Consider the following 57,671-nt stretch of genomic DNA (forward strand, 5'->3'; position numbering starts at 1 on the left):
CTGCGGCGTTTCACCGGCGTGGTCAACGAATTCGCCCGCGGCGATGCCGGTCACCGCCGCACCCGTTACGAAGTCATCATTCAGCCCCCGTTGTGGCGCCTGGGCCTGATGCACAACAGCCGCATCTTCCAGACTCAAACTACCGACGTCATCGTGCGCACCCTGCTGGAAGAGCGGGGCATTGTCGATACCGTGTTCGATCTCAAGCGTAGTCCCGAAGAACGGGAATACTGCGTCCAGCACCGGGAAAGCGACCTGGTTTTTTTAGAACGGCTGGCGGCTGAGGAAGGCTGGCATTATCGCTACCACCACTGCTCCGTCGATGGCGAGGAACAGCCGGCCCTGATCATCGCCGACCACCACGGCGACGCCCCCAGACTCGACCCCGCCGAATACAATGGCAAGGCCGGTGGCAGTACCCGCCAGAGTGCCATCTTCCAGTTCAGTTACCGGGAGCGGATCAGGGCCGCCTCCGTAGCCATGAAGGACTACACCTTCAAAAATCCAGCCTATGCCCTGATGCACGAACAGCAGGCCGACAAACTGGATGCCCAGCGGGAAGACTACCAGCACTATGACTACCCGGGCCGCTTCAAAGCCGACGCCAGTGGCCAGCCCTTCACTGAAAGCCGTCTCGACGCCCTGAGAAACGATGCCGCCATTGCCAACGGCCAGAGCAACCGCCCCGACTTCACCGTGGGGGTCAAGGTGGAACTCAGCGACCACGACAGCCCGGCCCTGAACCGGGAATGGCTATTCACCAGCATCACCCACACCGGCGAACAGCCCCAGGCCCTGGAGGAAGAGGGGGGCAGTGGGGCCACCATCTACCACAACGCCTTCAACGCCATCCCTGCGGACCGTACCTGGCGGCCACAGATCAACCACCGCCCCTTAATGGACGGCCCCCAGATCGCCATCGTCACCGGCCCGGAAGGGGAAGAGATTCACTGCGATGAACACGGAAGAGTCAAAGTCCGATTCCCGTGGGACCGTTACAGTAAAAACGATCAACACTCCAGTGCGTGGCTGCGAGTCAGCCAGGGCTGGGCAGGTGGCCAGTATGGCTTCATTGCCTTACCGAGAATCGGCAACGAAGTCATCGTTTCTTTCCTGGATGGCGACCCGGACCAGCCCATCATTACCGGCCGGACCTATCACGCCACCAACACACCGCCGTACGCGCTGCCGGAACACAGAACCAGAACCACCCTCAAAACCCAGACCCACAAGGGCGAGGGCAGCAACGAGCTGAGGTTCGAGGACGAAGCCGACCAGGAACAGGTCTACATCCACGCCCAGAAAGACCTGGACCTGCTGACCGAGAACAGCCGCACCGAGGTGATCCGCAACGACAGCCACCTGACCGTCGACAACCACCGCAAGGCCCACATCAAGGGCAATGACCACGTCACGGTGGATGGCGAAAAGCGGGAGTCCGTCGGCGGTGACTGCAGCCAGAACATCGGCTGCACTTTCCACCAGAAATCCGGTAGAGGCATCCTCAGCGAAGCTGGCACAGAAATTCACCACAAGGCAGGCGCCAAAGTGGTGTTGGACGCGGGTGCCGAACTCACCATATCCGCCGGAGGCAGCCTGCTGAAACTGGACCCGAGTGGTGTGACGCTGGTTGGGCCGGGTATCAAGATTAATTCTGGTGGTTCGCCGGGTAAGGGGAGTGGCCAACAATCTCAGCATCCGGAAAAGCCTGAGACTCTCGGCACTCACCGTGACAAAAGCGCGAACGCTTCTGAGCTGGCGGAAACCTCGATTAGACAAAATGTCGGTCCGGAATCTCGAAGTTTGCCAAAGATCTGTAAAGAATGCTGGTTGAGAGCGCTGGATCATGGATCACTTATGGTAAGTGGAGATTAGAGGCGTGATTGAGTATGTACCCAGAGAGTGGCTTGATAGTACGGATGGGAAGCTGAACTTTTTCGTTATTGCAGAACTTGCTTTCATTGAGCCCACAGAGCGTGCGGTGACCTTGGATCAGATATCAGGAAGGATGTGGCCCCTCGTGTATGACGACAGTCAGCTACATTTGGTCAGGGAGGGGCCTTGGTTGATTCAGCTTGATTTAGATAGGCTTAAACAGGCCAGTATCAGCAGCCTGGCTGGTGCCTGCCAGGCATGGATAGCGGCGTACTCGGAGGGAGAGCACCTTAGCCGTCAATTAGCTCCGGCATTATGCTGTATTTCTCCGGAGCAAGAAATGTGTTTGCTTAGATTCTACTGCCCGGAAATTATCAAGATACTGAAAGATCAGGTGGAGTGTGCATGGTTCGATGAGCTTTTCGCCAACTTGGTTTCATGGAACTACAAGTTGGAAAATGGAGAATTTCGAACGATCTTTGAATTCCCGTTAACAACGAAATCTGACAACTCTGACGGATGGACATTGGAAGTGGATGGAGATCTGTGGCGTGAATTGGTGGGCAACCCAGAGATCGATGTGCTCATCAGCAGCCTTACCAAGGAAACGCCAGAGGTGTTTTGTGGTTTGAGTGGCGGAGTGAAGCGGCAAAGGGTGCTGGATTGTCTGAATCGAGCTGACGAACTGGGTATCGTGACCGTCGGTGATCGAAGGGTTTATGTGTATTTGGAGATGGCAGCAGGTAATGAAGAAACAGCATCCGCCGAAGTTAAGGAGCTTGCGGAACGCGCAGTTAGTATGCAGAAACCATTAGTTGAGTTACTCGACGGGCTGGTAGAACAGGGGAGTATATGATTGGTCGCTGGTTAATGAACAAGGTTCTGGATCCGTTGCCTGTATGGCTGCAATTGATACTTGTTTTAGCAGTTTTTAGTCCGATTGCGTGGAACTATACGTTTGCAGCTAAGGACGCTGCGTTTGTGTTCCACAACCATGTGGATCGCCCTATCCACGATGTAAATTTGAACGGTAAATGGATAGGTGGGGCTGCAGCTCACGATGGAAATGGGCCGGGAACCAGCGGTGGTGCAATTTGTTGTGGAAAGCTTGACTCTGGGGAAGTCGAGTTAACTTGGACCGTAAGTGTGACCCAATCACAATATGATGTCGGCCTTAGAAAGCAAAGCAAGAGATTGTTGGTTGAAATTCCTGAAAGACCAAATGATGAGCTTTATCTTCATGTGCATATTTTCGCTGATGATTCTGTGAAATTTTTCTGGAGCGAATCAACTAGATCCAATTATCAAATAGAACAAAGCAAGGATGCGTTTGTTAATGTTTTCGAGAAAAGTAATTGACTCCTGTGCGAAGTTAAGTAGGGAAAATGCTGAAAATCCGGGTTGCTTCAATGACCTTCAGCTAGGTTTTTTCTTTGACGGAATGGGCTTGGGGATTGATGGCAAAGAGGGCGTAGGGAAGCGCTCTAATATTTCCAAACTATGGTTTCTCTACCATTATGGCGTTTCCGAAGATAAATCTCAGTACTTTGATAAGTTCTATTTTTCCGGGCTCGGTGTTGCATTGGATGCAGATGCCGCCAATGGTTTTGGTGGCGCTGCCCGTCGAACGCCAGATGAGGTCGTGTCAGGGATAGATGGTCAAAAAAATGGAGCTGGAGTAGAAGCTGGCAAGCATACGATAAGTAATAGTGGTGGCCGCCCCTGGTACGAAACCTTCTCAAAAACCTTTAAGGATTCTTTTACGGATTGGAAGGGCTGGGTTAAAGAGATTCGGAACGGTGCGACTCGTGCTGGTACTGAAATATTCGAGCCAATACGTGATACCCCCGTTGCTGCCAGCTTGTTGATGTCAGGCGCGCCAACCCGGTTAGACATGGCAGAAAGATCGTTTCGCCGCAAGGTAGAGGAGGTAATGTCAGTTGAGGGACCACCATTACGTACGATTCGGATTTCCGTATTCGGGTTCGATTTTGGCGCTGCTATAGGTAAGCGGTTTATCCGGAACCTGTTGGAAAATGTATGTACCCAGTCTGCTGAAAAGTTTTTATATAACGATATCGAAGTTATTGTCGAATTTGCGGGTTTCTTTGATTGCGTTGATCGTACTCACCCGGAAATGGGACCGCTCGATTGGATGCATCCATTGACTCCGGTTCTGGACGATGGGGGAGACTTGCATCCAGCTGTTGCAACAGCTTTACATTTGGTCGCCGCCCATGAACGTCGTTTCTATCGTCGCTCACGGACCTTGGGAACATTGAATAATGACTGGAGGGAGGAACTATTCCCTGGAATCAGTCCGGATGTGGGAGGTGGTCTTGAGGATGGCAACCAGAAGCCGAGCTCAGAACTTTCCACGGTAGCCTTACATCGTATGTATAACTCAGCCTATCGGGCTGGGGTTCCGATCCCCCATATGGATGATCTTGCACAAGCCGATCGCGAAATTGCACAACAATTTGAGTTTAATCACGTCGTGGGCTCCCACACGATGTTCGGATTAGTACGTCACTATGAGCGCTTCATGAGGCAGTACCGGCATGAGTTAACGGAGGAGGCTTTCAGAGCCCATATCATGCTGTATCTGTACTGGCAGTCCCAACGATTTGCTGAGTATCGTCACGCAAAAAATATTCTTGAGGGTTCTCAGGACGAGTTACCGGGTTGGCTGCATTCGAGAGTTAGTGAGTTAGTCGCTGCGTTGGCTGATTCTGACGAGAATCGTTGGCAGACGGTCGCGCAAGAGCGCGATAGATTGGATACGGCACTGGAGGAGTTGGATGAGTCGTGGGGCTGGCTTAACCAGGTCGATGAGGAAGCAAGGGATTTGATCCGTAGATTTGAATCGGCGGACCCATCGGTTTCAAAGCATGCACGATTGGTCTTGCGCAATGAATGTTCAATGGCATATCGCTGGAGAGATTGGGTAGAGGGACAGAATCTCCCGAATGACGTGCCAGAGGCTGTGATGCTTTTGTTTAGTCATGGTATGCACGATACGGTTCCGGAAAAAATGGATTTTCGCTCCAATCAACAGGCAAACCTCTTTCATGGTTATCGGTATTTTACTGTGAGAGGCGTTGAAGTCCCCACCTAGGATTGAGCCCCACACCGCGAATCCCCATCTTCCACCACCAAATACCGAAACGGCAGATCCGGCAGCAAGGTAGTAATCAACTCCTCCAGCTGCCCGGATTGCCTCAGTTCATCCAGTCCTTCATTAAACTCCTTCAAATACCGCTCACTCTCATGCACCCGCCGGGACAGGGTCAAGTAAAGGTAATCCGACTGCAGCGGGGTAGTGTGGAAGGTGATTTTGTCGCTCAGGTTCAACTTTTTTAGCATGCCCATGCCCACGGCTGGTTCCATAGGAAACAGGTCGATACGGCCAGCAGCCAGTTTGCGGAAGTTGGCCTGGTCCGAGGTAGTGACATCAGCACTGATGGTGCCAGCGGCCACGGCTTCTTCGAATTCTTTACCGTAGTTGTAGTCTTGTGTCAGGCCGACCCGATAGCGTTCCAGGTCTTTTACTTTGTCCCAGTCAAAGTCCATGTTGGTGCGGTGGAACAGTACATAGTTGTGAGCCATGATGGCGTCGCTGAAGTGAAAATGCTTGAGCATTTCCGGGCGGCAGGTCCAGGCTACCGAGCCGTCCCACATGCCTTTCTCTGCCAACATGCGGGCTCTGGACCAGGGGAAAAAACCATAGGTCACCGGTGTGTCGTGTTTGGCAAAAGCCAGGGTCACGATGTGTGAAACGACCCCGTAGTGGGGAGGGGTGTTTTCCATGTTCGGGGGCCAGTGCCCGTTGGTGAGTCTGACACTCTGAGGTGGCTCCTCGGCTTGTAGGCCCGGGGCCAGGGCACAGGTCAGTGCCATACCCAAAAGCAGGTTGCAGGGGCGATTCACGAATCGGTTGAGCTGTCCTTGCAGTGGCATCTTTCCATCCAGGCATGGTGGTGCGGACCGGACAATGCGGTCCGGCGTGCGAGGTCACCACCGATAAGAGAGAACGTAAACATCTTATACCCAGAGAGTAACATGGAGCCGACTCTATACAGCCGTGTTGCATGGGCCAGCGTTTAATGGCCGGTTCCCCTCAGATTTTTTACGGTTTCTTCCAGTCGTTCAGCGCTTGCCTGTTCTGCCGGTATGGGCTCGCCGGCAAGCAATTCAATCCGCGACCAGAACCGGGTGGGGAAGTGCTTCAGGGCCGGCCCGCCGCAGTGGCTGAAGAAGCTGCCCCAAAGCCCCCGTAGCGCCATGGGAATCACAGGCACAGGCCTGCGCTCGAGGATAATATCGACTCCGCTACGGAAGGGGGCCACTTCACCATCGGAGGTCAGTCGTCCCTCGGGGAAGATGCAAACCACGTGGCCTGCGTCCAGCTCTTCATCAATGCGCTCGAAAGCAGCGTCATAGATCTCCGGCACCCGGTTGCGGGAACCGATGGGAATGGTTTTGGCGAGCCTGAAAATGAATCCGAGTATAGGCGTTTTGAAAATCTGGTAGTCCATCACAAACCGGACCGGTCGCCGTACCGCACCAGCGATGACCAGTGCGTCCATGTAGGTGACGTGGTTGCAGACTAACAGCACCGGACCTTCCTCGGGGATATGGTGAAGGCCTTCGTGACGAACCCGGTAGATGGTGTGGGAGAGCACCCAGACGATAAACCGGAGGGCGAATTCCGGTACCTGCTGGTAGACGAAGCCCGCCACCACCAGGTTCATGATGGACAGTACCAGGAAGAATTCGGGAATACTGAGGCCGATAACGCCCAGCATCAGGATGCCCATAACGGCACTGACCACCATGAACAGGGCGTTGAATACGTTGAGCGCCGCGATAACACGGGCCCGCCGGGCCTCCGGGGTTTCCCGTTGTACGAAGGCGTAAAGCGGCACGATGAACAGGCCACCAAAGAAGCCAATGCCCAACAGGTCAATGGCCACCTGCCGGTGCTGGCTGTCGCTGAGTATCATCCACCAATCGGTTGGAACCGGGTTGGCGGGCATGTTGAAGTAGAGATCGAGCCCGAACAGGCTGATACCCAGGGAGCCAATGGGCACAATGCCCAGTTCGATCCGATGGCCGGACAGCCGTTCACAGGCGACGGAGCCCAGAGCAATGCCTATCGTGAATATCGCCAGCAGCAGGGTGACGACGGTTTCGTCGCCCATCAGGTCGGTCTGGGCGAAGCTGGGGAACTGGGTGAGGTAAGCGGCGCCGAGGAACCAGAACCAGGAGATGGCCATGATGCACAACAGCACCGAATGGTTCTCTGCGGCCAGCCGCATCAGGTTCCAGGTTTCCCGCAGGGGCCGAAGGTGTATGGTCATTTCGGGATTGGTTGCACCGGTAACCGGTACCTGTCGCGCCGCCAGGTAGCCAATGACCGCCAGAATTACAACCCCGATGGCGGCGAGTTTCTCCGGCTGGCTGCTGCCCATTAACAGGCCAGCAGCCAGTGTGCCGACCAGAATGGCCACGAAGGTCCCCATTTCCACCAGGGCGTTTCCGCCCACCAGTTCGTCGTCCCGGAGCACCTGGGGCAGGATGGCATACTTCACCGGGCCGAAGAACGTGGATTGTACGCCCATCAAGAACAACAGCAGCAGGAGTGATTCGTACCAGCCGTGCCAGAGCCCGACGGCAGCCAGCGCCATGATGGCGATTTCCACCAGTTTTACCCAGCGGATCACCCGTGATTTTTCGTACTTGTCCGCCAGTTGGCCAGCGATGCCGGAAAACAGGAAAAAGGGCAGTATAAACAGGAAGGCTGCGATATTTACCACGACATCAATGGGCAGGCCCAGCAGGCCACCGGCGGTGTAGGTGATCAGCAACAGCAGGATGTTGCGGAACAGATTGTCGTTAAAGGCCCCTGAGAACTGCGCCAGGAAAAACGGCAGAAATCGTCGTTCGGAAAGTAGCCGGAACTGGCTGTGATCGTCCATGATATGTATCCATCATCGTTTAGTTGGCGCGGATTATTCTGCCACAAACCGGTTACTGAAACAGGGGGTCGGATGCCGGCCAGGTGTCAGGCACCACAAACAGGCGAGATGTCTCCTGCCAGTAGCCGTCAACCGGGGATTGCTCCAGTACCGCAAATAGGCGGGGAATGCCGGCTGAACGAACAACCTCGAGTGCTTCCTCGGTTTCCTGACGGTCGGGGGCCTGTTTCTGGCGCCAGGGGCCCAGCCAGTGGGGTTTGAGCAGCGGAATCCATGTTCTGGTATCTGTTTTTCCTGCATACCCCACAACGCCTGCGTTAGCCGTCTTGTCCAGATCGTCGATGTAGAGCCAGTCACCCCGTAAATGGTCTGACGGAATGTGATCGGGAGGGGGAAGTTTTTCACCCAACGGGTAAAATAGGTAGCCGGGCATGAATATACGCGGTCGGGTGGGCGTCTCTATTCCCAGTGACTCGAGAAGGATTCGGGCTTCGGGCCGCTCAGTCATCTGGCTTTGGTGGCCGATCAGTCGTTGAGATTTGATATCCAGCCGATCCTTTGCGTTGGGCCCGTACCACAGAGCCGTTTCCCGATTCGCCTCAAGGTGACCAAGGTAGAATTTCACGGCAATTTCGTGGTGTTCAACGACATTGTCGGTGGGATTGCGGACAACGAAATCCAGTTCGCCCAGGGTAATACCGTTGTTTCTGACCGGCTGGTTCTTCAACAGAATCTCCCAGCCCAGCAGGTCCTGTATCAGGCACTCGTACAGGCGCTCGAAATAGTGTCCCAGGCGTCGGGCAGGCTGCTCTGTCAGCACCGCAGGGCCAAGCCGGGGGGCTCTGTCCCAGGCCATCAATCGTTCTTCGGTATCCTCCGGAAGATATTTTTCCGGAGCAAATGCCAGGGGAGAGCTGATAAGCTGGGGGGTATGACACATCCACGCCAGATGGCGCACGGCTGGAATGCGGTAGTGAAGATGGGCTGTGGTTTCAGGACGTTGGTTCATGGTGGCAGGATAACGCAACAGGAGAAGCAATATGCAGTATCTTCACACGATGATTCGGGTCAGCAACCTGGAGCAGACCCTGCAATTTTTTTGCGACGTGCTCGGCATGGTCGAAATCAACCGAAAGAGCAGTGAGAAGGGCCGCTTCACGCTGGTGTTTCTTGCTGCCCCGGACGACGAGGCACGGGCAAGGGAAGATAAGGCTCCGATGATCGAGCTTACCTATAACTGGGACCCGGAAGAATACTCGGGTGGTCGCAACTTTGGTCACCTCGCTTACCGGGTGGATGATATCTATGCTCTGTGTGAGCACCTGCAGGCCAACGGAGTCACTATTAACCGGCCTCCCAGGGATGGTCACATGGCGTTTGTGCGTTCACCGGACGGCATTTCCATTGAGCTACTTCAGAAAGGCGAAGCGCTGGCACCCCGGGAACCCTGGTCCAGCATGGAAAATACAGGGACCTGGTAAGGCCGCCGAACCAGTGGGTACGACAAGGCCACAATGGGAAACCAGGCGGCTTTACGCTAGAATTCGCGAAACGTTCAACCAAGGATGACACATGCTTGCAGTGATTCTTTCCGGTGGCTCAGGAACCCGGTTGTGGCCGCTTTCCCGAGAAGCCTACCCGAAGCAGTTTTTGCCGGTTGTCTCCGATGACTCCCTGTTGGCAGAAACCATTGAGCGGGGGCTCATGTTGGATACCAGTGCCCGGGTAATGGCCATCACCAACGAGGACCACCGCTTTGTTGTCGCCGCCCAGCTCCATGTCCAGGCGTCCGAGCGCACAGCGGGTATCATCCTTGAGCCGGTAGGTCGTAACACGGCACCTGCGATTGCCTTGGCAGCCCTGGCCGCCGCCGAGGACAACCCGGAAGAATTACTGTTGGTAATGCCCTCGGATCATGTTCTGAAAAATCTCACAGCGTTCCGTGAAGCGGTGCAAAAGGGCGCCGATGCTGCCCGTTCCGGCAAACTGGTGACTTTTGGCATCGTCCCATCCTCGCCTCACACTGGCTATGGCTATATCAAGGCCGGTGCCAAGAAAAATGGTTACCAGGATGTTGCAGCTTTCGTCGAGAAGCCAGATGAGGCAACAGCGGAGCGTTACCTGGGTGAGGGCGATTACTTCTGGAACAGCGGCATGTTCCTGTTCAGGGCAGACCGGTACCTGCAGGAGCTGGAAACCCATCAGCCTGGGATACTGGCGGCCTGTCGCGAAGCCTGGGAACAGAGACAGGCGGATATGGATTTCACTCGCGTCGGAAAGGCTGCATTTGAAAGCTGCCCGGATGACTCCATCGATTACGCCGTGATGGAAAAGACCCATGATGCTGTAGTCGTGCCGCTGGACGCAGGATGGTCCGACGTGGGGTCGTGGTCCGCACTCTGGGAAATCCAGCCACAGGACGGACAGGGCAATGTGTGTCGTGGCGATGTCATCACCGAGGATGTCTCAGGCTCCTATATCCACTCTGAAGGGCGGTTGATCGCCGTACTCGGTGTCAGTGATCACGTTATCGTGGAAACGGATGACGTGGTACTGGTGGCGGATCGTAACCGTGTACAGGACGTCAAAAAGCTGGTGGCCAAAGTGAAGGCCCAGGGGCGCCTGGAGCACCGTTTCCATAAGAAGGTCCACCGTCCTTGGGGCACCTATGAGGGGATTGCGATGGGGGAGCGCTTCCAGGTCAAGCGGATTACCGTGAACCCCGGTGCGTCCCTGTCCCTGCAGAAGCACCATCACCGGGCGGAGCACTGGGTAGTGGTTAAAGGTACCGCTACGGTGAACAGAGGGGAAGAAACCCTGTTGTTGACGGAAGATCAGTCCACCTACATTCCGTTGGGGGTGACGCACCGGCTGACGAATCCTGGTGTCATTCCGCTTGAGCTGATTGAAGTCCAGACCGGTAGCTATCTGGGCGAAGACGACATTGTCCGCTTCGAGGACACCTATAACCGCGTTTGATCAAGTCGATTAATAAGTCCGGCTGCTCAGGATGGGCAGCCTCGAGCAAAGGAGATGCTGAATGGATGACTGGCAGGGATGCCTGAGCCCCTTGTGTCAAACCGCCCTGCAACGGGCGCGGGACCACGTGACCCATCGCGGTGGTTTTGCGATCACCGTGGAAGATTTTCTTCTAGCCCTGATTGAAGGCGAGTCGGTGGTAGCCGACTTCCTGAAGGCGCGAGGTGTCGATCTGGACGAACTGGTAAGAACCGTCCAGTGTGAACAACCCATCGTCACGGAGGTGGGTGGTGAAGGCCGCCTCTCTTCGCAACTTCTGTATTGGTTCTCTTCCGCTCGCGAAATCTCCGATGCCCCCTGGCTGGACTGGCCAGTACTGCTCTCCACGCTCGCCGTGAATGCCGAGCGACTTCAGGAGAAAGCTTATGTGTCCGTACTGGAACTGGTCGGGGAATGGCCATTGTCTGGCTGGAACGCCGGGGCAGAAACAGGGGAGGGCCCTGACAAACTCCCCGTTGTCATCAGTGACCTGAAGTGGCTGTCCCTGGCGGAGGAAGTCGCGGTTACGATGGCTGCTGCATCCGATGCACTGATCTGGATTCGTGGGGATCGGGGGACAGGGAAATCCTCCTGGCTGACATCTTTGTTACCGTGTCTGGAGAATGGATACGTGGAGTTGGACCTGCGGCGGGAATCGGAACTGGTGGCCAGTGATCTCCCTGCTGTTCCCGGTGGTCATGTGGCCCCTCGGAATTGGCCAGCGCTTATCCTCGACAATGTATCCCCGGCGGATGCCGTTATCCTGGCTGGTCGGTGGGAAAGCTTTGCTGCGCAATTGGTATTGTCGTGGCAGGGGCCACTGCTGTTGCTGGGGCCTTCTGGTCAGGAATCCACCGGAGCTGTCACGCAACTTGAGCGCTGGCTCGGACGATCCATGGATATCTTCGACATGCCTGATTGCGGATATGCCCAGAAGAAATCCGTTTTGATAGCCCACCAGCCAGCCATTGAGAAACAGTGGAATATACGTCTGTCCGATACGGTCATGAGCTACGCAGCCGGGTGCAGGAGCCGGGCAGTTGGGTCTCCGGGAGGCATGCTCCGGTGGGTTGAGAGAGCTGCCGCCAGGCTGAACCTGTATGCAAGCCGTGGCCCGGTGGATGCCATGGCGCTGGCCGGCCAGATGGACACATTACGCCGGCAATGCCTGGTGTCGCTTGCCCGCGAGGAGCCGTTGGGAGAGCTGGAAGGCAGCCTGGCGCAGCTGGAAATTGAGCGGGCGGCTGTCGAGGTGGCCTGGCATGAGCGAGAGGCTGTCGGTAATTTGCGCACCCTGACGGTGGAGGATTTGCAGCAGGAACTTGAACGTTGGGTTGCAGCCCGTCCCGGGCCGGTTCACTATGTTGTCCATTGTGATCATGATGGGGGAGAAACAACGGGTGCAGGACCTCGAAATATACATTCGTGACCTGAAGCCTCTGGCGGCTTCGCAGTGGTTATCCAGTCACCTGGATCAGCTTGAACTGGATGACCAGCAGGTCGACGCAAAGGCCATCAAGGGCCGGGCACTATACGAAGGCGTGACCGTCAATATCAGTCTGTATCCGGGGGCTTCTGGTAAGCGCTATACCTGCCTGGTGCTTGAAGGCGCGTCGCTGCCCTGGAACACAGATCTGGAGATCGCTCGCAGTGCCTGGCGCTCGATGGATACGGAAGTTCGCTGTAGCCCGGGAGAGTGGAAAGAGGGCGAGCCGGTTGAGGATGAAAAGTGGTGGCGTCTGGATGACCGTGGCGAACAACTGGTGGTCTGGAACTGAAGGGTTCCAACAAAAAGAGGCAGCCATCTGGCTGCCCCTTTTTAACATCCGGAGTGATCAGTCGCTCAGGATGGAGACGTTGTCGGCTTGCAGACCTTTATCAGCTTCAACAACGTTGAAACGAACAAGCTGACCCTGGCGCAAAACGCGACGGCCACGGCCACGAATGGCACGGAAGTGTACGAACACCTCGTCACCACTGTCGCGAACGATGAAGCCAAAACCTTTCTTCACATTAAACCACTTAACAGTACCTTCCTCATCACCTTCCGGGCTGGTGTCGTCGAAGTCGTCGTCCTCGTCATAGTTCTGGTTGGCCGGGCGGGACTGGGCAGAGCTGGAGCGCTTCGCTCCTTGCCTGGCGGCAAACGCCACGGTCAGGAAGCCGACAACGCCAAAAAGCACAACGGCGATGATGTAGGCAGTAATGCCTTGGGCGCTGCCAAGGATGAACGGCGTGTTGGTTGCCAGTTCGCTGGACTCGGATTTCGATAGAATCTGGAATACTTCCGGAGTAAAGCTGACCAACAGAAAACCGAGGATAAACGGTGACGGAATGGCGATCAGGAGAGCAACAAGGATCGCTTTGGCTGGATTACGCATTGACTGAGATTTCTCCATTACTTATTTAACGCTAACGATAAAGAGCCGGATATCGGGTAAAATCGCTTATCCGGCCGGTGATAACCGCCAAAGTGACCGAAAAAAACGGGCCTTGGCGGGCAAAAGCGGCATGATACCAGATAACGGTGAGCGCTGACCAAGCAAGTGGTCAGAGAGATACATGGATCACAAGGTTTGCGGAGAGCAATCACGACTAATGACAAATGATCTGGAAGCACGACTGGATGAGCTTGAAACCCGGCTGGCGTTTCAGGATGACCTTATCAATACCCTGAGCGAGCAGGTGGCCAGGCAGGAAATGGATATCCGGGAACTGTGGGAGGCCAAACGGCTTCTGAACAAGCAGTTGAAGGAAGTGTCACCGTCGAACATCAAGCCGGAGGACGAGGAAACCCCGCCCCCGCATTACTGATTTCATGCCAGCAGTTCGATCAGGACCTGCTCGTAGATGTCCGACAGGGTATCCAGGTCAGCCGCTTTCACGCACTCGTCCACTTTGTGGATGGTGGCGTTGATCGGGCCCAACTCAACCACTTGGGCGCCGGTAGGCGCGATGAAGCGACCATCGGAGGTGCCACCGGAAGTGGAGAGTTCGGTTTCCCGACCAGTGACCGTGCGAATGGCATTCTGGCTGGCGGAGACCAGCGCGCCACGGTCCGTCAGGAACGGACGACCGCTCAGGTGCCACTGCAGGTCGTAGTTGAAACCGAACCGGTCGAGAACCGCAACCACTCGCCCTTCCAGGCTTTCCGCCGTGTTTTCCGTGCAGTAACGGAAATTGAAGTGCACCAGGCATTCACCGGGGATGATGTTGCTGCCGGTACCGGCTTCCACCTTGGTGATCTGGAAGGTCGTAGGCGGAAAAAAGTCATTGCCGTTGTCCCAGAACTCACGAGCCAATGCATCCAGAGCAGGCGCAACTGAGTGCACAGGGTTTTCTGCCAGGTGCGGATAGGCAACATGGCCCTGAACGCCATGAACCGTCAGGTAGCCGTGCAACGAACCGCGGCGCCCGTTCTTGATGACATCCCCCACTTCATGGGTACTGGACGGTTCACCGATCAGGCACCAGTCGATCTTCTCGTTCCTGTCTTCCAGAGTTTTCACCACCTTTACCGTGCCGTCCTGGGCGGGGCCTTCCTCATCGCTGGTAATCAGCAGGGCGATGGAGCCGCGGTGATCCGGGTGGGTTGCCACGAAGCGTTCGCAGGCTGTTATGAACGCCGCCAGACTGCCCTTCATGTCTGCGGCCCCGCGGCCGTAGAGGTAGCCGTCCTGTATGACCGGCTCAAAGGGTGGGTGGGCCCAGTTCTTCTCGGGACCGGTGGGGACGACATCGGTATGGCCGGCGAAGGCCAGTACCGGCCCCTCTGAGCCCTTCCGGGCCCAGAGGTTGTCGGTGTCGCCAAACCGGAGTGATTCGCCCTCAAAGCCGAGTGCGGACAGCCGGGACATCATCAGGTCCTGGCAGCCGGCATCATCCGGTGTGACGGATTGCCGGCGAATCAGGTCGATGGCCAGATCGAGCGTTGGGGAATTAGTTGTTTGCATGCAGTTCTTCGTTCAGCTCGATCGCGGTTTTGTTGGACTTGCACTCCACGGCGCCGGTCTGGCTGTTGCGACGGAACAGCAGATCAGGCTGATTGGCCAGATCGCGGGCCTTGATCACTTCTACAAGCTCGTTGTTGTCATCCAGTAGTGCCACCTTGGTACCGGCGGTGATGTACAGGCCGGCTTCCACCTTGCAGCGGTCACCCAGCGGAATGCCGATGCCGGAATTGGCACCAATCAGGCAGTTCTCGCCCACGGAAATGATGATGTTGCCACCACCGGACAGGGTGCCCATGGTGGAGCAGCCGCCACCCAGATCCGAGCCCTGGCCAACCATGACGCCGGCAGAGATGCGGCCTTCGATCATGCTGGTGCCTTCGGTGCCGGCGTTGAAGTTGATGAAACCTTCGTGCATGACGGTGGTGCCTTCGCCCACATAGGCGCCCAGGCGAACCCGTGCGGTGTCAGCGATACGCACGCCTTTGGGAACCACGTAATCGGTCATCTGCGGGAATTTGTCCACGGACTTCACTTCGAGGATGCGATCCTCCAGGCGGGCTTTCAGCTGGCGCTCAGGTAATTCGTTCAGGTCGATCGCGCCTTCGTTGGTCCATGCCAGGTTTGGCAGCAGACCAAAGATGCCGTCCAGTTTCACACCATGGGGTTTGGCCATGCGGTGAGAGATCAGGTGCAGCTTCAGGTATACCTCTGGCGTGCTGGAAGCCGTGTCATCGGTTTCAAGGATGGTGACCACTACCGGACGAGTACTTTTGGAAGCTTTCTCAGCCAGGCTCGCCTGATCGGTGTTCCCCACCTGACGCAGTGCCTCGGAAAGCGCATTCAGATCATCGCCGGTGACCTGAAGCGCCTGATTTCCGCCCGTGTAACCGAGCGAGTTGCCCGCCACTTCTATCAGGCTGTTATCGGGTGTCATCACCGGCTGCTGATAAAATACTTCCAGCCATTCGCCCTGGTTGTTTTGGGTGCCGATACCGATACCGAATGCAAAACTCATCAGGTGGTTGCTCCTATTGTCTCAGATTCATTCTGTGGAAAAACGGGTGGCCCATTCGTCGGCACTGAAGCCTACGCTGACATTCCCTTCATGCTCGACCACGGGTCGTTTGATGATGGACGGGTTCTCTAACATGATGTCATGGGCGGACTGGGCATCAATGGTATCACGAACGTCTTCGGGAAGTTTGCGCCAGGTCGTTCCCCGTCGGTTCAGCAGGGTTTCCCAGCCGACAGACTGTTCCAGGCGTGAGAGCAGGGCGCCATCCAGCCCGTCTTTCCTGAAGTCGTGAAATTCGTAGGGGACGCCTTGTTCATCCAGCCATTTGCGGGCTTTCTTGACCGTATCGCAGTTCTTGATGCCGTAAATCTTCATGCCTTGTTTGCCTTTACAAATTCTGCGATGCGTTTCGCAGCTTCAATACACTCTTCCAGCGGCGCGACCAGCGCCATGCGGACCCGGTTTTCGCCGGGGTTGTGGCCATCCACAGTTCGGGACAGGTAGCGCCCCGGCAGCACATGGACGTTCTGCTGGGCGGAAAGCTCCCGCGCGAAGGTCTCGTCATCCATTGGGGTTTCGGGCCAGAGGTAGAACCCGGCGTCAGGATAGTCAACGGACATGACTTCCCGCAGGATGGGCACCACGGCTTCGAACTTGGCGCGGTAGGCGGCACGGTTCTCCCGCACGTGATCCTCGTCCTGCCAGGCGGTAATGCTGGCCAGCTGATTGTGGATGGGCATGGCGCAGCCGTGATAGGTGCGGTATTTCAGGTACCCTTTCAGGATATCGGCGTCACCTGCCACAAAGCCTGAGCGCAGTCCGGGCAGGTTGCTTCGTTTTGACAGGCTGTGGAAGACCACGCAGCGGGAAAAATCGTCTCGACCGATGGCCGCGCAGGTCTGCAGCAGGCCTTCCGGCGGCTGAGATTCGTCTGGGTAGAGCTCGGAGTAGCACTCGTCGGAGGCAACGATGAAGTTATAGCGGTCCGCGAGTTCGATCACTTTAATGAGTGTTTCTCGGGGAATGACGGCGCCACTGGGGTTGCCCGGTGAGCAGAGGAACAGTATCTGGCAGTTTTGCCAGACGTCATCGGGAACCTGATCGAAATCCGGGATAAAGCCGTTGCTGCCGTCGCAGGGCAAGTAAACGGGCGTCGCGCCTGAAAGAAAGGCGGCGCCCTCGTAGACCTGGTAAAACGGATTGGGGCTGACCACGGTGCCGTGTTTGCTGGCGTCTACCACGGCCTGAACCAGAGAAAAAATACCCTCACGGGTACCATTGACCGGGACAACGTGGTCGCTGGCGGACAGGCTGCCGGGCTTCAGGTCAAAGCGGCGTGTCGCCCATTGGCTGATGGCTTGTCGCAGTTCGTCGGTTCCCCGGGTGGTGGGGTAATTGGCCAGCTTATCCAGATTGTCTGCGATGACCTGTTTGACGAAGGCCGGTGACGGATGTTTGGGTTCGCCAATGCCCAGTGAAATAGGCGCCAGATGCTCGGGTACGGAAATGCCCGCCTTCAGTTTGGCCAGCTTCTCAAACGGGTAAGGGTGTAATCGGTCCAGATTGGGATTCATTGAGTGTCGTCCAGCATTTTACGAAGGTCTTCCTGCAGGGCCTGACAGACGGCAGGATCGCTGATTTGCTCACCCTGCTCGTCGGTAACGAAGAAGGCATCTTCCACGCGCTCCCCCAGGGTGGCGATTTTAGCGTTGGTCAGCCTGACGCGATGCTCAAGCAGAACCTGGCCAACCCTTGCCAACAGCCCGGGTCTGTCCGGAGTGATGACCTCAATCACTGTGCGCTGATTGATGGTGTCGTTGGACAGGGTGACTTCGGTAGGAAAGGCGAAGTGCTTGAGTTGCCTGGGGGTACGGCGATGAATGATGTCAGGGTAGTCTTCAGGGTCGTCCAGTTCCTCGATCAGCCGTTGACGTACGCGGTTCTTGCGGGCCGGGTCAATGCCCAGGGGCTGGCCTTTTTCATCCAGCACCACGTACGAACTGATGGAGTAGGGGCTCTCGCTGGAACTGATCCGTGCGTCAACGATGTTGAGGTTGAGCTGTTCCAGCACCGCGGTGGTCGCGGCAAACAGCGCGACCCGGTCACGCATGTAGATGATGATCTGGGAATAACCATCGGTGGGGCCGCCACGGGTATCACGAATCAGCACCAGTGGGTCGGGATTGTCGCCGTGGCGAATGATGGCCGCGGTCTGCCAGGCGATATCCACGGTGGAGTCCTGGAGGAAATAGTCCTCGTCCAGGGTGTCCCAGATACTGTCGATCTGCTCGTCAGTCATGTTCTGGGCATGCAGGATTTCCCGGGCTTCGGACTGTGTTGCCCGCACCCACTCCTGGCGATCCACCGGGGTTTCCGTGCCCCGGCGCAGCGCTCGTTTGGTTTCGATGTAAAGTTGGCGCAAAAGCGACGCCCGCCAGGTATTCCAGAGCTTGGGGTTGGTGGCACTGATATCGCAAACCGTGAGGACGTACAGGTAATCCAGATGCGCCTGACTCGGAACCGATTGTGCGAAGGCGTGGATGATGTCCGGATCGGAAATGTCCTTGCGCTGGGCGGTCATGGACATCAGCAGGTGATTCTCCACCAGCCAGGAGACCAGTTGGGTGTCACGCTCACTGAGATGGTGGCGCTGGCAAAAATCTTCCGCGTCGATGGCCCCCAGTTCCGAATGGTCACCACCGCGACCTTTCGCGACATCGTGATAGAGGCCGGCGATAAACAGGGTTTCCAGTTTAGGCAGGCGATGTATCAGCCGGGAAGCCAGCGGATACTCTGTGCGCGCCTCCGGACTGGTCAGCCGGGCCATGTTGCGGATGACCCTCATGGTATGGGCATCCACGGTGTAAATGTGGAACAGGTCGTGCTGCATCTGACCGATGATCTGGCCAAATTCCGGCAGGTAACGACCCAGTACGTTGTACTTCTTCATGGCGGACAGGGTCTGGTCCAGCTCGTGAGGCGTCCTCAACAACTCCATGAACAGTGAAGTCACCGCCAAGTCAGAGCGGAAAGCATCATCAATCAGGTGACGGTGCGCCCGCAGGGAACGAATGGTGGTCGCCCGTATGCCCTTGATTTCCGGGTGCTGGGCCATCAGCACGAAGATCTCCATGATGGAGTAGGGGGCGTAGGCGAAAACCTGATTGTTCACTGCTTCGATGTAGCGGTTGCGAATCTGGAAGCGTTTGTTAAGGGGCTGTATGTCATCGGCATCGCCGGCGCCGAGAATCGCTTCGTCATAATATTGCAGGATAACGTCAGCCAGTTCCGCCAGGGCCAGTACGGTGCGGTAGTACGACTGCATCATCAGCTCGACGCCCAGTCGCTTGCCTTCATCCTTATATCCCAGCATCTCCGCCAGGGCGCGCTGATGGTCAAACAGCAGGCGGTTTTCATTGCGGTCGGCAATCAGTTGCAGGCCAAAACGCAGGCGCCACAGGAACGTTTCGCCCTGGAACAGGATCTGGTGTTCTTCCTCGGTCAGGATGCTGAAGCGAGTCAGGTCCGCAATGTTCTGCAGGCCGAAATGGCGTTTGGTGATCCAGCCAATGGTCTGTATATCTCGAAGGGCACCCGGTGAACCCTTGACGTTGGGTTCCAGGTTGTACTCAGTATCGCCGTATTTCTTGTGGCGTTGCTGCTGTTCCTCCCGTTTGGCGATGAAATACTCACGATCGGAGCTGACGTCATCGGCATAAACCTGCTCACTGAGGATTTCCCGTAGCTCATCAGGGCCGGCGATGGTTCGGGTTTCAAGCAGGTTGGTGAGGATGGTGATATCTTCCCGGGCAGCGGCCTTGCTCTCCTCGATGCTGCGAACACTGTGGCCAATGTCCAGTTTCAGGTCCCAGAGCAAGGTGATAAAAGCACCCAGGTCTTCCTGCCATTCCTTACGGATGCCGTTGCGGGTCAGTATCAGCAGATCAATGTCTGAGTGGGGGTGGAGCTCGCCGCGACCGTAACCACCGACGGCAACCAGCGATATGTCGGTGGATGTCGAAAACGGGTAGCGATTCCAGATCAACCGCAGAGTGGTATCCACAGTGTCGGCCCGGGAATGCACGAGGGCCCTGACATCCGCTCCCTGGCGGAATGCTTCCGCATCCGCATTGTACCGTTCCCGCAGTAACTCGCGTGCGGCGACTACGGGAGAAATGTCGTTGCTGATGCGGGATTCCAGCTCGCTTAGGTCCACTTAGATAGACTCTTCCGTACGTTTTGTCAGGACTTCGCAGCCGTCGGCCGTCACCAGAAGGGTGTGTTCCCACTGGGCCGATAGTTTGTGGTCTTTGGTCACGACGGTCCAGCCGTCCGGCAACAGTTTCGTGTGGTACTTGCCCTGGTTGATCATCGGCTCGATGGTGAAGGTCATACCTTCCTGCAGTTCCAGGCCAGTGCCCGGCTTGCCGTAATGCATCACCTGGGGCTCTTCATGGAACACTTTGCCGATGCCGTGACCGCAGTAATCCCGAACCACCGAGTAGCGGTGCTTTTCTGCGTGCTGCTGGATCACATGGCCGATATCGCCCAGGCGGGTGCCCGGCTTAACCAGTTCTATGCCTTTATATAGGCATTCCTGGGTTATGTTGATCAGGCGTTCGGTACCGGGCTTGGGTTTGCCAACGATAAACATCTTGCTGGTGTCACCGTGGTACTCGTCCTTTATAACGGTCACATCGATGTTCAGGATGTCCCCGTCCTTAAGTACCTTTTTCTCGGAGGGGATGCCGTGGCAGATAACGTGATTGACAGAAGTGCAGATCGACTTCGGAAATCCCTTGTAATTCAGGGGGGCCGGGATCGCCTTTTGCTCATTCACAATATAGTCGTGACAGATGCGGTCCAGTTCTTCGGTGGTGACGCCGGGTTTGACGTGCTCCCCGATCATCTCAAGAACTTCTGCAGCCAGGCGGCCTGCGACGCGCATCTTCTCGATTTCTTCCGGAGTTTTGATCGATACCTGCATTGGGGTTCCCGTTGATGTGTATCAAAACGGCATTTTAAGGGGGAGAGGGGCTGGGTACAAGGAAGGTTGATGGCAAAAATAATGGCGTGGCGCAGCCGATTTATGGTATAAACGCGCCCGCTGGAAACAAATCCGGCAAATTCACACACGTGTCGACACGTTGTCCCAGGGTGCCATCTCCTGTTTTAAGGCGAATGGTTGGGTCAATCGGACGCGTGGAGGACTAACCCGAAGCTAAAAGGTAAATATCATGGCTCAGGTAAATATGCGTGACCTGCTCAAGGCAGGTGCTCACTTCGGTCACCAGACCCGTTACTGGAACCCGAAAATGTCGAAGTTCATCTTCGGCGCCCGCAACAAGATTCATATCATCAACCTGGAACAGACTGTTCCTGCCATGAACGACGCGCTCAAGTTCGTTCAGCAACTGGCAGAGAACAAGAACAAGGTTCTGTTCGTAGGTACCAAGCGTGCCGCAGCGAAAATCGTCAAGGAAGAAGCTGAGCGCGCTGGTCAGCCGTTCGTAAACCACCGCTGGTTGGGTGGTATGCTGACCAACTACAAGACGATTCGTCAGTCCATCCGTCGCTACCGTGATCTGGAAGCCCAGAGTCAGGACGGTACTTTCGACAAGCTGACCAAGAAAGAAGCTCTTGAGCGTACCCGTGAGATGGACAAGCTCGAGCGTTCCATCGGCGGTATCAAGGATATGGGCGGCCTGCCGGACGCACTGTTCGTGATTGACGTTGACCACGAGCGCATCGCTATCAAGGAAGCCAACAAGCTGGGCATTCCTGTTATCGGTGTTGTTGATACCAACAGCGATCCTGACGGTGTTGACTACGTAATTCCAGGCAACGATGACGCCATTCGCGCTATCCAGATCTACGTGAAGGCCGTTGCCGATACCTGCATCGACGCAGCTCAGTCTGCCGGTGCCGGCGCTGACGAGTTTGTTGAAGTCAGTGAAGATGCTGAAGGTGCTGCTCCAGCCGCTGAGTGATGTTTTCCCTTCAGGTTTGAGATGTAGGGTGTGCCCGTGAATAACTCCGGGCACACCTCCCCACCGAATTCGGAACAAGAGGATTGAACATGGCTGCAATTACCGCTGCAATGGTCAAAGAGCTGCGTGAGCGTACCGGCCTTGGCATGATGGAGTGCAAGAAAGCACTGGTAGAAGCTGGTGGCAGTGTTGACGCTGCTATCGAAGAGCTGCGTAAGTCTTCTGGCCTGAAAGCCGCCAAGAAGGCTGGTCGTACCGCCGCTGAAGGCGTATCTCTGATCAAGATCTCCGACGACAACACCGTTGCTTTCATTCTGGAAGTCAACTCCGAGACCGACTTCGTTGCCCGTGATGACAACTTCATCAACTTCGCCAACGACGTTCTGGATGTTGCCTTTGAAAAGGGTGAAGCCGACGTGGCCAAGCTGATGGAAGGCGATCTGGAAGCCAAGCGTGAAGCGCTGGTTCAGAAGATTGGCGAGAACATCACCGTTCGTCGCATCGTTAAAGTTGAAGGTCCGGTTGTTGGTGGCTATGTCCACAGCAACAACAAGATCGCTTCTGTCGTGGCCCTGACCGCTGGTGACTCCGAAGTTGCCCGTGACATCGCCATGCACGCTGCCGCTGTTAACCCACGGGTTGGCAAGCCGGAAGACATGCCTGCTGATGAGCTCGAGAAAGAAAAAGAAGTCATCAAGGCCCAGCCGGACATGGAAGGCAAGCCTGCCGAAATCGTTGAGAAGATGATGGGCGGCCGCATCAAGAAGTTCCTCAAGGAGAACAGCCTTGTTGAGCAGCCTTTCGTCAAGAACCCGGACCAGACTGTGGGTGAGCTGATCAAATCCGCTGGCGGTGAGCTGGTTGGTTTTGTTCGTCTGGAAGTGGGTGAAGGTATTGAGAAGGAAGAAGTGGACTTTGCTGCCGAGGTTGCTGCTGCAGCCGGCACAGGTAAGGCCTGATCCTTCTGATTGGCGCTGCAGCCCTTGTGGTTGCAGTGCCGCCTGAGTCTGCCACGTCAGTTGGGGTGACCCGGCTTTCGTGGCGGGCTTGTATCTGAGATACCCCTTTTTGTTGAGGAGTATGTCAGATACAAGCCTGCGAAGCTTGTCGCGCCAGATAGCAGCCAACAGACGAAAAGGGGATCACCATGCCGACATCATCGAAAACCCAGCCAAGATACAAGCGTGTTTTGCTCAAGCTCAGTGGCGAAGCCCTGATGGGCGAGCACGATTTCGGTATTGATCCCAAAGTTCTTGACCGCATGGCGCTGGAAATCGGTGCCCTGATCGGTATTGGTGTTCAGGTGGGCCTGGTTATAGGTGGTGGTAACCTGTTCCGTGGCGCAGCCCTGAATGCGGCAGGCATGGATCGGGTAACCGGTGACCACATGGGCATGCTGGCCACCGTGATGAACGGTCTGGCCATGCGTGATGCCCTTGAGCGCTCAAACATCCGTACCCGTGTCATGTCGGCCATTCCCATGAGCGGTATCGTTGAGCACTATGATCGCCGTCGCGCTGTTCGTGACCTGAAAGACGGTGATGTGGTGATCTTCTGTGCTGGCACTGGCAATCCCTTCTTTACCACGGATTCCGCTGCCTGCCTTCGCGGGATCGAGATTGAGGCGGATGCGGTTCTCAAGGCAACCAAGGTGGATGGGGTCTATTCGGCGGATCCACATCTCGATTCGTCTGCAGAAAAATATGACAATCTGACCTATGACGAAGTGCTGGACAAGAAGCTCGGCGTCATGGACCTGACCGCAATTTGTCTGGCGCGGGATCACGGTATGCCGCTGCGGGTATTTGATATGAATCGCCCAGGTGCCCTGACTCGCATCGTGACCGGCGAAAAAGAAGGTACACTGATCGAATAATATGGTTGATCCGGCCTGCAGCATAGCGGTCGGGAAACGGACTGACATGAAATCGAATTGAGGATGCTCTAGTGATCAACGACATCAAATCCGAAGCTGAGAAGAAAATGCAGAAGAGCGTCGACGCGCTGCACTCAGCCTTCAACAAAATCCGTACCGGTCGTGCCCATCCGGCCATTCTCGACAGCGTCATGGTGAACTACTATGGCCAGGAAACGCCGCTTAAGCAGGTCGCCAGTGTGAATGTCGAAGACAACCGCACCCTGACTGTTTCTCCGTGGGAAAAGAATCTGGTACCGACCATTGAAAAGGCGATTATGACCTCGGATCTGGGGCTGAACCCGGCAACCAGCGGCGACATCATCCGGGTGCCAATGCCCATGCTGACCGAAGAAACCCGCAAGGAAATGGTCAAGCAGGCAAAAGCCGACGCTGAACACGGCCGGGTCTCTATTCGTAATGCCCGCCGTGACGCGAACTCCATGTTGAAGGACCTGCTCAAAGAAAAGGAAATCAACGAAGACGAAGAGCGCAAAGGCGAGGATGAAATCCAGAAATTGACGGATCGCTACATCGCCGACGTCGAAAAGATGCTCAAAGCCAAAGAAGAGGACTTGATGGCTGTCTGATCAGCCTCGTCTCATTCGGATAAACGAACAGCCGATGCCGATCCATCGGCTGTGCAGGGGACTTCATGACGGAAACTGTATCCGCAGAGATTCCGGTGTCGGCGGATAGCCGGCCCCGGCATGTGGCCATTATCATGGATGGTAACAATCGCTGGGCGAAAGAGCGCCAGCTGAAGGGGGTAGCGGGCCACAAGGCGGGCGTGAACGCGGTCAAGTCTGTTGTGGAAACCTGTGCCCGTGAAGGGGTCGAGGTCCTTACCCTGTTTGCCTTTTCCAGTGAGAACTGGCGGCGGCCCAAAGATGAAGTATCTGCCCTGATGCGTCTCTTCCTGTTCGCTCTGGAGCGGGAGGTGAAAAAACTCCATCGCAACAATATCCGGCTACGGATTATTGGTGACCGGACCGCGTTCAGCCCCGCGTTGCAGGAGCATATGGAGAAGGCAGAAGCGCTCACTCGCCATAATACCCTGATGACATTGGTCATAGCCGCTAATTATGGCGGCCACTGGGACATTACCCAGGCCACCAGGCAGGTTGCCGAAAAAGTCCGGGCAGGGGAGCTGGAGCCGTCGGATGTGACCGACGGCCTGATTCAGCAACATCTCTCAATCGGTGACCTGCCCATGCCAGACCTGATGATCCGGACGGCAGGCGAGCAACGCATCAGCAATTTCATGCTTTGGCATCTGGCATACACCGAGCTGTACTTCTCACCGGTTTACTGGCCCGACTTCCTGGAAGACGAAATGAAGGAAGCGCTGAAGGCCTATGCCGGCCGGCAGCGGCGATTCGGCCAGACCGACGACCAGATTGCCAGCCGTCGCCCGGAACAATAACGACAAGAAGCGAACCTTATTGTGCTAAAAACCAGAATCATAACTGCGCTTATCCTCGCCCCCATTGCCATAGGCGGGATTTTCTTCCTGCCGCCGCTTGGCTTCGCCCTGTTTACTGGCGCCATCATTACGATTGGTGCCTGGGAGTGGGCCAATATGTCCGGTGTAACCGCCCCGGTTGCCCGTGTGGCCTATGCCGGCGTGGTTGCCGCTGTTCTTTACGCTCTACTCGACGTTCCTGCTGTTGCCGTGCTCTGGCTGGCGGTTGTCTGGTGGATTGCCTGTTTCCTGATGGTTCGCAGCTACCCGTCAGGTTCCGGTCAGTGGGGTTCGTTACCCGTGAGGGCCATCATGGGATTGTTGGTGCTGGTACCGGCGTGGGTCGGGTTAAATCACCTGCGGACCGGTTCCTTCCAGTTTGGCGATGTGGCCAACAATCTGCTCGTTATCCTTTATGTATTCTGCGTGGTATGGGTTGCCGATATTGGTGCCTATTTCGCGGGCAGGGCCTTTGGCAAAGCCAAACTGGCACCGCGGGTCAGCCCGGGCAAGTCCTGGGCGGGTGTCTGGGGTGGTCTGGCCGCAGTAGCGGTCTTTGCGGTCATCGTCAGCCAGTTGGCGTCAGCACCCATTGACCAGACCCTGCTGTTGGTGATCGCAAGTCTGGTGACCGGTCTGGTGTCTGTGTTGGGAGACCTGCTGGAAAGCATGCTCAAGCGTTTCCGTGGCATCAAGGACAGTAGTCAGTTGCTGCCGGGTCATGGTGGTATCATGGACCGTATCGACAGCCTTACGGCCGCCATTCCGGTGTTTGCGCTGATTATTACCCAACTCGGCTGGCTGGCGGCTGGTAACTGGTGAGCGGTTTTATGCGCCATATAACCATCCTTGGAGCCACAGGGTCGATCGGCTTGAGCACACTGGATGTGATTCGCCGGCACCCTGAGCGATTTCGGGTTCACGCGCTGACTGCCTGCACCCGGGTTGAGGACATGGCGATATTGTGCCGTGAGTTTCAGCCGGTGTATGCCGTTATGGCGGATGCTAACGCTGCCAGCCAGTTGGCGGATGCGATTCCGGAACTTCCGACCACTGTGCTGAGCGGCGAATCGGGGCTGTGCCAGGTAGCCAGTTCCGGCGAAGTGGACGCGGTTATGGCGGCCATTGTGGGGGCTGCCGGGCTTCCGCCAACGCTGGCTGCTGTGCGGGCCGGTAAGCGGGTGCTGCTGGCCAACAAGGAAGCGCTAGTGATGTCTGGCCGGTTGTTTATGGATGCGGTGGCCGAGTCTGGTGCTGAGCTGCTGCCAATCGACAGCGAGCATAATGCGATTTTTCAGTGTATGCCGGCAGATCGGGTACGGGATCCTGATGGCGCAGGTATCACCCGCATCCTTCTTACGGCCTCGGGCGGTCCGTTCCGTGAACACACTGAGGATGACCTCAAAAGCGTGTCTCCGGCGCAGGCCTGCGCACACCCCAACTGGTCCATGGGCCAGAAAATCTCCGTGGATTCCGCCACCCTGATGAACAAGGGGCTTGAGCTGATTGAAGCCTGCTGGTTGTTCAACACCGAGCCTTCACGAATCGAAGTGCACGTTCATCCCGAAAGTATTATCCATTCGATGGTCGAGTACGCGGATGGGTCGGTACTGGCGCAATTGGGCAGCCCGGATATGCGGACTCCCATTGCTAACGGGCTGGCCTGGCCGGAGCGAATTGATGCCGGGGTGGCGCCACTCGACTTGTTTTCGATTGGTCGTTTTCACTTCGAGCGGCCTGATATGGACCGGTTTCCCTGCCTGAGACTGGCGGCAGAAGCCTTCCAGGCGGGCGGGACAGCACCAGCCGTGTTGAATGCTGCCAATGAGGAGGCGGTCGCGGCTTTTTTGGCGGGTGACCTTTGTTTTACCGATATCCCCGTTATTATAGAGCGCACGCTAACCGCAACCGATGTGGTCTCTGCCGACAGTTTTGAAACCATATTCGCCAAGGATGCGGAAGCCCGCAGGTTTGCCCGGGAACAGATACAATTGCTGACTGTCTGATTTATCGTCATCGGATTATTGGACTGATGGCCAACTATTGAGAGCGCTATGCAACTAGTACAAACCGTTCTGGCACTGGCTCTGACATTGGGCATACTGGTGACCCTTCATGAGTATGGCCATTTCTGGGTAGCCAGGCGCTGTGGGGTCAAGGTGCTTCGTTTTTCCGTTGGTTTCGGGAAGCCGATGTTCTCCTGGTATGACCGTCACGGTACAGAGTTTGCGATTGCCGCCATTCCGCTCGGCGGCTACGTCAAAATGCTGGACGAACGTGAAGGACCGGTTCCTGAAGAGCTTCGTGATCAGGAATTCACCTCCAAGCCTCCGTCACAGCGGATTGCGATTGCTGCTGCGGGGCCGGTGGCGAATTTCCTCTTTGCCATTGCTGCATACTGGCTGCTGAGTGTGGTCGGTTTTACGACCGTGGCGCCGATCGTTGGCGATGTAAAGCCGGACAGTGTCGCAGAGCGCATGGGCCTTGCTGAGGGAATGGAAATCCACGAAGTGGATGGTCGCAGGGTGAACTCCTGGCGGGATATCAACATGCGTTTGCTCGAGCGCGCAGGTGAGCATGGCAGCGTGGCTCTGACTGTCAGTGACAGTGGCAGCCGCGGAGAGCTGTCTGCCTCGCTCGATGGCTGGCGTCTGAAAGACGACAATCCCAATCCCCTGGGTGAATTCGGGATTCAGCCCTGGCGCCCCTCAATTCCCGCTGTATTGGATGAAATTAGTCAGGGTGGTGCTGCCGAAGCCGCCGGCCTGAAGCCCGGGGATCGGGTTGTTGCCGTGGATGGGGAGCCTGTTGGCGCCTGGTTTGAGCTGGTAGATATTATCCGGAGTTCCCCCGCAGCTACCTTGGTTGTCACGGTTGAACGTCAGGGCGAGCGCCTGGACTTCCGGGTAACACCAGAATCGAAAACCACCGACAGCGGCGAGGAAATTGGCTTTGTAGGTGCTGGCGTGGCTCAGGTAAGCTGGCCGGACGAAGTGTTGCGAGATGTACGGCTCGGCCCCATTGCAGCAGTGCCTAATGCCATCAGCGAAACCTGGGCGGATACCCGTCTGACGTTGGTTGCCATCAAAAAGATGGTAACCGGGCTGTTGTCACCCACCAATCTCAGCGGGCCGATTACCATTGCCCGGGTTGCGGAAGCCAGTGTCAGTTCCGGCTTCGAAGATTTCATACGCTTCCTGGCTTACCTGAGTGTGAGCCTGGGGGTGCTTAACCTGCTGCCGATACCGATCCTTGATGGTGGTCATATTGTTTATTACACCATCGAGGCCATCCGCCGTAAGCCGCTTTCCGAGCAGGTTCAGGCGCTTGGATTACGAATTGGTATGGCATTGATTCTCACATTAATGGTGTTTGCTCTTTACAACGACCTGATGCGGTTGTGAGAATTGCGGGCTCCTTACGCGCATTAACAGGCGAAATGACTGAATGAGACGTTCTCTTCTAGGTGTAGCCATAGGTCTGGCAATTGCCGGCATGGGCATGAGTTCAGCGCACGCTGACGAATTCACGGTATCCGATATTGAGGTAGAGGGACTACAGCGGGTATCCGCAGGTACCGTATTTTCGTCCTTCCCGGTCAACATCGGGGAGCCGGTGGATGAAGCCGAGCTTGCAGGGGCGATCAAGGATCTGTTCCGTACCGGATTGTTCACGGATATTGAAGCAAGCCGTGATGGTGGTGTTCTGATCCTGACCGTTCGGGAGCGTCCTTCCATCACGTCTATTGAGATTGAGGGTAACAAGAATATCGAAACGGATATGCTCATGGATGCGCTGTCCGGAGCCGGGCTTGAGGAAGGTCAGGTATTCCGCCGCGCGACACTGGAGCGCCTTGAGCTCGAGATTCTTCGATCTTATATCAGTCAGGGGCGTTACAACGCCCGAGTGAAGGCCACGGCAGAAGAATTACCCCGTAACCGGGTCGCCATCAAGCTTGATATAAATGAAGGGGATGTGGCGGCCATCCAGCACATGAACATCATCGGCAATGAGAACTTCAGCGATGAGGAGTTGCTGGATCTGTTCGAGCTCAGAACCAGCACCTGGTGGAACTCCATTACCAATGCCGACAAGTACGCGCGGGAACGACTCAGCGGCGATCTCGAATCCTTGAGATCATTCTACCTCGATCGTGGTTATCTGGACTTCAACGTCGAGTCCAGTCAGGTATCGATCTCACCGGACAAGAAGCAGGTCTTTATTGCGATCGCGCTCAATGAGGGTTCTCAGTATACCGTGTCAGACGTCCAGCTTCGGGGTGAGCTGATTGTCGACGAAGACGAACTGCGCGAGCTCATCTCCATCGAGGAAGGGGACATTTTCTCCCGCTCCACCATGACGGCTGTGTCTGAGCGATTGTCCCGTCGCCTGGGGCGTGAAGGTTACGCATTTGCTAACGTTAACGCCGTTCCTGAGCCCGCTGAGGACAACACAGCGTCGGTCACGTTCTATGTAGAGCCCGGCAAGCGCGCCTATGTCCGGCGGGTTAACTTTGAAGGTAACGTATCGACCCGCGATGAGGTCCTGCGACAGGAAATGACCCAGATGGAAGGTGGTGTGGCGTCTACCGACCGTATCGAATACTCCAAGACCAAGCTGGAGCGGCTGGGCTTTTTCCAGACGGTGGACGTGGAGACCACGCCGGTTCCGGGCACCGATGACATGGTGGATGTAAACTATTCCGTCGTCGAACAGCCCACGGGTAGCCTTTCTGCCTCGGTTGGCTTTTCTCAGGCTTCCGGTGTGATACTGGGTGCCAACGTGTCGGAGAACAACTTCTTTGGCAGTGGCAAGCGGGTGTCCTTTGGCGTCAACGTCAGTGACTCCATCAAAAGTGCGAACTTCTCGTATTCCGACCCTTACTACACGGTGGATGGTGTTAGCCGCGGCTTCAGTGTGTTTGCCAGGGAAACCGACTTTGAAGAACAGGATATCTCTTCCTACCTGCTGGATGAGTATGGCGGCCGGTTGAGCTTTGGATATCCAACCGACAGCATTACCCGTCTGAACTTTGGCGTTGGCTATACCCTGTCCAAGGTCAAGGGTGGTGTGTTCACCTCACAAGAGGTCCGGGATTTCATTGAAGAGGAAGGCAATAATTTCAATAACTACTTCCTGTTCGGTTCCTGGCGTCGCAGCACCCTGAACCGTGGGGTATTACCGACCGATGGCTATAGCCACTCACTGTCTGCCGACGTAGCCGTACCAGGCAGTGACCTGACATTCTACAAGTTAAGCCATAAAACCGACTTCTATCAGCCGCTCAATGAAAACCAGACCTGGGTCCTGCGAGGGCGTACAGAGGTAGGTTATGGTGATGGCTACGATGGCCGCGATGTTATGCCGTTCTACGAGCATTTCTACGCTGGTGGCTACGGTTCGGTACGGGGGTACGAAGCGAACTCCCTTGGACCGAGGGCGACAAATAGTCCTAATGATCTCTCAGATCCGGACCCGTTCGGTGGTAGTGTCTTGACGGAGGGTAGTCTCGAGTTGATCTTCCCGACGCCATTTGCGGGAGATAGCCGCTCCATGCGCACGGCATTCTTTGTGGATGCTGGTCAGGTGTTTGATCCGGACCGGGATTTTGACCCAGCCGGGGACGAGATCAGGTTGTCAGCGGGTGTAGGGTTCCAGTGGATCACCGCCGTTGGTCCGTTGGCCTTCAGTCTGGCCAAGCCGCTGAACGATAAGAGCGGTGACGATACTCAGATCTTCCAGTTCTCGCTGGGACAGACCTTCTGATCATTGGATGATGTAGAAAAACAAAGAAACAGAGGAGAAATACCATGTTCCGATTTGCAGCAATGGCCGCCATGCTGGCGGTGGTTGTGTCTTTCCCGGCAGCGGCTGAGACCCGCATAGGTGTTGTCGATCTTCGCCAGGCTTTGTTTTCTTCCAATGAAGCCAAAGCCTTCAGTGAGACCCTGCAACGGGATTTTTCGGATGATGAGGCGGAAGTTCGCCGTGCCCAGGAAGAGGCGAGGAAGCTTAAGGATCGACTCGAAAAAGATGGCGCGATGATGAACGAGTCCGAGCGCAACAAGCTGGCAGCGGAGTTCCAGGAGAAAGTAAAGGAATTCAACTTCCTGAAACAGCGCCTTGATTCCACGGTCGCCAGCCGTAAACAGTCTTTTCTCGAGAGTGCCCGCCCTGGTGTTGATGCCGCTGTTCAGGAGCTTCTTGAGGAACACGACCTTGACCTGATTCTCCCCAGCGAGGCCGTGGTCTACGTGAAGCCGGAAATGAATCTGACAGAAGAGTTGCTGGAAAAGCTGAATCGCTGATCGGGCCCGGCTTCGGTCCGGTACTTTTGACAGACCGGGCCATCCTACCTTGTGGAGTAAGTGATGACAGAGAGTTGTTACCGGCTGGGGGAGATTGCCGCCGAACTCGGGGCGGAACTCCGGGGAGATCCGGATACCATCATTCATGGTGTAGCGACGTTACAGGCCGCGACAGCCGGGCAGATCACGTTCCTGGCCAACCCCTCCTATGGCCGATACCTGAAAGATACACGGGCATCTGCCGTTATTGTTTCGCCTTCCGCTGCTGGTGATTCTCCGACCAATGTCCTGTTACTGGACAATCCGTATCTCGGATATGCTCGCCTCAGTCACTGGTTTGATCCTGCGCCTCGTCCGCAGCCCGGCGTTCACCCGTCTGCGGTTGTGGATCCTTCCGCCAGGGTGTCCGAAACCGCGTCCGTAGGCCCACACGCAGTAATCGAAGCGGAAGCTGAGATTGGGGATCATGTTGTCGTCGGCGCCGGCACCATCATAGGTGCCCGTTGTCGTATAGGCAGCCGGACGGTATTACGTCCCCGTGTAACCCTGGCTCACGATATTGTCGTGGGACAGCGTTGCCACATTCTCAGTGGCGCGGTGATTGGCTCTGACGGTTTTGGATTTGCCAATGAAAAGGGCGCCTGGCATCGCATTGCCCAGATCGGAAAAGTGGTTCTGGGTGACGACGTGGAGGTCGGCGCTAACACCACCATTGATCGGGGTGCCCTGGAAGACACGGTGATTGGCAACGGTGTCAAACTGGATAACCTGATCCAGATCGCCCATAACGTAACCATAGGTGATCACAGTGCCATGGCTGCCATGGTCGGGATTGCCGGCAGCACCCGAATTGGTCGGCACTGTGTATTCGGCGGCGCATCCGGTGTCGCCGGTCATCTTGAGATTGCAGACCAGGTACAGCTCACCGGTATGACCCTGGTAACCGGCGATATCCGTGAGCCGGGCGTGTATTCCTCGGGGACCAGCGCAGATAAGAATCGTCAGTGGCGCAAAAACGCAGTTCGCTTTCGGCAACTGGACGCTATGGCGCGAAAGCTTAAAGAACTGGAAAAGAAATCAGAGGGCTGAGGCCGTTAAAGATGATGTATATTGAAGAAATTCTGGAATATTTGCCCCACAGATACCCGTTTTTGCTGGTGGATCGGGTCACCGAAATCGAGAAGGGTAAATCCATTAAGGGATATAAGAACATTTCCTTCAACGAACCATTCTTTACAGGCCATTTTCCAAACAAGCCAATCATGCCCGGAGTGCTGATAATAGAGGCGATGGCGCAGCTTTCAGGGATTTTGGGTTTTGTGACCGTTGAACGGAAACCTTCGGATGGCGTGGTACAATATCTGGCTGGGTCCAGTAAGGTGCGTTTCAAGCGCCCCGTGGTGCCGGGAGACAGATTGTGCATGGAATCTACTTTTATCTCTGGCAAGCGCGGAATCTGGAAATTTGAGTGTCGGGCACTGGTCGACGGTGAAGTCGTCTGCGTGGCCGATATATTGACCGCTGAGAGAGAAGTTTGATGGCGACAAATGACTGGTCGGGTGTCCATCCTCAAGCGATTGTAGACCCATCAGCCAGACTGGCGGACAACGTTACCGTTGGTCCGTGGAGCTACATCGGCCCCGATGTGGAAATTGGGGAGGGAACCGAAATCCTCTCCCACGTGGTGGTAAAAGGGCCAACGGTTATTGGCCGTAACAACCGTATATTCCAGTTCTCCAGTATTGGAGAGGAATGTCAGGACAAGAAATACGCCGGCGAGCCAACCACACTGGTGATCGGTGATGACAACGTGATCCGTGAAAACTGTACGATTCATCGTGGCACTGTCCAGGATCGTGGCGAGACTCGGATCGGCAGCGGCAACCTGTTAATGGCTTACGTCCATGTGGCTCATGACTGCACGGTTGGCGACAACACGATTCTCGCCAACTGCGCGACCCTGGCTGGACACGTCACCGTTGGTGACTGGGCGATCCTCGGTGGTGGCACCATGGTTCACCAGTTCTGTCACATAGGCCCTCACAGCATGGCGGCCGGTGGCAGCATTGTCCTCAAGGATATTCCTGCTTATGTCATGGCCAGCGGCCAGTCCGCTGCGCCTCACGGCATGAACGTGGAAGGCCTTCGACGCCGCGGGTTCAGTAAGGAAGTGCTGCTGACCCTGCGCCGGGCGTATAAGGTTATCTACCGTCAGGGCCTGACCACCGAACAGGCTGTGGAAGAGCTGGAAAAGTCCTACCCTGATGTGGACGAAATGCGTCCGCTCATTGACTCCCTTCGTGGTGCACACCGCGGCATCATTCGATAGTTGGCCCCGGAGCGGTGATGGACCATCCCACCCCCAGGGTCATTAGCGACCGGCCCATCACATTTGGCATTGTGGCGGGCGAGGCATCGGGAGACATACTCGGTGCCGGCCTGATTCATGCGCTACGTGCCAGATACCCTCGCGCCCGTTTTGTCGGTATCGGCGGGGAAGAGATGGAAGCGGCCGGTTTCCATTCCCTGGTGCCGATGGAGCGGCTGTCGGTGATGGGGCTGGTGGAAGTGCTTGGCCGCATTCGCGAACTGTTCAGTATTCGCGCCCGCCTGATGGATTACTTTCTGACCACGCCACCGGATGTGGTCATCGGTATCGATTCCCCGGATTTCACCCTCGGTGTTGAACGCCGCTGCCGCGATGCCGGCATCCCGACAGTCCATTACGTTAGTCCCTCGGTCTGGGCGTGGCGCCAGAAGCGAATCTTCAAGATCGCAAAATCCGTGAACCTGATGCTGACCCTGTTTCCCTTCGAGGCCCGCTTCTACGAAGAGCACGATGTACCGGTGGCGTTTGTCGGGCACCCGTTGGCGAACCGCATACCGATGGCACCGGACACCGCAGGCGCCCGGCAGGCCCTAGGGCTGGATGAGAACAAGCCGGTGCTGGCGATATTGCCGGGCAGTCGCAGTGGCGAAGTGGAGCGTCTCGGCAGCCTGTTTCTGGCCGCCGCCCGCTGGATACAGAGCACCCGCCCGGATCTGCAGCTGGTGATTCCCTGTGTGAACCGTGACCGCGAAAAGCAGGTGCGCGGGCTGGTTGAGTCCCTGGAAGTGGCATTGCCGGTCACCATCGTCAGAGGGCGCTCCCGCGAGGTGATGGCAGCCTCCGACGTGGTGCTGTTGGCATCAGGGACAGCAACTCTCGAAGCCATGCTGCTGAAAAAACCGATGGTGGTCGGCTATCGGCTGAGCAATGTCAGTTACAAGCTGCTCTCCCGTCTGGTCAAGGTGCCCCATGTTGCGCTTCCCAATCTGTTGGCTCGTAAGCCGTTGGTGCCGGAATTGCTTCAGGACGATGCCACCCCCGAGGCTCTGGGTGCTGCTGTGCTTGAACGTCTGGAGAACGAGGACGAGCGAACCCGTCTGACCGAGGCATTCACCGAGCTGCATCTGCAACTCCGCCAGAACGCGGATGAGCGAGCGGCGGACGCTATCTCGGAACTGCTGGAGCGTTCATCTTGAGCAAATCGCGATTACCTCCCTTCCACTGCCATTACTCCGGTTCGCGCCTGGCGGGTGTTGATGAAGTCGGCCGGGGGCCGTTGATCGGGGCGGTTGTGACAGCCGCGGTGATCCTGGATCCTGAACGACCGATAGCGGGGCTCGCCGACTCCAAAAAGCTGACAGAGAAGCGCAGGGAAGCTCTGTACGAAGAGATCTTGGAGAAGGCCGCCGCCTGGAGTCTTGGGCGTGCCGAAGCGGAAGAGATTGATCGCCTGAATATCTATCAGGCCACCATGGTGGCGATGGAAAGGGCGGTGTCCGGCCTGTCTGTGGAGCCAGAGTATGTACTCGTCGACGGAAACCGCTGCCCGAAATGGCGCTGGCCTTCGGAGCCGGTCGTTAAAGGCGATTCCCGTGTTGAGGCCATCAGTGCGGCATCCATCATTGCAAAAGTGGTCCGTGACCGTGAAATGGCCGAACTGGATAAGCAGTTCCCCGGTTTCGAGCTGGCCAGGCACAAAGGCTATCCCACGCCAGTCCATCTGGAGGCATTGAACCGCCTTGGCGCCACCGTTCATCATCGACGTTCGTTCCGGCCCGTACAGGAGGCCATCGATACGGTGGGGATGTATGAGCAGGCTCCGCAGGAGAGTCTGACGTATCCGAGTGACCTGTTTGAAAATATCGATTGACAGCCATAGGGCGAATCCTTAAGATACGCGCACGTTGATTCGGGGGGTTCCCCGATAAACAACCAGTTTGATGCGGGGTGGAGCAGTCTGGTAGCTCGTCGGGCTCATAACCCGAAGGTCGTTGGTTCGAATCCAGCCCCCGCTACCATTATTGAAATAAGGCCAGCTTACGCTGGCCTTATTGCTTTCAAGCGGGGGCTTTTGAGTCGCCAGCAAAGAGAAAGGCAGATCAGTACTTACTGGTCTGCCTTTTTTGCGTTTGGGGTGGCAGAAATTCTTTTCGACGCAGCACCACAGGTGGCTTAGAGATCTGTTGCTGGATCACGGCGGTTATTCGTGTGGCCTTCAGCCTGAGCAGATGCGTTCCTAAGTATGTCCTAAAATGTTTATTGGTGGTCCCAAGATGTGATGGGCAGCTTGCCTGCCGGTCCAGTATTGTGGGCAGACTATCTACAACATCGGCTTGATGGATCAGACTCCAATCCGGGTCTTTCATGATTGGGAAGAGCGGTCACGGTATGCAATCAGACTCCCAGAACGGTGGCGTAAACGACGACGGGGCTTTTGTCCTGTCCGGCCTTCTGCAACATCTTCTGACTCTGGCCGAGCAGTTCGGATTATCTTACAGCAGCATACTAAATGAGACCGGGCTGCCCCCTGAGTACCTGATTGATCCAAACCAGATGGTGCCAATGCGGTACCTTGAATCCGTACTTAATGCGGGTGTGAAGCATACCGGCGATGATCTCCTTGGGCTTCATCTATCGGAGTTCTCTCAGCCCGAAAGTTTTGGCGTGGCCGGCTATATAGTGAGGGCGTGTGGAACGCTTCGCGAAGTGATTGAGATGTGCATGCGGTATGAGCATCTGGTGAGCAACGTTGGAAGCACCTCGTTTGAATTCAATCCCGGACAAGTTGCCTGGACCTGGAATTTAGCCACGACCAATCCAGAGTTTCGGTTGCAAGCCGTTGACTACATGCTTGGTAGTCTCGCCACAGTGAGAGTACACCTGCCAAACGTAAGACATTGGGATTTTGATTGCGTGCTCCTCCAGCGTGGGGCGCCAGAAACCACTCACCAACTCAGAGAATATGAGCGGGTATTTCGTTGTCCTGTGCATTTTAACCAGCCGATGAACGGGCTGGTATTTCCACTTGCACACCTGGATGCACCGCTGCTGCATTCCAATAGTGCAATGCGAGATGTTCTTGAGAGTCATGCCCGCTTCCTCGAAAGCAAGCAAACAGAGCCCGATTTTTTAGGGAATGCCCGCTCCATTCTGAAAACGATGGTTATGAGGGGAAAGCCTTCCAGATCCGAGTTGGCAAATGCCTTGGGTATGAGCAGTCGTCATCTATTACGTCGATTGAACGTTGAGGGCACCAGTTATCGGGCATTGTTGGACGAATTACGTGAGGAGATGGCAAGGAAGCTTCTTCTGGAAAGCAATGAGAGTATCGAAGCTATTGCGCATCGTCTGCAGTACACCGAAAGCCAATCTTTTATAAGGTGGTTCAAGGCTTGTCATGGGATGACTCCTTCCCAGTTCAGACAGCAAGCAGTCAATCGAGACAATGAAGAGAGGTAATGAAAGGTATGGACTGGAATCAGAGGCAGGTATTGGTAACCGGCGGTGGCAGCGGCATTGGCCGGGAAATGGTCACCATGTTTCACGCGATGGGGGCAAAAGTTGCAACCGCGACCCTGGACCCGGATGAACTTGAGTCATTGAAAGCAGAATTGGGTGATGGCCCTGGTGAATTCATTCCCATCCAGATGGACCTTACGACAGACGACGCTGTTGAAACGTTGATGCAGCAACTTGATGACCAGGGATTCAGCGTAGAAGTGCTGGTGAACAATGCCGGGACTGGCTTGCTGGGCAACCACACCGAACTCGACACAAAGAGCGTGCGCAAAGCCCTGACTCTCAACATTCAGGTTGTCACCGAGTTGGTGGCAGTGGTTGCCAGGCGGATGATAGAGGAGGGAGTGCAGGGGCACATTCTCAATGTCGCCTCCATTGGTGGTTATGTGCCCGTCCCGAAGCTGGCAGCCTACGCCGGTAGTAAACACTATGTGATCGCCTTTACTCATGCCTTGGCCGATGAACTGGCGCCTCATGGGATCTATGTAGGAATGCTATGTCCCGGAATAACCCGCACCAAGATATACGACGCCATGGGGCTATCGTCAGAGCAGCATAGCCGTGGGTCCATCAGCTCTCTTGCCGATCTGGTTGCGATGGATGCAGCACAAGTTGCCGAGTGCGGAATTCGGGCAATTGAGAAAAAGCAGCGGGTGGCGCTGCCCGGACTGAATAAGTTGGTTCCGGTTTCCTCCCTGTTCCCCCAACAATTTGTCTCGCGGATGCTTCAAGGAGTTGTTGGAAGCCGATCCGCCCGTTAACGCGAAGGACATCCTCAAATGACATTAAAAAATAAAAACAAAATCATCCTTACTTTGACCACTGTGCTTCTTGCCGCCTGTGGCGGCGGAAGCGACAAACCTTCGGCGGTCGAGTCGGACCAGATTTCCAATGCACCCAGAGACGAAACGCCACAACTGGAGTCGCCTGTGCATTCACAATGCGTTCGCGACAGTTGGGTAGCTGGCACGACCGAACTGTGCCAGGGCGTCCTGACCTATTACGACTATGTCTATGATGACTACGGCGCGGATGCCGGACTTGTCTCTATGGACCCGGCATTGCTGAACCTGCTGAATCGGGGAGGGCAGCTCGGGTTGCCCACTGCGAACACCCCCGGGCTCCTTTCTCCTGCAGCTGGTGATCAGCGTTACCCGACTGGACGGGAAAATACCGCAGACCTTGTCAGGCTGAGCCTGGCAATTAAGCAAAACAAACTGATAGTGATGGCCGAGCTCAACACTATGTTCAATCCGGATGATGCGATTCTGGGAGTCGCTATCGATACCAATCCGGAGGGCGATTCCGGTGGTGGTAACTGGGGTGAGATCAATGTCAGTAGTGACGGTTGGGATCAGACCTATTTCGCGCATCACGGAGACCCAGACACCAATACCCTGTCCCTGACCGCTCCGTTACCCGAAGGGGAGCACTGGCGTATTCAGGCTGCCGTAGCAAAAGCGGACGGTACGGTGATGAACGTAGCGTTCCGTGGCCCACACGAAGAAGCTAAAGCCGATGGCGGGGTAAATCAGGTACTACCGGCTTCGGGCAACTTCTGGGAAGATCGCCAGGCGGCAGAGTTGGCTGACGGCGACATCAGCGCGTTTGGCCAGATGGTCAACGTCTCCGATCTTCGCAATGGCGTCACGCAAGTGGCCGAAAAAACGACTGGCTTCCATCAGCGAGTGTATACATCAGCCTACCCATTGGGAGAAGGCATCGCCATGCCTGCAGAAGATGGACGGGATGGCGGGGGGCTGTTCTGCGGTCAGTCGTTTACTTACCTCGGCAAGTACCAGCCGTATGGCGTCTATGTTCCTGAGGGTGATCATGCTGATAAGCCGGGCATGATGGTGGTGATGCATGGCTGTGAGGCGAACCATGCCAGCCAGATAAACCAAACCAACATGCAAAGACAATTTGGTGACGACCTCAATCGAATTCTTGTTTCGCCTTTGGGAAGAGGGCCTTATGGCTTTTATACCGGGCCGTCCGAACGGGATGTTCTGGATGTCATGGAGGATATAGAACAAGCTTATGACATTGATCCGGATCGCATTTTCGCTTCTGGTTATTCCATGGGGGGCTTTGGCGCTCTTCATATGGCGACCCATTACCCGGATCGATTCGCGGGCATGGTAAGTTGGGTGGGGCATACGGGTGATCTGATCAATAAACCCAGCGTTCAACCCCTGGTGGACGAACTTCTCAATACCACATCGGAGGTTTTATTGCGGCCAGTATTGGCGTCGATCCTGGGCAGTATTGCAGACCCTCAAACCGGTACCGAAAATGTCATCGACTACCTGGAGAATTTACGCCACGTGCCCAGTGCCCATTTATACGCTGGCGCAGATGAACTGGTTCCAATACACGAAGCTCTGGCTATTGCTCAGCGACTCTCGCTCACAGAGGGTGTTGAATATTACTTTTACCTGCACCCAGTTGCGGAACATTTAACACTATTGTTGTTTGATAATTGGGCTAAAGAAGCCCAGTTGAGTGCTGACTGGGCCAGGGTATTAAACCCATCTCGCGTCAGTTACCGGTTTGATCCACGCTTCGACTACCCGGATCTGGATATTATTCATGATAAAGCCTATTGGGTGAGCAATTTGCGGGCCCGTAGCGTGAATGAGGCCTTTATTGATTTGTCGGCACCGGGTTGTAATGTCAGTGATCCGGCTTTTGACGTGGGAACCGGCCTGGGCGCATCGCCGCTACCATGGGCTGGCAGCTATCGACTGGCTGAGGGGGTTATCCCTGCCGCTCCGTCCCTGACCCTGAGCGGGAAGTTGGAGAATGTAGCCAGTGCCACGCTGGACCTGGAATCAATTTGCCTGAAGGGTATGGCCTTCTACTACGACATCGACAGCGATGGGCCGGCTGTTCTTGAACTGAGCGATGGCCGTGTACTGAATCTGGTGGCGGGTAAGAATGAAGGTCTGTTCTGACGCCGCAATCAGTGGTGAAGAGCTTTTCGGCAGGCTTCAGGCCAGAATTGCATTCCAGCGTGAGGGATTTGGGTTGATAGGCAAGTATCTGGAATAGGGGCCCGACGGCCATTGCTCGAGTTCCTCTAACGGATCATGATTCGGAAACCGAAAAATCAACAAGAATCAGGATCTCTCATGCCCCAATCGCCCCTGGCCCAACCCCTGAAACTCCCCTGCGGCGCTGTCTTACCCAACCGAATCGCCAAGGCCGCCATGACCGAAGGGCTGTCCGATGATCAATTGCACGCCACTCATCGGCATGAAACGCTCTATCGGCGCTGGTCCGATGGCGGTGCAGGGCTGCTGATCACCGGCAATGTGATGATTGATCATCGGGTGCTGGAACGACCGGGTAATGTGGCCATTGATCCTGCACCGGCGGAGGGCGAGCCTGGGGGTATGGCGCAACTGCGGGCCTGGGCCAAAGCCGGTACCCGCAACGGCAACCATTTGTGGATGCAGATCTCTCATGCCGGCCGCCAGTCGCCGCGCTATGTTACTTCGCGGCCGATGGGGCCCTCGGCGGTTCAGCTGTCGCTGATGGGCAACTATGCCCGCCCGCGGGCGCTGACGGAGCCGGAGATCCTGGACTTTATCCAGCGTTTTGCCAACGTCGCCAGGATTGCCAAAGACGCGGGCTTCACTGGTGTTCAGGTGCATGGGGCCCATGGTTATTTGCTGTCGTCGTTTCTTTCACCGGTGACCAACCAACGGACGGATCGCTGGGGCGGGGCTCTGGAGAATCGTGCCCGTTTCCTGCTGGAAGTAGTTCGTGCGACCCGCGCGGCCGTGGGGCCGGAGTTTCCGGTGGCGGTAAAGCTGAATTCCGACGATTTCCGCAAGGGCGGGTTTACGCTCGATGAGTCTGTGCGCGCGGTGCGCTGGCTCAATGAGGAGGGTATTGATCTGCTGGAGGTGTCCGGCGGCACCTACGAACAGCCGCGGCTGCTCGGGTACAGCGGTGATGCCGACACGGCGAGCGATGGGCCGGCCATGAGGGAAAACACTCGCAAGCGGGAGGCTTACTTCCTGGATTATGCCCAGACGATTCGTGAGGTGTGCGATTGCCCGCTGATGGTCACCGGTGGATTCCGGACGTGCACGTTTATGGAAGAGGTGGTTGCCAGCGGCGAAACTGATGTGGTGGGCCTTGGCCGACCGCTCTGCACGGAACCCGATACGCCCAGGGACCTGCTTGAGGGCTGCATCGATAAGACCATTTGCCACGAGGATCACGTCAAACTTGCTCAGCGGGGCTTTTTCTCCCCGACCAGTCCGCTGATGCCATTCAAAATAATAAACGTGCTTGGCGGTCAGGCCTGGTACTACCAGCAGATTTTCCGGCTGGCAGATGACGAAGAGGCTGATCCGAATCTGGGTATCCTCAAGGCGATTGGCGCTTATCTGAAAGATGAACTGAGCCGGGCCCGGCGGGTGAAGAAGTCCCGCCGTCACCAGAGCTCTATTTCAGAAGCAGTCGCTGAACAGAGTGGGGCATGAACCGGGTGATAAAGGCGCCGGCGTAGGTCTGCGGCGTAACCAGATATCGCGGCTTGGGCCGCGCCGCTTCTGCAGCCCGGTAAATCTTTTTGGCAACGTCCGACGCACTGGCCGTAAACGGCTTCAATTTAGCGCCTGGCGCGAGAGCGGCTTCCATGGCTTCGTACTTCTCCTTGTGCACCGCGCTCGCCCGGCTGGTCACGGGCTGCAAGGCAGCCAGGGCATGTTCCCTGAAGCGGGTTGCCACGGGCCCCGGTAGCACCAGCGAGACACTTTCCAGGCTTTTGCTGCCCCGTTCATCAAACCAGAAGCTGTCGTGAGCCGCGTTCATAGCGGACTTCGCGGCACAATAAGCGCCTTTCATTTGTTGGGGCGTAATGGATAAGACGGAGCTGACAGCGATGACCCGTAACGGTATTCCGTGTCGTTCGCAGAGCCTCAGACAGACAGCGGCCAGCTTGATCGGGCCGAATACGTGGGTGCTGAATTGCTTGAGCCACATGGCCTCGGACAGATCGCGAAGGGCCCCGAATTGCCCGTAACCGGAGTTGTTGACCAGAATAACCCGCTTGGCCCCCGCGATTTCGGTTTCCAGCGCGCCCGAAAGGCTATCAATCTGGTCAAAGGACTCAAGATCCAGTGCCAGTTCCAGAGCTGCTGACTCAACGCCACTTGGCTGTCGGGACAGGGCGATAACCCTATAGCCGTTTCGGGCAAAGAGGGCGCAGGCTTCACGGCCAATGCCGGCACTGGCACCGGTTACCAGGGCAAGTTTTGCCATAGTGGATGTCCTTTGGTTTGAGACCAGACCTGCTGAAAGGGGAGGATGGCAGTGACGCCCTTAGTCCTGAACGGTCAGGAAACCGGATTGCGAGGCAGTTGTTGCAAAAAATGCAACAGTTCAATCTTGAAGCCTGCCGCCCCACTTCACTCAAACATATCAGAAAAAACCCGCGCAAATTCCTTGAAGTCATTCAAATGGAACTTGCAGATGGAGAAAACAATTTCCCAATTCACCTCGTCATAGTTATGAACCATCACGTTCCGGAAGCCGACGGATTTTCTCATACGCTCAGCGAGACCATGATCGATGATGCCGGACGTTGCCAATGCTTCGAATGTTTGCCCCATGGTTTTCGGTGAAGTTGCCCCGGCATGTTCGGCGAGCCAATGAGAGGCGATATCGACGCACATCTGCACGGCCCGTGTCAGGTTCAGTGAGATGATATCCTGCGCATCCACATCTTCCAAAAGCGCTGAAAGATTCTTTGGTAACCTGGACTCCACTCGCTCGATACAGCGCCTGAGAGATTCCAGTTTCTGTGCTACGAGTTGTTCATCCATGCCCGGCGTCGCCCTTCGAGTATGCGTTTCTGGTAGGGTACAAAATCTTCGTTTTCCATAATGTTACGAAATATCAGTTCGCCCCAGTAACGTCTGGGGCCCAGCACTTGAATGCCGTTGGAGACAATCTGGTCCAGGAGCGGTTGGCCGGCAGTGCGCAGGTCTATCAGGTCGACGGGCCGATTGAAGGCCAGTGCAAGTGCCTCGGTTATGGCAATGCGTTCATCAGCGGTTAGCCGCTTATCGGCCTGCACGGCCACGTCGATGTCGCTGTCCGGGCGTTCTGCAGCGTGTGCCATAGAGCCGAACAGAACGGCGAAGCGGATATCAGGAAACCGCCCCAACTGGTCGCGAAGCTCTGCTATTTCAGTGCGCTCTGGTGTTTTTGTTTGCATATCTACGGTTCTGCTTTACGGCTATAAAAAGAGCTTACCAGAGTTTAGCGCTTATTTTTCCTTTCCACTTTCAAAGGCCCGACTGATTTGGGTCTGGTCAGAGAGTGAGTTGGTGGGGGGGGGCAACTTGTAAAGATTTCTTACAAGTTCAGTGGGAGGGCGGTCGAGAGGTCAAATGTAAGTGGAAGCATTACAGTCTGGATGTGGTGATGGCACACTATTGAAAAACCAATCCCAGAGAAGCCATGGTGCACCCTTGAATGACTACCTCGAGAAAATCCTCCGTGGCCAGCCCATTAACTACGAAGCGTTCCTGAAGAAACTTCCGGAGCCGTTTCGCCGCCGCCATAGGGAGTTCTTTGCGACCGAAAAGGTGCAATCCAACCGCTGGGTTGTCACGATCCTGGATGAAAGCGCTTTCGCGGAGCTGCAGAATTTAGCGCAGGCGCCGGTAAGCCGGGTCGACGCCGCGAAAAAAGGCGATTCCCACCGCCATGGTACCGAGGTTAGCTTTCTCCTGGTTTACCATCAGGGCCTGGCGTCCAGCCGGCCGGATGTAGCCGTTATTGGGACGGAGTCCGTTGATATTGGTTTTCATCGGGCCCGGTCCGTGCTGGTGGTGGAGAACGAGCGCAATTTCTTCCAGTATCCCCAGATGCTGAGCTTTGCCAGTGAGGCATTGGGAAGGCCTCTGGAACTGGCCAATTGTGATGTGGTGCTGGGCGGTGGCAACCGGGTTACCCGGGGCGCGATTCTTGACTGGTTGAAGGGCTACGAAGAAGTATTCTGCGCATTCGATTATGATGCCGGTGGTCTGCAAATGTTCTCGACGGTAGCAGCCTCTCTCGGTGACAAAGCCACGTTCGTGCAGCCAACCGACTGGCAGCCCTGGCTAGACCGTTTCTGCAAGGTGCCGGACAGCACTGAGCGGTTTACCAAGGCGCTTTCACTGGCCGAAGCGCTTGGATTTGTATCCCTGGCAGAGGCCTTTCGAGCCACCGGCAAATTCATGGAACAGGAGATGATTCTGGATGAGTGACTCCCAGGGGAGCCCAGGCAATTTCAATTTTGGTATCCGCCGCCTGGTGTTGGTGGATTCCGCCGGCTTCTGTTACGTGGAAATTCCGGTGGATAACCACGGCCTGATTCTGGGCCCGGGCAACCTCGGCAAGTCCAGTCTGCTGAATTCGCTGCGGCTGTTCCTGCTGCCGGAGAACAACTTCAAGAACAGCCGCAAGAAATTCGCCTTCCGTAACGCCAGCGCCGGCAGCTTTTACACCAACGAGGAAAGTTACCAGCATTACTTTCCCAGCCAGTTCAGTTTCCTGATCATGGAAGCCGAGAACCCGGCCGGGGTGCATTGCCAGATTCTGTACCGGGACAGCGCCAGCCAGCTCAGTTATGGCCGAGCCTTTGTGCCGGTGGGTTACGACCAGCTGCGACCGCTGTTCTGGAACGGTGATGACGAGGATGGCATTGGCCAGGCGGTGCCAGAGCTGTCGTTCAGCCGTTTGTCCGAGGCGCTGAAAAAGTTCTCCAAGGATACCAGGCTGGTGAATGACCCGGCCAAACTCAAACAAATGCTGTACAGCAGCGAGCTGATGAATGCCGATGCCGTGCGCTATTCCGTGCTGCCTTTGGGTGAGTCCGACGAGCGCCGGGTTCAGTCTCTGCGCACGCTGATCCTGTTGCTGTTTGAAATGAAGGCAGACGATCAGGCCATGGCCAATGCGGTGGCCAGCATTATCGAGGCGGACAAGAAGTTTGCCGATGACGCCTTCGATTTCAATATCGATGAGTTTCTCAACCGGCACGATCAGTTAAAGCAGCAACAAACCCAGCTAACCCGAATCGAAAAAGAGCGGCCTCGGTTTGAAAAGCTGTATCGGGATTACCAAGCCTACCAGACCCTGCTGCGCAGTCAGCACGATTTTGCTGCTTTTCGGGATGGCGTCAGCAATGCCTTGCAGGACATTGGCTCCAGGCGCAAAACCGCAGTGGAGGCGTTCAATGAGCAGAACGAGACGCTGCGCCATGTTCTTCAGGCTCTGAAAAAACTGGAGGAGGACGCCAGCGGCCTGAAGGGCGAGATCCGTTCCGCCGACCGTCGCATCAAGCAGGCCGAGCAGAACCAGAAGGATGGCGATCTGCTGGTGTCCCAGTACGGTGAGATGACCCTTCAGGAAATCGAGGACATTCAGAAAGAGGAACTCGATAGTAAGAAAGGGCACCTGGCTGCGCTCAAGAGTGCCGCCCAGGCGGAAATCCGGCTGGAGCAGATCCAGAAAAAGAAGCGGGAACTTGAGCGCAAGCTGGAATCCCTGAAGGATCGGGAGAGCAAGCAACAATGGCAGTTGCAGAACCAGTTGGATGAAGCCACCGCTGCACCGCTCCGGGCAGTGGACCCCCGATTGGTCATGGCCAGCCCGGGTCAGGATCTGGAGGCCGAGACCAAGGCGACCATCGAAGCCTTTGCCCGGCTGTTCGTGACCAATGATAAAGGCTTTGACTGGTTCGATGCCGAATACCAGGCCCAGCCGCCCCGGCAGACTGACTTCGCCGAGCAGCGCCGGCATATTGAAGGTGAGCTTCATGGCCTGGAAAAGGAGCGGGCGGAGCTGGCGGACACCGCCAACCAGGAACATGACCGGCCGCGGTTGATCGAGCGCACTGAAAAAGAAATCCGCGCCATCGAAAAGGATCTGGATACCTTGAGGCGTTACCCGGCGGCGGCCACTACACTGAGGGATGCCGCTGAGGAGAAGCAGGCGGCGGAGGAGCAGCTGGCGAAACTGGAAGAGCAGGCACGGCTGGAGCAGGAAAAACAGGATGCCGTGCAACAGAAAGCCGCTAAAGCCAAGGCCGAGAAAGATCGTATCGAAGAAAGGGAACGGGAACTGGCGGGCCTCAGCAAAAGCGTGGGCACGGTGGAGCATCGGTTTCCGCACCTTAGAGAGTTGGAGGCCGAGAAGCCGTTAGACATTGAGCGCGTTTCCGCCGCCTCATTTGATGACCTGGAAACTCAGCTGGACGACCTGGAGAAACGTCGCCGCGCCATCCTCGATTGTCTGAACCAGTTTGTGTTCTTGGGCATCCATTCAGATAGTGACGGCGAGCTACAAAAAGATAGTCCGACATCTTCGGTTATTCGGGAAACGTTCAAAAGTCTGTCGGACCTGTTTGCTGGCATGGTTGAGCGCTGGAATGTGCTGGAGCAGCAGGTTGGGATCCATAACGAGACAGTTGCCAGCTACCGACAGGCCCTGAAATCCAACCACGAGCACATTGCCCGATTTGAAGCTCAGCTCAACCGAGAGCTGGATGGCGTACGCATCAACGATCTGGTGGAAATCCGCGTAGATATCCATACCGATCCGAAATTTCGCAATCTGGTGGAAGAAGCCAACAACATCGACCCTTACGGCAACCAGCTACAGTCGGACGCGTTCTATGACCGTTTGCGGGTGTTTGTGGCGGACTTTTTCGGGGAGCAGGGCGGTAGCAAGCACCTGACTATGGACAAGGTAATCACCGGTATTTCCTACCGCACCCGCAAGGAAAACGCCGCTAACCTGGATAAGAAGGGTCAGTCCACCTCCACCACGGCGCTCATTAATCTGGAACTGGTATACCGGCTGCTAAAACGAGTGTTGTATCCGGGCGTGCATCTGTCGTTCCCCATGGTGCTGGACGAGCTGGCAAGCGTGGACATCAGCCAGATGCCATCGCTGCTGGAAAGGTTGCGCAAACAGGGTTTCAATCTGTTCTCAGCTGCTACCCACAGCGCTAGTGCGGAAGTGATCTACCTGATTGGCCGACATCTGGAAGTAGGGCAGATGCGCACTCCACGTCCTTATAAGCCTGAGCGCACTCTGGTGTTCTGGGGCGGTGCCGAGGGTTTTACTAACGGTGAGGCACTCAGTCATTGGGGCGATCAGACCCAGAATAGTCTGCTGGAGCCGGCGGATGAGTAAACGCTTCAGCACCCTGGACACCACTCGGCTTCTGTTTGAGCACCCAAAGATTCTGTTCAGGATGATCGAGCGGATGGACCGGAACGAAGCCCGGTATATTCGCGAGAGTGATCTGGTGGCCGAGGTGATGGACTATACCCGGACCCTTGGCAATGCTGATCGGGACCGGGTGCGGCTTGCCTTGAATACCGACAACCTGTTCCGCAGCGGCCTGGTGATCGACATCATCAAGGCCGAGGGCGAGCGTCGCCTGGTGTTCCAGGATGCCCTGATCAACCTGATGCGTGCCTGCAATGCCTCGCTTTATCAGGAACTGACCGATGCCCGCCTGCGCGGCCATCTGGTGACCCTGCGGGATGTGCGCAATCGGCTGGAAACCAGCAGCTTCAGCGACGCGGACCCGGACTACACTGAGCTGCGGGATGACCTGAATGAGCGGGTCAGTCAGCTCATCGGCTTGCTGCGCCAGAACGTCCTGCGCATGCAGACCATAAGTGCCCAGCTCGCGGACCTGTCCGGCGATGCCAGTCGGGTGCCTGAGAAATTCCTGGAGTTCCGCCAGAACCTGTTTGAGCAGATCGTGACGCTGTACGAGCGCCACATCAAACCGACCCTGGTGTTTCTGAACCCGGACACCCGCCTGCCCGATGGCAGCAACCTGTTCGAGACCCTGGAAGCGATGGTTCGGCTGCTGGAAAGCCATGGTGACCATCATCTGGCGGACCAGTTGTTCCGTTCCTCCATTAGCTTGAATGCTCTTTACAAGCCCATTCAGGCGGTTGCCCAGGAAGTGGAGCACTTTCTGCGCAAGACTCGCCAGGGGATGATCCAGTACAACGCCATGGAGCATTTCTACGGCAAGCTGCAGGAACTCAAAGGCGAAACCGAGACACTTAGCCTTAAACGAAAATGGCTGGAAGGTGGCGACTTTGCTCGTGGTACCGGTTTCCTGGTTGGTTTGCGGGCCCAGCAACGCCCGAAACACTATGCCTTCGGTAATTCGTCCAGCTACTATCAGTTGCTGTTCAGTGAGCTGGAGCTGCGGCTGAACGATCTTCGCCGTAAGGCCGAGGTGCCGGTACTGCAGGAAGTGGACGTACGCGGCCGGGGCACACGCATTGATGTTCAGCGCATCAATCAGCTCTATCAATGGCTGGAAAGCCTGGAGCTACGACCCACCACGGACCTGGTGCGGGAGCTGCACGGCCGACTGGATGGTTTTATCCCCGGCTACCGCTTTCCGGATTTGTTGGCGGCTCTGAACCGGCTAGTGAACTCGCCTCCAGAGGGCATGCAGGTTGTTACCACCAACCGATTCCGGATCCTGGAGCAGTCACCTGCCAACGAGCAGTTTGTTTACCGCAAACGTCGTCTGGAAACAGATGAGCCGGTTCACCAAGAAGAGCATCACCATGCCTGAATTTTCTGACGCTATGGAAGCCACCAATACCGTGGACAATTCACAAGCTTCGAGCACTTTCGACCAGATCTTGCCCGCCCAAAGTGCCGCTATTTACCGGGAATTCCAGGCCGGCCGGGTAATTGTGCGCGATATCTGGGACAGCAACCGCTCCGAACTGCGAGCCAATCCGCTGTACAACCTGCTGTACAACCACCTTTCCCACTTTCGGACCTTTTATGAGCATCTCGGCAGCGAGCTGGTGTTCAACGAAACCGGCGCGTTTTTCTTTCTCAAGGAAAGCAGTGATGACGAGGGCGAGGAGCACGACGAAAACGCCTTCCGGGTGCAGGTAATACTGCTGCTGATTGGGCGTTATTTTGCGCGCAGTGGCCGGGATCTGGATTACCTTGGCCGCCCCGATGCCGGATTGAATGAGCAAGACCTCACTGCCTTGGCGGGCGATGAGGAATATCAGGAAATTCTCAGAGCCGCGCGCTTTGAAAAAGGCTTTCCCGAAGCGTTGGATTATCTTGATAAACGCAATCTGCTGTTTCGTTCAGGTGCGGGTCGCTGCTTCCTGAGTTCCGCAGGTCTTTATTTTCTGCAGGAGCTCGTTAGGGAGTATGAGCAGGGTTAGAAGCTACCGCCCCATAATCCTGGCCCCTTAAGCCCGCCCATCCATAATTCCCGACAAGGCTTGAGAAAGCAGCAAGCTTGCGAAATCATTCGCGAAGGCTGCTCCTGACGCCCATTGAGGATCTAAGTATCAGATTTGACTGAGGCTTGCCGTAATTTACGATTTTCAAGGGCCGAGATGTTGCCACATGGGTTTTCAGGCCTTTTCAACGGCAGTCCAGCCGGCAAATTACGCATATCCTGGCAAAAAATTGCTCGAAATATCAACACCTTTCTGAAAGCCATTACCAAAACCTGACGAAAAATTGACCATTTCGTAATTAGGTAAATGGCACTCTTCCATTGATACTTGCACGCGTTTTATACAATTCAATGAATTCGACGAAAAAACGGTGCAGAAAATATATGAAACGCGTCATTAAAATGTCAAAGGCATGGATTGCCGCGTTGTTTATCGGAGTTATCCTGACAGGCTGTGGGGGTGGCTCTTCTGGCGGTACTTCCGCTTCTGGTGGGGCCAAATCGGCAGACCTGAGCTGGAATGCGCCAATGACTCGGGTTAATAATGAATCCCTGTCCATGGGAGAGTTGTCCGGTTACATCATCAGTTACGGCAGGGATCCCGAGAACCTGACCGAAACAGTACGCATTAATGGTGCGGACACCATGGATTACACCGTCACCAACCTGGACAATGGCACCTGGTACTTCGCCATTCAGGTAGAAGATGTCAACGGATTGCTCAGCGAACCGTCTCAGCCTGTCAGCAAAACGATCCAAGGGTAATCTACAGCGTTGCTTCAGGAATGGCCAATGGGGTTGGTTACCGGTAGTTTGATCGTAAACGCCGAGCCTTCCCCGATCTCTGACGACACGCTGATTTCACCCCGGTGTTTTTCTACCACTACATTCACGAAAGACAGGCCCAGACCGGTACCGCGGATTCCTGACAGCTCGCTGCTCTTTTGTCGGCGATACCTGTCGAACAGGTGTGGGATCTCGTCCGGTGCAATACCGCTGCCTTCATCGCTGACGGTCAGCCACGCCTGGTGACCGGCCAGGAATACCTGGATGTTAACTGTGGAATTGCTGGGGCTGTACTGTACCGCATTGGTTAACAGATTAATGACGGCGCGTTCCAGCAACTCCGCATTGCCCCTGAGCCAGAGATCTTCCGTTCCCTGCAATACCAGTTGAATACCTTTTTCCGCGGCCTGTTCACTGACGCTGTCACGGGCGTTTTCGACGATGGCCAGGAATTCGCATTCGTAGAACCGGGTTTCGGTCAACTGCTCAGCGCGCGCCAACTGCACAAACTCCTCCGCCAGATGATAGCTGCGGCGTGCCAGCCGGCCAAGCTGCTCAAGCTGGGCCGGTTCAATATGCCCGGGGTTGCGCTTCAGTTGCTCGATAAGCGCCAGCTGGGACACCAGCGGCGATCGGACATCATGGGAGATGAAGTCGATGGCCTCACGATGCTGCCGTTGTTGTTCCCGTAGTTCCGAGATATCGGAGATGTTGGCAATGATGCCATTTTGATGACTCTCTGGTAGAGAGAATGGCGCAAAATGGATCAGGAAATCCTTTTCCTGGATGCGCAGATCCACCGTCCGGCTCTGGTTCAGGGTCAGTGTCTCCGAAACGGTTTCGTGCCAGGGTGGTGTCTCCCTCGGATCGTGCCCCTCCAGTAATCGGGTCAGGGGAAGCCCGCTAAGGCTGGGCATGGGTTCCTGGAACCATTCCTCAATGTGTCCGTTGGCGAATCGGATCACGCCCAGTTCGTCGGTCACAATGATGCCGTCAGGCATCCGTTCGAAGCTGCGCCGGATAAACTGCTGCATGTTGTTCATGCGTTCCGTCGCAAGCCTGACCCGTTCAATGCGGGCTGAAACATTCTCCCGGGGTTGCATCGGGCTGAGGCCCGTTTCCTCTGACGCCAGTGAAAGCCTGCGTAAATAACGCTGTATCGCTTCCATGCTGATATCGTTGGGTAGCAATAAGCCGAGGGTATAGTCCCTGCCGCTACGCCGCAGGCCAATCCAGCTCTGGTTGTTGGCGTGCACCCATCGCCCCTGTTCCAGCGACGGAATGTCGTCTGACGTCAATCGACACGAGGTATAGACCTCTCCCCCTTCTGACAGCCACCAACCCTCGGGTTGCAACAGTGCCTGGAAGTGTTCCAGTAATTGAGTGGGGTGGCACCGGGAAGGCTCCGGCAGGTTGACCTGCGGACCGCGGGCCAGGTCGTCAAGTTGCCGATTGAGAAAGCGGTTGGTCATGGCCAGCCTCAGGGCGCTGGAGAGCGGAAATGCCAGGAAAGGCATCAGCAGGGCATGGGAAATGGGTAGCCACAATTCAGCGCTGTGTAACAGGGTCGTGTAAGTAATGATCAGGGCGACCACGATGCCCAGGCACAGGCCCAGAGTCCTGGCAGGACGCATTCTTGGCAAAAGCAATGACAGCAGTGCAATGACCGCGACGGCAATGGCCAGTGATGCTTCCTGTGGGAGCGGTCTGATCAGTTCATCGCTGATCAGTGCGGAATAGCTGTTCGCATGAAATTCAACGCCGGGCATGGGGCGATTAAGACCCGAAAATGGCGTTGGCAGGATATCGCCAAATCCCGAAGCGGTGGCGCCGACGAAAACAGTCTTGCCTTCGAACAGTGCAGGGCTGGGGGGAGCCTCCAGCACTTCTGTATAGGAGTATGTTGTCAGGGTTCCAGCCCCCCCGGCCATGGGTACGGTGCGATAATGTTTGCGTACGTTCATGAATGCGGGAGGTGCATTATTTTCGTTCGTTGCGGCGATACCACTGTGGCGATTGGAGGCAGCCAGTGCGAGGCTGGGCCATAACGTGTCTCCCAGGCCGTTCAGCAGGTATAGACCCCTTGCCACGCCGTCTTCGTCAAGCTCCACATGGGCATGTCCAAGCGCTGATGCAGCAGTCGCCAGGGAGCTGGTAGGCAACTGTTCGCTGATCAGATGGTTGTGGGCAGGTGGTGACAGATACAGTGGCAGTATCACCTCGCCATGCTGGTTCATGGCAGCTGCCAGGCTTGGGTCACCGGTTGAGGGTTCCGGGAACAGAATGTCGAATACGATGGTTTCCGCGCCAGCCTTGTCCAGCTTCTCGATCAGTCTGGCATGGGTGTCCCTGGACCAGGGCCATCGTCCGAGGTGGTCAAGGCTCTTTTCATCAATGGCGACGATGACGACATTGTCTTCCAGGGGCGCGGGGCTGGAGGTGATCTGAGTGTCATACAGCCAGTAATCAAGGCGCTGGGGGAGGGAAGTTGCCTGCAGGACAAGCAAGATGACAAGCAATGGAAGGCCCAGGGTCAGGGGTGTCGTTTTTATTGGCATCCAATCCCGTGTCATGAGCCCTGCTGTCAGATATATAAGTAAGTTGGGTTATTCCAAATACAATTCCCTCCCTGGTCCCCAGCGACTTGCCAGAGGCCCCTCAGAAAGAGCTTTCAGGCGCACAAAATACCGCCTTCCGGGAATCAGGCGCAAGGCCGCTGTTGTTTCAGACAGCGTTGCCTCTTTAATAATATTGGAAAAACCGGGTTCTTCCGAGAGCTGAAGGCGATAATCGGATGCGGTATCAACCTTTTCCCAGAATACCCGAACCTGGCTGTCGACGTAATTAACGCTGATGATCCTGACCGGTGGCAGGGTGCCGTTGATGGTGAATTCCCGGGCATCACTGCTGGCTACTGAGTTGCCTCCGGCTTCACTGACCACGCGCCAATAGTAGGTGCCGGGTGTCAGTGGGCGGGAGGGGAGTGCCCGGCTGTCCGGTGCCCATTCACTGGTAGCAACCAGACGGCGGAACGTGTCGTCCTCGGCAATTTCGATGCGGGCCACTTCGTTGCTGCCCTTCAGTTCCCAGCGGAACTCGGGCATGTCGTCATTCACCGTGGCGCCCGCTTCGGGTGCCAGTAGCTCCGCAGCCTGGGCGCTGAGATCCACTTCTACCTTGAGTACGTCTGGCATGCCGGCTATGCCGCGGGTATTCAAGGCGGCCAGGTGGATTTCATAGGCGCCGTTGTCCAATAGGCTGAGGTTGTAGCGATTCCCGCTAACCTTACGGCTTTCCACCCAGCGACCGGACTCGGCTTCGAAAATATCGAGCCGGTGGCCCATGGCGCCGCTGGGTTGCCAGCTCATTTCCGTTGGCAGGCTGGTGATTTGCGGTGGCAGGGGGTTCAGTTCCGGTGCGGGCGGCAGGCGATGGATGCTCAGGCTGCCGCTGGCCGCTGTGGAAACACTGGCGCTGTACCCTGCGGGGATATTCCGGGTCTTTCCCCGGGGGCCAAAATTGACCGCTCCCTCAGTCACCTGAAGGTGGGTCGTGCCCGGTGCCGCCTGCATGGCAAAAACGGTGCCGCGAACCGCGGCTACGGCTGAGGGTGTTTCAATTTCAAACCGGGCTCCACCTTCAATGACCGGCTTGACCTTGGTGTGCACTTCGCCGTGATCGAGCCGCAATCGGGTATCGACCATCCCGGACTTTCCGTACTGGGTCAGGCGATTGAAAATCAGGCGGGAATCCGGAGAGATGCGCACCTGTGAGCCGTCAGCAAGCTCAACGGTAGCACTGCCGGAGCCGGAGATGATTTCATCGCCCACTCGTACCAGTGTGTCCGCCGTCAGGGAGCGTTTCCTGCCATCGTTGCCGGAGATATGCTGTACCTGACCGGATACGGTCACAACCCGTGCAGGATCAGGTTGACGCTGTAGCCAGGACAAAGGAATGCGCAAAGCATCGCCTTCGCCAATGGCAGCTGCGTTGTTGATGTTGTTGTACTGGAGCAGGCGGTCGGCGTGGACTGTCTTTGACAGCAATGCATTGGCCACTTCGCCAAAACTCTCGCCTGGACGCAGAGTGTAGAGCCATTCGGGGGTGGCATTGGTCTCCGCCCCGGGGCCTGCCAGCGTATGAGAGCCGCGAGCGATGGGCAGCTCAGCATGCACTGGCACGGTCAGCGCCAGACAGGCCAGCGCCGACACAGCTGTGTGCCTTGTCAACAGACGGGCAAGATGCTTCATATCAGACTTGGTCCGATACCGTCGCTGAGTCTTCGATTGCGTTGGCGGTCATCGCCTCGAGCCGGTAGCCACGCTGATAAATGGTCTTGATCCGGAAACCATTTTCCGGGTTAAGGCCCAGTCGCCTGCGAAGTCGGCTCATGTGGGTGTCCACAGTGCGTGTATTGATGTCCCTTGCCAGACCCCAGACGCGCTCCAGCAGCATTTCACGGGTCAGCAGGCGTCCCTGGTTCTGGAACAGGAACAGGGTCAGATCAAAATCCTTGTCGGTGAGCGTCAGTAGTTCGCCATGCAGGATGATCGAGCGCTGTTGGGTGTTAATCTCAAACGGCCCGTAGCGGAGCACTTCTTTCTCGTTGTCCGGATTGGTGCGACGGGCCAGGGCATTGATTCGCGCGACCAGTTCCGCTTCCCGAGCCGGTTTGGCGAGGTAGTCGTCGGCGCCGGCGTCCAATGCGCGAACGATATCCGCCTCGCTGTCCCGTTGAGTCAGGAAGACGACGGGAATCGGCCAGTTCAGCTGGGCTCGCACGGTCTCGAGCACGTCGATGCCGGTCATGTCAGGGATCTGCCAGTCGAGAATGAGCAGATCGTAGCTGCGGTGCAGTACCGCGCTCAGGAAGGACTGGCCGGACGGAAAGCTGTCACAGTGGTGTCCACGCTCAGAAAGAATGGACTGAATGTGCTGTGCCTGTTCATGTTCGTCTTCAAGCAGAGCAATACGCATCTGGCGTCTCCTGAAAATAGCCCGTTCACTATGTTGAGTCTGTTCTCGTTTTTTAGTTATGAACAAAAGGCAATGTTAGATTTTCGGCTCATTATCACAGAACACCAACGGGTCTTCAGTATCGTTATGTAGTATTGCGTAAACGAATGGCCGGTGTTCCGTTGTCGTCGTCAACTGTTTGTCGGCAGGCGGGAAAATTACTGCAGCCCCAGAACCAGCCCTTTTTCCCTTTGCGTCGAACCAGCGGCGAGAAACAGTGGGGGCAGGGGACGGGTTTCTGGCTGGTACCGTCGGCAGGCGCCGTGTCTTCCAGCGGGCGAGTGCCGTTGCAATCCGGGAAGCGGGTGCAGGCCCAGAAGCGGCCGAACTTGCCTTCCCGCTCACGCATGGGGGTACGGCACTTGGGGCAGTGGGGAGACGTTGGCTGATCTGTCCCTGGGGCTTCCGGTGCACCCATTGGGGCGTTGACGAAGCCCCGAATCTGCTCTTTCAGCTTTTCCAGGAAGTTTCTCGGGTCAGCTTCCCCGCGCCGGATGGTTTCCAGCGTGGCTTCCCAGACCGCGGTCATGTCCGGTTTGCTGACGGTCTGCGGTAGCGCTCCGATCAGCGCCTTGCCCTTGCCCGTTGCCTTGATGTGGCGACTGTCGCGGTACAGGTAGTCACGTTTGAACAGCGTGTCGATGATCGCAGCGCGGGTCGCCTCCGTGCCGAGACCGTCGGTTTCACGCAGGGTCTTGCGTAACTCCGCATCGGTAACAAAGCGGGCGATGTTGGTCATGGCGGACAGCAGCGTGGCGTCCGTGAAGTGCTGGGGTGGCTGGGTTTTCCGCTCTTTGATGTCAGTGCGGTCGCACAGGACCGGCTCGCCTTTCTCCAGTCGTGGCAACGGTGCCTTTTGCGGTTCCTGCCGACCTTCCCGAAGGCGGATCTCCAGGGTTTTCCAGCCCGGGGTCAGCACCGCGGTTTCCGTGGCGCGGAACCGGTGTTCGCCAATGGTGACGGTCAATCGGCCTTCACGATGAACGGCGTCGGCGCTGAACTGCATCAGATAGTACCGACTGATCAGCCCGTAGATTTTGTCTTCCGCCGCCGTCAGCTTGCCATTCGCGGATGTTCGGCTGGTTGGAATGATGGCGTGGTGGGCGTCAACCTGCTTGTCATTCCAGGCGGCCGTGCGCCGGGATAGGTCTGCCTGTTCGCAGGCCGGGGCCAGTGCCGAGGACACCTTGCTGATCGCACGTATTACACTTTCCCGTTGCGCGAAGTGCCCCTCTGGCAGGTAGCGGCAATCGGACCGGGGATAGGTGATCAGCTGATGTCGCTCATACAGGTTCTGGGCGGTATCCAGTACGTCCTTGGCGCCCATGCGGAATAACCGGCCGGCTTCAATCTGCAGGGCGGAGAGTGACAGCGGAAGTGGGGGCGCTTCATTGCGGTCGCGGAAGCGGGATTCGGTAATGCGGCCAGGGCGGCCTTCCACGGCAGCAGCAATTTGCTCTGCGGTGGCTTTGTCCAGCAGCCTGTCTTCTTCATCCAGATGTTCACGGAAGGCTTCATCGGCAAGCCAGCGGGCACTGAAGGACGCCGGATCACTGTCTGCTTCCAGCCCGTGACAGGTCGCCTCAATCCGGTAGTAGGGCTTGGGCTCAAAGTTCTCGATGGTGTTGTCACGTTCTACCACCAGCCCGAGTACCGGCGTTTGTACCCGCCCCACGGAATAGACACCCTGCTGGCCCTGCTGCTGGTAACTGAGGGTGTAAAAGCGGGTCAGGTTGATGCCATACAGCCAATCGGCCCGTTGTCTGGCCAGGGCTGAATGCGACAACCGGCGATATTCCCGATTGTCTTTGGGCGCCTGGATGGCCTTGGCAACGGCTGCGGGTGTCAGGTCATTAATGAGTATCCGCTGGACCGGGCAGGTGGCCCCGAAATAACGGATCACTTCGTCGACCAGTAACTGGCCTTCTCGGTCGGGGTCACCGGCATGAACGATCGTATGTGCCTGGCGAATCAGGGATTCCAGCACGTTGAGTTGCTGGCGGACGCTGTCCTTGGGGGTGACTTCCCAGCGCTCGGGCACCAGGGGCAGGTCTTCCTGCCGCCACTTTTTCCAGCGCGGGTTGTACTGTGCCGGTTCAGCCGGTTCCAGCAGGTGACCGATGCACCAGCTGACGGTGACCGCTTCGTCGCCCTGACCACAGCGAATCCAGCCCGGGCCTTTCTGGTGCGGGGCGGGCAGAGCGGCGGCGATGGCACGGCCCAGACTGGG

Annotated in this window: 50 protein-coding genes and 1 tRNA gene (1 of these 51 running past the window's edge); 34 read left to right on the plus strand and 17 right to left on the minus strand. The window is 56.4% G+C overall.

Annotation, left to right across the window (positions count from 1 at the left end; translation table 11 throughout):
• The 4 genes from MARLIPOL_RS16915 to MARLIPOL_RS16930 all read left to right on the plus strand — a co-directional run.
• Positions 1–1,875, plus strand: a 1,875-nt coding sequence (locus MARLIPOL_RS16915; RefSeq protein WP_082446224.1) for a type VI secretion system Vgr family protein, incomplete at its 5' end; no start/stop codon positions are given.
• 4 nt (positions 1,876–1,879) lie between these two features.
• Positions 1,880–2,731, plus strand: a complete 852-nt coding sequence (locus MARLIPOL_RS16920; protein WP_145768817.1) for a DUF4123 domain-containing protein — start codon at positions 1,880–1,882, stop codon at positions 2,729–2,731.
• Positions 2,728–3,234, plus strand: a complete 507-nt coding sequence (locus tag MARLIPOL_RS16925) for a DUF3304 domain-containing protein (protein WP_012139544.1) — start codon at positions 2,728–2,730, stop codon at positions 3,232–3,234. Before MARLIPOL_RS16920 ends, MARLIPOL_RS16925 begins: the two co-directional genes overlap by 4 nt.
• On the plus strand, positions 3,212–4,993 hold the full coding sequence (locus MARLIPOL_RS16930; RefSeq protein WP_012139545.1) for a phospholipase effector Tle1 domain-containing protein: 1,782 nt from the start codon (positions 3,212–3,214) through the stop codon (positions 4,991–4,993). The genes MARLIPOL_RS16925 and MARLIPOL_RS16930 overlap by 23 nt, the downstream gene beginning before the upstream one ends.
• On the opposite strand, the gene MARLIPOL_RS16935 is transcribed toward MARLIPOL_RS16930, so the two are convergent.
• The 3 genes from MARLIPOL_RS16935 to MARLIPOL_RS16945 all read right to left on the minus strand — a co-directional run bounded on the left by MARLIPOL_RS16935 (position 4,990) and on the right by MARLIPOL_RS16945 (position 8,865).
• Entirely contained in the window at positions 4,990–5,835 is an 846-nt protein-coding gene (locus MARLIPOL_RS16935) for a substrate-binding periplasmic protein (protein WP_012139546.1), read from the minus strand. The two genes, MARLIPOL_RS16930 and MARLIPOL_RS16935, sit on opposite strands and share 4 nt — an antisense overlap.
• Positions 5,836–5,978: 143 nt before the next feature.
• Positions 5,979–7,856 carry an MFS transporter gene (locus MARLIPOL_RS16940; protein ID WP_012139547.1) on the minus strand — a complete coding sequence of 626 codons (1,878 nt, stop codon included), beginning with the start codon at positions 7,854–7,856 and terminating at the stop codon, positions 5,979–5,981.
• A 52-nt stretch (positions 7,857–7,908) separates the two neighbouring features.
• Positions 7,909–8,865: a DUF1853 family protein gene (locus tag MARLIPOL_RS16945; protein ID WP_051123178.1), complete on the minus strand. Its 957-nt coding sequence runs from the start codon at positions 8,863–8,865 to the stop codon at positions 7,909–7,911.
• Positions 8,866–8,896: 31 nt separating this feature from the next.
• Here MARLIPOL_RS16945 and gloA point away from each other — a divergent pair, with 31 nt between their 5' ends.
• The 4 genes from gloA (at position 8,897) to MARLIPOL_RS16965 (ending at position 12,652) form a co-directional block, all read left to right on the plus strand.
• Complete coding sequence (gloA, locus tag MARLIPOL_RS16950) at positions 8,897–9,337, plus strand: lactoylglutathione lyase (RefSeq protein ID WP_012139549.1); 441 nt, start codon at positions 8,897–8,899, stop codon at positions 9,335–9,337.
• A gap of 91 nt (positions 9,338–9,428) precedes the next feature.
• Positions 9,429–10,835: a mannose-1-phosphate guanylyltransferase/mannose-6-phosphate isomerase gene (locus MARLIPOL_RS16955; protein ID WP_012139550.1), complete on the plus strand. Its 1,407-nt coding sequence runs from the start codon at positions 9,429–9,431 to the stop codon at positions 10,833–10,835.
• 61 nt (positions 10,836–10,896) lie between these two features.
• Positions 10,897–12,303: a hypothetical protein gene (locus tag MARLIPOL_RS16960; RefSeq protein ID WP_012139551.1), complete on the plus strand. Its 1,407-nt coding sequence runs from the start codon at positions 10,897–10,899 to the stop codon at positions 12,301–12,303.
• Positions 12,275–12,652, plus strand: coding sequence for a hypothetical protein (locus MARLIPOL_RS16965; RefSeq protein ID WP_012139552.1), 378 nt, complete (start codon positions 12,275–12,277; stop codon positions 12,650–12,652). Before MARLIPOL_RS16960 ends, MARLIPOL_RS16965 begins: the two co-directional genes overlap by 29 nt.
• Positions 12,653–12,709: 57 nt before the next feature.
• Here the strand turns inward: MARLIPOL_RS16965 and MARLIPOL_RS18945 are convergent, their stop codons facing one another.
• On the minus strand, positions 12,710–13,255 hold the full coding sequence (locus MARLIPOL_RS18945; RefSeq protein WP_012139553.1) for a cold-shock protein: 546 nt from the start codon (positions 13,253–13,255) through the stop codon (positions 12,710–12,712).
• Between the two features lie 217 nt (positions 13,256–13,472).
• Between MARLIPOL_RS18945 and MARLIPOL_RS16975 the strand changes: the two genes are divergently transcribed.
• Positions 13,473–13,688 (plus strand): SlyX family protein, encoded by a 216-nt coding sequence (locus MARLIPOL_RS16975; RefSeq protein ID WP_012139554.1) that lies wholly within the window; start codon positions 13,473–13,475, stop codon positions 13,686–13,688.
• Positions 13,689–13,690: 2 nt separating this feature from the next.
• On the opposite strand, the gene dapE is transcribed toward MARLIPOL_RS16975, so the two are convergent.
• The 6 genes from dapE to map are packed head-to-tail and all read right to left on the minus strand — an operon-like array spanning position 13,691 to position 20,829.
• The gene (dapE, locus tag MARLIPOL_RS16980; RefSeq protein ID WP_012139555.1) at positions 13,691–14,827 is read right to left on the minus strand and encodes a succinyl-diaminopimelate desuccinylase; all 1,137 of its coding nucleotides are present in this window, start codon (positions 14,825–14,827) and stop codon (positions 13,691–13,693) included.
• Entirely contained in the window at positions 14,814–15,842 is a 1,029-nt protein-coding gene (gene dapD / locus MARLIPOL_RS16985; RefSeq protein WP_012139556.1) for a 2,3,4,5-tetrahydropyridine-2,6-dicarboxylate N-succinyltransferase, read from the minus strand. Before dapD ends, dapE begins: the two co-directional genes overlap by 14 nt.
• 27 nt (positions 15,843–15,869) lie before the next feature.
• Positions 15,870–16,217: an ArsC family reductase gene (locus MARLIPOL_RS16990; protein WP_012139557.1), complete on the minus strand. Its 348-nt coding sequence runs from the start codon at positions 16,215–16,217 to the stop codon at positions 15,870–15,872.
• On the minus strand, positions 16,214–17,416 hold the full coding sequence (gene dapC / locus MARLIPOL_RS16995) for a succinyldiaminopimelate transaminase (protein ID WP_012139558.1): 1,203 nt from the start codon (positions 17,414–17,416) through the stop codon (positions 16,214–16,216). Before dapC ends, MARLIPOL_RS16990 begins: the two co-directional genes overlap by 4 nt.
• Positions 17,413–20,058, minus strand: a complete 2,646-nt coding sequence (locus MARLIPOL_RS17000; RefSeq protein WP_012139559.1) for a [protein-PII] uridylyltransferase — start codon at positions 20,056–20,058, stop codon at positions 17,413–17,415. Before MARLIPOL_RS17000 ends, dapC begins: the two co-directional genes overlap by 4 nt.
• Positions 20,059–20,829: a type I methionyl aminopeptidase gene (map, locus tag MARLIPOL_RS17005; protein ID WP_012139561.1), complete on the minus strand. Its 771-nt coding sequence runs from the start codon at positions 20,827–20,829 to the stop codon at positions 20,059–20,061.
• 250 nt (positions 20,830–21,079) lie between these two features.
• Between map and rpsB the strand changes: the two genes are divergently transcribed.
• From rpsB to MARLIPOL_RS17105, 20 genes are all read left to right on the plus strand, one after another.
• Complete coding sequence (gene rpsB, locus MARLIPOL_RS17010) at positions 21,080–21,832, plus strand: 30S ribosomal protein S2 (RefSeq protein WP_012139562.1); 753 nt, start codon at positions 21,080–21,082, stop codon at positions 21,830–21,832.
• 89 nt (positions 21,833–21,921) lie between these two features.
• Complete coding sequence (gene tsf, locus MARLIPOL_RS17015; protein ID WP_012139563.1) at positions 21,922–22,791, plus strand: translation elongation factor Ts; 870 nt, start codon at positions 21,922–21,924, stop codon at positions 22,789–22,791.
• Positions 22,792–22,979: 188 nt separating this feature from the next.
• Positions 22,980–23,708, plus strand: a complete 729-nt coding sequence (pyrH, locus tag MARLIPOL_RS17020) for a UMP kinase (RefSeq protein WP_012139564.1) — start codon at positions 22,980–22,982, stop codon at positions 23,706–23,708.
• Between the two features lie 71 nt (positions 23,709–23,779).
• Positions 23,780–24,337, plus strand: a complete 558-nt coding sequence (gene frr, locus MARLIPOL_RS17025; RefSeq protein WP_012139565.1) for a ribosome recycling factor — start codon at positions 23,780–23,782, stop codon at positions 24,335–24,337.
• A 65-nt stretch (positions 24,338–24,402) separates the two neighbouring features.
• Positions 24,403–25,173 (plus strand): polyprenyl diphosphate synthase, encoded by a 771-nt coding sequence (gene uppS / locus MARLIPOL_RS17030; RefSeq protein ID WP_012139566.1) that lies wholly within the window; start codon positions 24,403–24,405, stop codon positions 25,171–25,173.
• A 21-nt stretch (positions 25,174–25,194) separates the two neighbouring features.
• A complete protein-coding gene (locus tag MARLIPOL_RS17035; protein ID WP_012139567.1) occupies positions 25,195–26,034 on the plus strand; it encodes a phosphatidate cytidylyltransferase in 840 nt (279 codons plus the stop codon).
• An 8-nt stretch (positions 26,035–26,042) separates the two neighbouring features.
• The gene (gene ispC / locus MARLIPOL_RS17040; RefSeq protein WP_012139568.1) at positions 26,043–27,218 is read left to right on the plus strand and encodes a 1-deoxy-D-xylulose-5-phosphate reductoisomerase; all 1,176 of its coding nucleotides are present in this window, start codon (positions 26,043–26,045) and stop codon (positions 27,216–27,218) included.
• A 48-nt stretch (positions 27,219–27,266) separates the two neighbouring features.
• Positions 27,267–28,616: an RIP metalloprotease RseP gene (rseP, locus tag MARLIPOL_RS17045; RefSeq protein WP_012139570.1), complete on the plus strand. Its 1,350-nt coding sequence runs from the start codon at positions 27,267–27,269 to the stop codon at positions 28,614–28,616.
• Positions 28,617–28,659: 43 nt separating this feature from the next.
• Positions 28,660–30,978: an outer membrane protein assembly factor BamA gene (gene bamA / locus MARLIPOL_RS17050; RefSeq protein ID WP_036192337.1), complete on the plus strand. Its 2,319-nt coding sequence runs from the start codon at positions 28,660–28,662 to the stop codon at positions 30,976–30,978.
• A 44-nt stretch (positions 30,979–31,022) separates the two neighbouring features.
• Positions 31,023–31,520, plus strand: coding sequence for an OmpH family outer membrane protein (locus tag MARLIPOL_RS17055; protein ID WP_012139572.1), 498 nt, complete (start codon positions 31,023–31,025; stop codon positions 31,518–31,520).
• Positions 31,521–31,583: 63 nt separating this feature from the next.
• Positions 31,584–32,609, plus strand: coding sequence for a UDP-3-O-(3-hydroxymyristoyl)glucosamine N-acyltransferase (gene lpxD, locus MARLIPOL_RS17060; protein WP_012139573.1), 1,026 nt, complete (start codon positions 31,584–31,586; stop codon positions 32,607–32,609).
• Between the two features lie 11 nt (positions 32,610–32,620).
• Positions 32,621–33,058: a 3-hydroxyacyl-ACP dehydratase FabZ gene (gene fabZ / locus MARLIPOL_RS17065; protein WP_012139574.1), complete on the plus strand. Its 438-nt coding sequence runs from the start codon at positions 32,621–32,623 to the stop codon at positions 33,056–33,058.
• Positions 33,058–33,849, plus strand: coding sequence for an acyl-ACP--UDP-N-acetylglucosamine O-acyltransferase (lpxA, locus tag MARLIPOL_RS17070; RefSeq protein ID WP_012139575.1), 792 nt, complete (start codon positions 33,058–33,060; stop codon positions 33,847–33,849). Before fabZ ends, lpxA begins: the two co-directional genes overlap by 1 nt.
• Before the next feature lie 17 nt (positions 33,850–33,866).
• The gene (lpxB, locus tag MARLIPOL_RS17075) at positions 33,867–35,045 is read left to right on the plus strand and encodes a lipid-A-disaccharide synthase (RefSeq protein ID WP_012139576.1); all 1,179 of its coding nucleotides are present in this window, start codon (positions 33,867–33,869) and stop codon (positions 35,043–35,045) included.
• Complete coding sequence (gene rnhB, locus MARLIPOL_RS17080; protein ID WP_012139577.1) at positions 35,042–35,719, plus strand: ribonuclease HII; 678 nt, start codon at positions 35,042–35,044, stop codon at positions 35,717–35,719. The genes lpxB and rnhB overlap by 4 nt, the downstream gene beginning before the upstream one ends.
• Positions 35,720–35,790: 71 nt before the next feature.
• Positions 35,791–35,867: transfer RNA gene (locus MARLIPOL_RS17085), tRNA-Met, on the plus strand.
• A gap of 370 nt (positions 35,868–36,237) precedes the next feature.
• Positions 36,238–37,308: an AraC family transcriptional regulator gene (locus MARLIPOL_RS17090; protein ID WP_012139578.1), complete on the plus strand. Its 1,071-nt coding sequence runs from the start codon at positions 36,238–36,240 to the stop codon at positions 37,306–37,308.
• On the plus strand, positions 37,308–38,129 hold the full coding sequence (locus MARLIPOL_RS17095; RefSeq protein WP_012139579.1) for an SDR family NAD(P)-dependent oxidoreductase: 822 nt from the start codon (positions 37,308–37,310) through the stop codon (positions 38,127–38,129). Before MARLIPOL_RS17090 ends, MARLIPOL_RS17095 begins: the two co-directional genes overlap by 1 nt.
• An 18-nt stretch (positions 38,130–38,147) precedes the next feature.
• Complete coding sequence (locus MARLIPOL_RS17100) at positions 38,148–40,325, plus strand: prolyl oligopeptidase family serine peptidase (RefSeq protein ID WP_012139580.1); 2,178 nt, start codon at positions 38,148–38,150, stop codon at positions 40,323–40,325.
• Positions 40,326–40,502: 177 nt separating this feature from the next.
• The gene (locus tag MARLIPOL_RS17105; RefSeq protein WP_012139581.1) at positions 40,503–41,867 is read left to right on the plus strand and encodes an NADH:flavin oxidoreductase/NADH oxidase family protein; all 1,365 of its coding nucleotides are present in this window, start codon (positions 40,503–40,505) and stop codon (positions 41,865–41,867) included.
• Here MARLIPOL_RS17105 and MARLIPOL_RS17110 read toward each other — a convergent pair.
• The 3 genes from MARLIPOL_RS17110 to mntA all read right to left on the minus strand — a co-directional run bounded on the left by MARLIPOL_RS17110 (position 41,830) and on the right by mntA (position 43,606).
• Positions 41,830–42,648, minus strand: a complete 819-nt coding sequence (locus tag MARLIPOL_RS17110) for an SDR family NAD(P)-dependent oxidoreductase (protein WP_012139582.1) — start codon at positions 42,646–42,648, stop codon at positions 41,830–41,832. The genes MARLIPOL_RS17105 and MARLIPOL_RS17110 overlap by 38 nt on opposite strands.
• A gap of 146 nt (positions 42,649–42,794) precedes the next feature.
• Positions 42,795–43,211, minus strand: a complete 417-nt coding sequence (gene hepT, locus MARLIPOL_RS17115) for a type VII toxin-antitoxin system HepT family RNase toxin (RefSeq protein WP_012139583.1) — start codon at positions 43,209–43,211, stop codon at positions 42,795–42,797.
• Positions 43,193–43,606 carry a type VII toxin-antitoxin system MntA family adenylyltransferase antitoxin gene (mntA, locus tag MARLIPOL_RS17120; protein ID WP_012139584.1) on the minus strand — a complete coding sequence of 138 codons (414 nt, stop codon included), beginning with the start codon at positions 43,604–43,606 and terminating at the stop codon, positions 43,193–43,195. Before mntA ends, hepT begins: the two co-directional genes overlap by 19 nt.
• Before the next feature lie 256 nt (positions 43,607–43,862).
• Between mntA and MARLIPOL_RS17125 the strand changes: the two genes are divergently transcribed.
• The 5 genes from MARLIPOL_RS17125 to MARLIPOL_RS18860 all read left to right on the plus strand — a co-directional run bounded on the left by MARLIPOL_RS17125 (position 43,863) and on the right by MARLIPOL_RS18860 (position 50,404).
• Positions 43,863–44,645: a Wadjet anti-phage system protein JetD domain-containing protein gene (locus tag MARLIPOL_RS17125; RefSeq protein WP_012139585.1), complete on the plus strand. Its 783-nt coding sequence runs from the start codon at positions 43,863–43,865 to the stop codon at positions 44,643–44,645.
• The gene (locus MARLIPOL_RS17130) at positions 44,638–47,580 is read left to right on the plus strand and encodes a hypothetical protein (protein ID WP_012139587.1); all 2,943 of its coding nucleotides are present in this window, start codon (positions 44,638–44,640) and stop codon (positions 47,578–47,580) included. Before MARLIPOL_RS17125 ends, MARLIPOL_RS17130 begins: the two co-directional genes overlap by 8 nt.
• Positions 47,573–49,000 (plus strand): hypothetical protein, encoded by a 1,428-nt coding sequence (locus MARLIPOL_RS17135; RefSeq protein ID WP_012139588.1) that lies wholly within the window; start codon positions 47,573–47,575, stop codon positions 48,998–49,000. The genes MARLIPOL_RS17130 and MARLIPOL_RS17135 overlap by 8 nt, the downstream gene beginning before the upstream one ends.
• Positions 48,993–49,619, plus strand: coding sequence for a condensin complex protein MksE (locus MARLIPOL_RS17140; RefSeq protein ID WP_228677640.1), 627 nt, complete (start codon positions 48,993–48,995; stop codon positions 49,617–49,619). The genes MARLIPOL_RS17135 and MARLIPOL_RS17140 overlap by 8 nt, the downstream gene beginning before the upstream one ends.
• 404 nt (positions 49,620–50,023) lie before the next feature.
• The gene (locus MARLIPOL_RS18860) at positions 50,024–50,404 is read left to right on the plus strand and encodes a fibronectin type III domain-containing protein (protein ID WP_012139591.1); all 381 of its coding nucleotides are present in this window, start codon (positions 50,024–50,026) and stop codon (positions 50,402–50,404) included.
• A gap of 14 nt (positions 50,405–50,418) precedes the next feature.
• Here the strand turns inward: MARLIPOL_RS18860 and MARLIPOL_RS17150 are convergent, their stop codons facing one another.
• The 4 genes from MARLIPOL_RS17150 to MARLIPOL_RS17165 form a co-directional block, all read right to left on the minus strand.
• Positions 50,419–52,998, minus strand: a complete 2,580-nt coding sequence (locus MARLIPOL_RS17150; protein ID WP_012139592.1) for a CHASE2 domain-containing protein — start codon at positions 52,996–52,998, stop codon at positions 50,419–50,421.
• A 33-nt stretch (positions 52,999–53,031) separates the two neighbouring features.
• Entirely contained in the window at positions 53,032–54,675 is a 1,644-nt protein-coding gene (locus MARLIPOL_RS17155; RefSeq protein WP_051123177.1) for a FecR family protein, read from the minus strand.
• 1 nt (position 54,676) lies between these two features.
• Positions 54,677–55,402, minus strand: coding sequence for a response regulator transcription factor (locus tag MARLIPOL_RS17160; RefSeq protein WP_012139594.1), 726 nt, complete (start codon positions 55,400–55,402; stop codon positions 54,677–54,679).
• A 124-nt stretch (positions 55,403–55,526) separates the two neighbouring features.
• Positions 55,527–57,671: the 3' portion of a DNA topoisomerase III gene (locus MARLIPOL_RS17165; RefSeq protein ID WP_012139595.1), read on the minus strand. The gene runs 24 nt beyond the window's last position; only the last 2,145 of its 2,169 coding nucleotides appear in the window; its start codon lies off the right edge, out of view; its stop codon occupies positions 55,527–55,529.

Source organism: Marinobacter lipolyticus SM19, assembly GCF_000397065.2.
In the GTDB taxonomy this organism is placed as follows: domain Bacteria; phylum Pseudomonadota; class Gammaproteobacteria; order Pseudomonadales; family Oleiphilaceae; genus Marinobacter; species Marinobacter lipolyticus.

What these genes read in the sequence shown, in the direction of transcription:
- MARLIPOL_RS18945 (WP_012139553.1), bottom strand. Translation starts at nt 13,255, where the DNA reads ATGCGTAATCCAGCCAAAGCGATCCTTGTTGCTCTCCTGATCGCCATT.
- rpsB (WP_012139562.1), top strand. Translation starts at nt 21,080, where the DNA reads ATGGCTCAGGTAAATATGCGTGACCTGCTCAAGGCAGGTGCTCACTTC.
- lpxD (WP_012139573.1), top strand. Translation starts at nt 31,584, where the DNA reads ATGACAGAGAGTTGTTACCGGCTGGGGGAGATTGCCGCCGAACTCGGG.
- tsf (WP_012139563.1), top strand. Translation starts at nt 21,922, where the DNA reads ATGGCTGCAATTACCGCTGCAATGGTCAAAGAGCTGCGTGAGCGTACC.
- MARLIPOL_RS17055 (WP_012139572.1), top strand. Translation starts at nt 31,023, where the DNA reads ATGTTCCGATTTGCAGCAATGGCCGCCATGCTGGCGGTGGTTGTGTCT.
- MARLIPOL_RS16925 (WP_012139544.1), top strand. Translation starts at nt 2,728, where the DNA reads ATGATTGGTCGCTGGTTAATGAACAAGGTTCTGGATCCGTTGCCTGTA.
- MARLIPOL_RS17130 (WP_012139587.1), top strand. Translation starts at nt 44,638, where the DNA reads ATGAGTGACTCCCAGGGGAGCCCAGGCAATTTCAATTTTGGTATCCGC.
- MARLIPOL_RS16960 (WP_012139551.1), top strand. Translation starts at nt 10,897, where the DNA reads ATGGATGACTGGCAGGGATGCCTGAGCCCCTTGTGTCAAACCGCCCTG.
- MARLIPOL_RS16930 (WP_012139545.1), top strand. Translation starts at nt 3,212, where the DNA reads ATGTTTTCGAGAAAAGTAATTGACTCCTGTGCGAAGTTAAGTAGGGAA.
- mntA (WP_012139584.1), bottom strand. Translation starts at nt 43,606, where the DNA reads ATGCAAACAAAAACACCAGAGCGCACTGAAATAGCAGAGCTTCGCGAC.
- fabZ (WP_012139574.1), top strand. Translation starts at nt 32,621, where the DNA reads ATGATGTATATTGAAGAAATTCTGGAATATTTGCCCCACAGATACCCG.
- MARLIPOL_RS16990 (WP_012139557.1), bottom strand. Translation starts at nt 16,217, where the DNA reads ATGAAGATTTACGGCATCAAGAACTGCGATACGGTCAAGAAAGCCCGC.
- MARLIPOL_RS18860 (WP_012139591.1), top strand. Translation starts at nt 50,024, where the DNA reads ATGAAACGCGTCATTAAAATGTCAAAGGCATGGATTGCCGCGTTGTTT.
- MARLIPOL_RS17160 (WP_012139594.1), bottom strand. Translation starts at nt 55,402, where the DNA reads ATGCGTATTGCTCTGCTTGAAGACGAACATGAACAGGCACAGCACATT.
- MARLIPOL_RS16955 (WP_012139550.1), top strand. Translation starts at nt 9,429, where the DNA reads ATGCTTGCAGTGATTCTTTCCGGTGGCTCAGGAACCCGGTTGTGGCCG.
- lpxB (WP_012139576.1), top strand. Translation starts at nt 33,867, where the DNA reads ATGGACCATCCCACCCCCAGGGTCATTAGCGACCGGCCCATCACATTT.
- dapC (WP_012139558.1), bottom strand. Translation starts at nt 17,416, where the DNA reads ATGAATCCCAATCTGGACCGATTACACCCTTACCCGTTTGAGAAGCTG.
- MARLIPOL_RS16935 (WP_012139546.1), bottom strand. Translation starts at nt 5,835, where the DNA reads ATGCCACTGCAAGGACAGCTCAACCGATTCGTGAATCGCCCCTGCAAC.
- rseP (WP_012139570.1), top strand. Translation starts at nt 27,267, where the DNA reads ATGCAACTAGTACAAACCGTTCTGGCACTGGCTCTGACATTGGGCATA.
- MARLIPOL_RS17100 (WP_012139580.1), top strand. Translation starts at nt 38,148, where the DNA reads ATGACATTAAAAAATAAAAACAAAATCATCCTTACTTTGACCACTGTG.
- dapE (WP_012139555.1), bottom strand. Translation starts at nt 14,827, where the DNA reads ATGCAAACAACTAATTCCCCAACGCTCGATCTGGCCATCGACCTGATT.
- MARLIPOL_RS17135 (WP_012139588.1), top strand. Translation starts at nt 47,573, where the DNA reads ATGAGTAAACGCTTCAGCACCCTGGACACCACTCGGCTTCTGTTTGAG.
- ispC (WP_012139568.1), top strand. Translation starts at nt 26,043, where the DNA reads ATGCGCCATATAACCATCCTTGGAGCCACAGGGTCGATCGGCTTGAGC.
- MARLIPOL_RS16940 (WP_012139547.1), bottom strand. Translation starts at nt 7,856, where the DNA reads ATGGACGATCACAGCCAGTTCCGGCTACTTTCCGAACGACGATTTCTG.
- MARLIPOL_RS17090 (WP_012139578.1), top strand. Translation starts at nt 36,238, where the DNA reads ATGCAATCAGACTCCCAGAACGGTGGCGTAAACGACGACGGGGCTTTT.
- MARLIPOL_RS16945 (WP_051123178.1), bottom strand. Translation starts at nt 8,865, where the DNA reads ATGAACCAACGTCCTGAAACCACAGCCCATCTTCACTACCGCATTCCA.
- MARLIPOL_RS17095 (WP_012139579.1), top strand. Translation starts at nt 37,308, where the DNA reads ATGAAAGGTATGGACTGGAATCAGAGGCAGGTATTGGTAACCGGCGGT.
- MARLIPOL_RS16975 (WP_012139554.1), top strand. Translation starts at nt 13,473, where the DNA reads ATGACAAATGATCTGGAAGCACGACTGGATGAGCTTGAAACCCGGCTG.
- pyrH (WP_012139564.1), top strand. Translation starts at nt 22,980, where the DNA reads ATGCCGACATCATCGAAAACCCAGCCAAGATACAAGCGTGTTTTGCTC.
- MARLIPOL_RS17155 (WP_051123177.1), bottom strand. Translation starts at nt 54,675, where the DNA reads ATGAAGCATCTTGCCCGTCTGTTGACAAGGCACACAGCTGTGTCGGCG.
- hepT (WP_012139583.1), bottom strand. Translation starts at nt 43,211, where the DNA reads ATGGATGAACAACTCGTAGCACAGAAACTGGAATCTCTCAGGCGCTGT.
- uppS (WP_012139566.1), top strand. Translation starts at nt 24,403, where the DNA reads ATGACGGAAACTGTATCCGCAGAGATTCCGGTGTCGGCGGATAGCCGG.
- map (WP_012139561.1), bottom strand. Translation starts at nt 20,829, where the DNA reads ATGCAGGTATCGATCAAAACTCCGGAAGAAATCGAGAAGATGCGCGTC.
- MARLIPOL_RS17140 (WP_228677640.1), top strand. Translation starts at nt 48,993, where the DNA reads ATGCCTGAATTTTCTGACGCTATGGAAGCCACCAATACCGTGGACAAT.
- dapD (WP_012139556.1), bottom strand. Translation starts at nt 15,842, where the DNA reads ATGAGTTTTGCATTCGGTATCGGTATCGGCACCCAAAACAACCAGGGC.
- MARLIPOL_RS17105 (WP_012139581.1), top strand. Translation starts at nt 40,503, where the DNA reads ATGCCCCAATCGCCCCTGGCCCAACCCCTGAAACTCCCCTGCGGCGCT.
- bamA (WP_036192337.1), top strand. Translation starts at nt 28,660, where the DNA reads ATGAGACGTTCTCTTCTAGGTGTAGCCATAGGTCTGGCAATTGCCGGC.
- MARLIPOL_RS17110 (WP_012139582.1), bottom strand. Translation starts at nt 42,648, where the DNA reads ATGGCAAAACTTGCCCTGGTAACCGGTGCCAGTGCCGGCATTGGCCGT.
- MARLIPOL_RS17150 (WP_012139592.1), bottom strand. Translation starts at nt 52,998, where the DNA reads ATGACACGGGATTGGATGCCAATAAAAACGACACCCCTGACCCTGGGC.
- lpxA (WP_012139575.1), top strand. Translation starts at nt 33,058, where the DNA reads ATGGCGACAAATGACTGGTCGGGTGTCCATCCTCAAGCGATTGTAGAC.
- gloA (WP_012139549.1), top strand. Translation starts at nt 8,897, where the DNA reads ATGCAGTATCTTCACACGATGATTCGGGTCAGCAACCTGGAGCAGACC.